This window comes from Aequorivita marina, assembly GCF_031631895.2.
Classification (GTDB): Bacteria; Bacteroidota; Bacteroidia; order Flavobacteriales; family Flavobacteriaceae; genus Aequorivita; species Aequorivita marina.
On sequence record NZ_JAVMBW020000015.1, the window covers coordinates 1 to 56,467 of the forward strand.

Annotated in this window: 45 protein-coding genes and 1 CRISPR repeat array; of the genes, 25 read left to right on the plus strand and 20 right to left on the minus strand. The window is 38.0% G+C overall.

Translation table 11 applies throughout. The features are described 5' to 3' along the window. Positions 1-359 precede the first annotated feature (359 nt). Positions 360-545, plus strand: a complete 186-nt coding sequence (locus QPK98_RS13810) for a hypothetical protein (RefSeq protein WP_310994054.1) — start codon at positions 360-362, stop codon at positions 543-545. A 333-nt stretch (positions 546-878) separates the two neighbouring features. Here the strand turns inward: QPK98_RS13810 and QPK98_RS13815 are convergent, their stop codons facing one another. The 4 genes from QPK98_RS13815 to cas9 all read right to left on the minus strand — a co-directional run bounded on the left by QPK98_RS13815 (position 879) and on the right by cas9 (position 10,711). After that, positions 879-2,087 carry a Bcr/CflA family multidrug efflux MFS transporter gene (locus QPK98_RS13815; RefSeq protein WP_310994055.1) on the minus strand — a complete coding sequence of 403 codons (1,209 nt, stop codon included), beginning with the start codon at positions 2,085-2,087 and terminating at the stop codon, positions 879-881. Positions 2,088-3,350: 1,263 nt separating this feature from the next. Continuing rightward, a CRISPR array of direct repeats spans positions 3,351-4,763; the repeat unit is 46 nt; unit sequence GTTGTGAATTGCTTTCAGAATTGTATTTTAGTTGACTATTCACAGG. Between the two features lie 487 nt (positions 4,764-5,250). After that, entirely contained in the window at positions 5,251-5,601 is a 351-nt protein-coding gene (cas2, locus tag QPK98_RS13825; RefSeq protein WP_310994056.1) for a CRISPR-associated endonuclease Cas2, read from the minus strand. After that, complete coding sequence (cas1, locus tag QPK98_RS13830; RefSeq protein ID WP_310994057.1) at positions 5,601-6,515, minus strand: type II CRISPR-associated endonuclease Cas1; 915 nt, start codon at positions 6,513-6,515, stop codon at positions 5,601-5,603. Before cas1 ends, cas2 begins: the two co-directional genes overlap by 1 nt. 11 nt (positions 6,516-6,526) lie before the next feature. Then, the gene (gene cas9 / locus QPK98_RS13835; protein WP_310994058.1) at positions 6,527-10,711 is read right to left on the minus strand and encodes a type II CRISPR RNA-guided endonuclease Cas9; all 4,185 of its coding nucleotides are present in this window, start codon (positions 10,709-10,711) and stop codon (positions 6,527-6,529) included. Positions 10,712-11,186: 475 nt separating this feature from the next. Here cas9 and QPK98_RS13840 point away from each other — a divergent pair, with 475 nt between their 5' ends. The 3 genes from QPK98_RS13840 to QPK98_RS13850 all read left to right on the plus strand — a co-directional run bounded on the left by QPK98_RS13840 (position 11,187) and on the right by QPK98_RS13850 (position 16,329). Next, positions 11,187-11,699, plus strand: a complete 513-nt coding sequence (locus QPK98_RS13840) for an inorganic diphosphatase (RefSeq protein ID WP_310994059.1) — start codon at positions 11,187-11,189, stop codon at positions 11,697-11,699. Between the two features lie 620 nt (positions 11,700-12,319). Next, positions 12,320-14,806 carry a sodium-translocating pyrophosphatase gene (locus QPK98_RS13845; RefSeq protein ID WP_310994060.1) on the plus strand — a complete coding sequence of 829 codons (2,487 nt, stop codon included), beginning with the start codon at positions 12,320-12,322 and terminating at the stop codon, positions 14,804-14,806. Positions 14,807-15,063: 257 nt separating this feature from the next. Further along, a complete protein-coding gene (locus QPK98_RS13850) occupies positions 15,064-16,329 on the plus strand; it encodes an MgtC/SapB family protein (protein ID WP_310994061.1) in 1,266 nt (421 codons plus the stop codon). A 189-nt stretch (positions 16,330-16,518) separates the two neighbouring features. Here the strand turns inward: QPK98_RS13850 and ppk1 are convergent, their stop codons facing one another. The 8 genes from ppk1 to QPK98_RS13890 form a co-directional block, all read right to left on the minus strand. Continuing rightward, positions 16,519-18,561: a polyphosphate kinase 1 gene (gene ppk1 / locus QPK98_RS13855; RefSeq protein WP_310994062.1), complete on the minus strand. Its 2,043-nt coding sequence runs from the start codon at positions 18,559-18,561 to the stop codon at positions 16,519-16,521. A 227-nt stretch (positions 18,562-18,788) separates the two neighbouring features. Then, entirely contained in the window at positions 18,789-19,511 is a 723-nt protein-coding gene (locus tag QPK98_RS13860) for a hypothetical protein (protein ID WP_310994063.1), read from the minus strand. A 71-nt stretch (positions 19,512-19,582) separates the two neighbouring features. Continuing rightward, on the minus strand, positions 19,583-20,287 hold the full coding sequence (gene truB / locus QPK98_RS13865; RefSeq protein WP_310994064.1) for a tRNA pseudouridine(55) synthase TruB: 705 nt from the start codon (positions 20,285-20,287) through the stop codon (positions 19,583-19,585). Then, positions 20,277-20,621: a HepT-like ribonuclease domain-containing protein gene (locus QPK98_RS13870; protein ID WP_310994065.1), complete on the minus strand. Its 345-nt coding sequence runs from the start codon at positions 20,619-20,621 to the stop codon at positions 20,277-20,279. The genes truB and QPK98_RS13870 overlap by 11 nt, the downstream gene beginning before the upstream one ends. After that, positions 20,608-20,895 carry a nucleotidyltransferase family protein gene (locus QPK98_RS13875; protein WP_310994066.1) on the minus strand — a complete coding sequence of 96 codons (288 nt, stop codon included), beginning with the start codon at positions 20,893-20,895 and terminating at the stop codon, positions 20,608-20,610. The genes QPK98_RS13870 and QPK98_RS13875 overlap by 14 nt, the downstream gene beginning before the upstream one ends. A gap of 84 nt (positions 20,896-20,979) precedes the next feature. Continuing rightward, complete coding sequence (locus QPK98_RS13880; RefSeq protein WP_310994067.1) at positions 20,980-21,771, minus strand: undecaprenyl-diphosphate phosphatase; 792 nt, start codon at positions 21,769-21,771, stop codon at positions 20,980-20,982. Positions 21,772-21,773: 2 nt separating this feature from the next. After that, entirely contained in the window at positions 21,774-22,034 is a 261-nt protein-coding gene (locus QPK98_RS13885) for a DUF3098 domain-containing protein (protein WP_310994068.1), read from the minus strand. A gap of 67 nt (positions 22,035-22,101) precedes the next feature. Next, positions 22,102-22,980 carry a cell division protein FtsX gene (locus tag QPK98_RS13890; RefSeq protein ID WP_310994069.1) on the minus strand — a complete coding sequence of 293 codons (879 nt, stop codon included), beginning with the start codon at positions 22,978-22,980 and terminating at the stop codon, positions 22,102-22,104. A gap of 234 nt (positions 22,981-23,214) precedes the next feature. On the opposite strand from QPK98_RS13890, the gene QPK98_RS13895 reads away from it, so the two are divergent. Together QPK98_RS13895 and QPK98_RS13900 are read left to right on the plus strand one after the other, a co-directional pair. Continuing rightward, the gene (locus QPK98_RS13895; protein WP_310994070.1) at positions 23,215-26,736 is read left to right on the plus strand and encodes a leucine--tRNA ligase; all 3,522 of its coding nucleotides are present in this window, start codon (positions 23,215-23,217) and stop codon (positions 26,734-26,736) included. Between the two features lie 128 nt (positions 26,737-26,864). After that, on the plus strand, positions 26,865-27,554 hold the full coding sequence (locus tag QPK98_RS13900) for a zinc metallopeptidase (RefSeq protein ID WP_310994071.1): 690 nt from the start codon (positions 26,865-26,867) through the stop codon (positions 27,552-27,554). A 70-nt stretch (positions 27,555-27,624) separates the two neighbouring features. On the opposite strand, the gene QPK98_RS13905 is transcribed toward QPK98_RS13900, so the two are convergent. After that, positions 27,625-28,998, minus strand: a complete 1,374-nt coding sequence (locus QPK98_RS13905; protein ID WP_310994072.1) for a saccharopine dehydrogenase family protein — start codon at positions 28,996-28,998, stop codon at positions 27,625-27,627. Between the two features lie 71 nt (positions 28,999-29,069). Here QPK98_RS13905 and QPK98_RS13910 point away from each other — a divergent pair, with 71 nt between their 5' ends. Further along, positions 29,070-29,468 (plus strand): DUF423 domain-containing protein, encoded by a 399-nt coding sequence (locus QPK98_RS13910; protein ID WP_310994073.1) that lies wholly within the window; start codon positions 29,070-29,072, stop codon positions 29,466-29,468. A gap of 70 nt (positions 29,469-29,538) precedes the next feature. After that, positions 29,539-31,140 (plus strand): phosphoenolpyruvate carboxykinase (ATP), encoded by a 1,602-nt coding sequence (gene pckA, locus QPK98_RS13915; protein WP_310994074.1) that lies wholly within the window; start codon positions 29,539-29,541, stop codon positions 31,138-31,140. A 90-nt stretch (positions 31,141-31,230) separates the two neighbouring features. On the opposite strand, the gene QPK98_RS13920 is transcribed toward pckA, so the two are convergent. Further along, positions 31,231-31,977, minus strand: coding sequence for a uroporphyrinogen-III synthase (locus tag QPK98_RS13920; protein WP_310994075.1), 747 nt, complete (start codon positions 31,975-31,977; stop codon positions 31,231-31,233). A 36-nt stretch (positions 31,978-32,013) separates the two neighbouring features. Then, positions 32,014-32,655, minus strand: coding sequence for a DUF4271 domain-containing protein (locus QPK98_RS15695; RefSeq protein WP_353963177.1), 642 nt, complete (start codon positions 32,653-32,655; stop codon positions 32,014-32,016). Positions 32,656-32,770: 115 nt separating this feature from the next. Here QPK98_RS15695 and QPK98_RS13925 point away from each other — a divergent pair, with 115 nt between their 5' ends. The 3 genes from QPK98_RS13925 to QPK98_RS13935 are packed head-to-tail and all read left to right on the plus strand — an operon-like array spanning position 32,771 to position 35,337. After that, complete coding sequence (locus tag QPK98_RS13925) at positions 32,771-33,523, plus strand: polyprenol monophosphomannose synthase (protein WP_310994076.1); 753 nt, start codon at positions 32,771-32,773, stop codon at positions 33,521-33,523. 60 nt (positions 33,524-33,583) lie between these two features. Beyond that, complete coding sequence (locus QPK98_RS13930) at positions 33,584-34,927, plus strand: dihydroorotase (RefSeq protein WP_310994077.1); 1,344 nt, start codon at positions 33,584-33,586, stop codon at positions 34,925-34,927. Then, positions 34,924-35,337, plus strand: coding sequence for a DUF4296 domain-containing protein (locus QPK98_RS13935; protein ID WP_310994078.1), 414 nt, complete (start codon positions 34,924-34,926; stop codon positions 35,335-35,337). Before QPK98_RS13930 ends, QPK98_RS13935 begins: the two co-directional genes overlap by 4 nt. A gap of 180 nt (positions 35,338-35,517) precedes the next feature. Here the strand turns inward: QPK98_RS13935 and QPK98_RS13940 are convergent, their stop codons facing one another. Beyond that, positions 35,518-36,528, minus strand: a complete 1,011-nt coding sequence (locus tag QPK98_RS13940; RefSeq protein WP_310994079.1) for an NAD-dependent epimerase/dehydratase family protein — start codon at positions 36,526-36,528, stop codon at positions 35,518-35,520. A gap of 207 nt (positions 36,529-36,735) precedes the next feature. Here QPK98_RS13940 and tyrS point away from each other — a divergent pair, with 207 nt between their 5' ends. Next, the gene (gene tyrS, locus QPK98_RS13945; protein WP_310994080.1) at positions 36,736-38,034 is read left to right on the plus strand and encodes a tyrosine--tRNA ligase; all 1,299 of its coding nucleotides are present in this window, start codon (positions 36,736-36,738) and stop codon (positions 38,032-38,034) included. 226 nt (positions 38,035-38,260) lie between these two features. Here the strand turns inward: tyrS and QPK98_RS13950 are convergent, their stop codons facing one another. Together QPK98_RS13950 and QPK98_RS13955 are read right to left on the minus strand one after the other, a co-directional pair. Then, positions 38,261-39,235 (minus strand): LuxE/PaaK family acyltransferase, encoded by a 975-nt coding sequence (locus QPK98_RS13950; RefSeq protein WP_310994081.1) that lies wholly within the window; start codon positions 39,233-39,235, stop codon positions 38,261-38,263. Positions 39,236-39,328: 93 nt separating this feature from the next. Next, a complete protein-coding gene (locus tag QPK98_RS13955) occupies positions 39,329-40,306 on the minus strand; it encodes a T9SS type A sorting domain-containing protein (protein WP_310994082.1) in 978 nt (325 codons plus the stop codon). Positions 40,307-40,531: 225 nt separating this feature from the next. On the opposite strand from QPK98_RS13955, the gene QPK98_RS13960 reads away from it, so the two are divergent. Then, the gene (locus QPK98_RS13960) at positions 40,532-41,212 is read left to right on the plus strand and encodes a response regulator transcription factor (protein WP_310994083.1); all 681 of its coding nucleotides are present in this window, start codon (positions 40,532-40,534) and stop codon (positions 41,210-41,212) included. Positions 41,213-41,217: 5 nt separating this feature from the next. After that, entirely contained in the window at positions 41,218-42,255 is a 1,038-nt protein-coding gene (locus QPK98_RS13965; protein ID WP_310994084.1) for a sensor histidine kinase, read from the plus strand. Here the strand turns inward: QPK98_RS13965 and QPK98_RS13970 are convergent. Beyond that, a complete protein-coding gene (locus QPK98_RS13970) occupies positions 42,220-43,296 on the minus strand; it encodes a glycosyltransferase (protein WP_310994085.1) in 1,077 nt (358 codons plus the stop codon). The genes QPK98_RS13965 and QPK98_RS13970 overlap by 36 nt on opposite strands. 145 nt (positions 43,297-43,441) lie before the next feature. On the opposite strand from QPK98_RS13970, the gene trmB reads away from it, so the two are divergent. From trmB to QPK98_RS14020, 10 genes are all read left to right on the plus strand, one after another. Continuing rightward, complete coding sequence (gene trmB / locus QPK98_RS13975; RefSeq protein WP_310994086.1) at positions 43,442-44,122, plus strand: tRNA (guanosine(46)-N7)-methyltransferase TrmB; 681 nt, start codon at positions 43,442-43,444, stop codon at positions 44,120-44,122. A 32-nt stretch (positions 44,123-44,154) separates the two neighbouring features. Then, the gene (locus QPK98_RS13980) at positions 44,155-44,781 is read left to right on the plus strand and encodes a lysine transporter LysE (protein WP_310994087.1); all 627 of its coding nucleotides are present in this window, start codon (positions 44,155-44,157) and stop codon (positions 44,779-44,781) included. A 1-nt stretch (position 44,782) separates the two neighbouring features. Further along, the gene (locus QPK98_RS13985; protein WP_310994088.1) at positions 44,783-45,106 is read left to right on the plus strand and encodes an MGMT family protein; all 324 of its coding nucleotides are present in this window, start codon (positions 44,783-44,785) and stop codon (positions 45,104-45,106) included. A 196-nt stretch (positions 45,107-45,302) separates the two neighbouring features. Beyond that, a complete protein-coding gene (locus tag QPK98_RS13990; RefSeq protein WP_310994089.1) occupies positions 45,303-46,442 on the plus strand; it encodes an Mrp/NBP35 family ATP-binding protein in 1,140 nt (379 codons plus the stop codon). Position 46,443: 1 nt separating this feature from the next. Continuing rightward, positions 46,444-46,683 (plus strand): NifU family protein, encoded by a 240-nt coding sequence (locus tag QPK98_RS13995; RefSeq protein WP_310994090.1) that lies wholly within the window; start codon positions 46,444-46,446, stop codon positions 46,681-46,683. A 71-nt stretch (positions 46,684-46,754) separates the two neighbouring features. Continuing rightward, complete coding sequence (locus QPK98_RS14000) at positions 46,755-47,807, plus strand: NAD(P)/FAD-dependent oxidoreductase (protein ID WP_310994091.1); 1,053 nt, start codon at positions 46,755-46,757, stop codon at positions 47,805-47,807. A gap of 41 nt (positions 47,808-47,848) precedes the next feature. Then, positions 47,849-48,178, plus strand: a complete 330-nt coding sequence (locus QPK98_RS14005; protein ID WP_310994092.1) for a 2Fe-2S iron-sulfur cluster-binding protein — start codon at positions 47,849-47,851, stop codon at positions 48,176-48,178. A 470-nt stretch (positions 48,179-48,648) separates the two neighbouring features. Then, complete coding sequence (locus tag QPK98_RS14010; RefSeq protein ID WP_310994093.1) at positions 48,649-49,992, plus strand: porin; 1,344 nt, start codon at positions 48,649-48,651, stop codon at positions 49,990-49,992. 31 nt (positions 49,993-50,023) lie between these two features. After that, entirely contained in the window at positions 50,024-51,106 is a 1,083-nt protein-coding gene (locus QPK98_RS14015; protein WP_310994094.1) for an imelysin family protein, read from the plus strand. Between the two features lie 59 nt (positions 51,107-51,165). After that, positions 51,166-52,548: a di-heme oxidoreductase family protein gene (locus QPK98_RS14020; protein ID WP_310994095.1), complete on the plus strand. Its 1,383-nt coding sequence runs from the start codon at positions 51,166-51,168 to the stop codon at positions 52,546-52,548. 120 nt (positions 52,549-52,668) lie between these two features. On the opposite strand, the gene QPK98_RS14025 is transcribed toward QPK98_RS14020, so the two are convergent. Then, positions 52,669-53,847: an acyl-CoA dehydrogenase family protein gene (locus QPK98_RS14025; protein WP_310994096.1), complete on the minus strand. Its 1,179-nt coding sequence runs from the start codon at positions 53,845-53,847 to the stop codon at positions 52,669-52,671. A gap of 401 nt (positions 53,848-54,248) precedes the next feature. On the opposite strand from QPK98_RS14025, the gene QPK98_RS14030 reads away from it, so the two are divergent. After that, a partial coding sequence (locus QPK98_RS14030; RefSeq protein ID WP_310994097.1) for an FIDD domain-containing protein occupies positions 54,249-56,467 on the plus strand: 2,219 nt, incomplete at its 3' end.

Consider the following 56,467-nt stretch of genomic DNA (forward strand, 5'->3'; position numbering starts at 1 on the left):
TAGGAACTCGCCTTTAAATCCATTGCTTTGATGATTATCTTTGCTGGCTCAAACAGCCTAAAATTTTACGGGAACTTCACTTCAAATTTTACGATAAATTTTCGATAGGCCAAAAAACAGGAATTCTGAATTACAGCCCCCTAAGCTTCATATTATCTCTAAAGCCCCATTAAATAAAGGCTTTCAATGGTTTCCTTGTGAACGTTTAGGACGCTATTGTTTTCAATCTATTAAAAAGCAAGTCTTATGTCTTTCAGCGCAGTCTTATATCTTAGTCGGACACGATTAATTTGTTTTGTTAAACCCTAAGAATAATTGAAATCTTAACCAATGAAACTTTTTTAATTTCTACTGCCTTTATGATAAGTATGTCCTGTTTTGGGCAATTGGATAACGGACTAGTTGCCCACTACCCATTTAATGGAAATGCCAATGATATGACTGGTAATACTAACACAGCCGTAGTTCATGGTGCGAGTCTTGTTGATGATAGAGCCGGCAATGCTGAAAGCCCTATAGCTTTAAAGGGAAAGCTAATTTTATAGAAGTCACCAACTCCCCAGAGCTTCAGAAACTTGATAAAGAGCTATCTATATCCTTGTTGTTCAATACTAAAGAATATTATAACGGTATCCTCGACGACATTAGGATCTACAACAGCGTTTTAACTGCAGATGAAATTGTAAAATTGATGTCTGTAGCGGTTAATTGTAACAAACTTGGGGGAATTTAAATAGCTTATGAAAAGTTTCGGTGGGAGTTTTTCTTTTTAAGTTTTCGTATTGTTTAGTCCCGCTTAAACCTTTTTGAAGGCTTGCCCCCCATTTGATTGCACTGTTGGTTTTCTTGTTTCTTTTAGCTTCATCTGGAAAACATGATCAAGAAATGGATACTCGCTTTAAAGTCTTTATTTTTCGGCTGCCTAAATAGAGTATACTTAACGAAATTAACGCGCATAAAAACATAATTCCTGTCATGGGTAGAGGAGTTTTATTGCTCAGCATAGATACTAGGGCGGTAAAAAGAGCGCCGATTCCCAGCTGGAGTGCTCCCATAAGAGCAGATGCCGTTCCTGCGCTCTTTTCAAAGGGAGCCAATGATAAGGCTGAAGTGTTTGGAAAAGCAAAGCCTTGTGTACTTAAAAATAAGAATACTAAAACAATCATGGAGTACATTTCGATGAGTTGGAATATCGTGCCGAAAAACAAAAGAGCGCCTGTAATAACTTGACATATTAGGGTAACTTTTATAATTTTCTGGCTCGTATATTTCTTTAGTAAAAACGTATTTACTTGGCTAGCGGTAACCAATCCCATGGCAATAATCCCGAAAATCCATCCGTATTGTTTTTCAGAAACCCCGTAAAGTTCCATAAAAACATGCGGGGAACCAGCGATGTAGGTATATAGACCACTTGCTGCAAAAGACCCCGTCAAGGTATAGGTGTAGAATTGAGGTGTTTTAAATACGGTCCAGAATTTGGTAATGATTGGCCTTGGTTTTAAAGACATTGTTGTGTCTGCTGGCGCCCCTAACGGAAGCCAGAAATACACCAAAAGAATGTTAACTGCAACCAGTACTGCTAAAATTATAAAAATAGAATGCCAGCCCCAATGAGCCGTAGCAAACCCGCCTAGGGTAGGAGCCACGATTGGCGAGACTGCAATAACCAACATGAGCAAACTGAATATTTTAGCTGTTTCTGTTACTGGAAAGAGGTCTCGAACTAAAGCTCTGGCAGCCACCATCCCGGCACATCCCCCCAGTGCTTGTATAAAACGCGCAACAATCAAGGAATCTACAGAAGTAACATATACGATAAATACAGAGGCAAATAAATAAATAAACAACCCAACTAACAGAGGAGTCCTTCTGCCAAACCGGTCTAATAACGGGCCATAGATCATTTGTCCAACGCTCACACCAATAAAATAACTAGATAGGGAAAGCGCCACACGCCCTGTGGTAGAATTAAGATCGCGAGCTATTTCAGGAAATCCTGGCAAGTATAAATCAATAGAAAATGGTCCAAGGGCAGAGAGTAAGCCCAAGATGAGTATGACAAGAGTTCGTTTTTTGTTTTGCATTGTATTTTTAAGAGTTTGCAAAACTACGAAAGACACTTGTGTTATTGGATAATATTAATATTTCATTGTGGATGTTTTGCGTAGGGACAGGTTGCGACCTGTCCGTACGTGAATTTTATTTATATTTATTAAGCCATTCAAGCGGATTTATTGTGAAAAATAGGAAAAGGAACAGATTAATTGGATATGATTATTCCCAGGATAATTTATATTTCGTCACAAATTGTGTCAAGGGCATGGTCTGTTGTTTAGGGGAAAATGTTTCCACCGCAGGGACAGGTCGCGACCTGTCCCTGTACCCGACCTGTCCGTACCTGATAAAATAATGAAATTAAATGAATACGGTAAAATTGTCCAGGATAGATTATTGTGGTTAACCGTTCAGTATCGGTATGTTGTGTTGCATAATTTTGTGGTGATGCCCAATCACCTCCATGCAATTATAGAGATAGATGGTACGAGGATTAAAGACAAATCTATTAAAATAAAGTCTCTTTCAAGTTTGTTTGGTGCATTCAAAACTACATCCTCAAAATTGATTCATCAAGCCGGTTTTTTGGATTTTTTATGGCATCGCTCCTTTCACGATCATATTATCCGAACGGATAAAAGCTATCGTAATATTTCCAATTATATTAATCAGAATCCTTCGAAATGGGATTCGGATAAATTTTTTAGGTGATTATCCACATAATGCTAATTGTAAGATACAGGCATTATGTTTTTTACGTATGTGAATAGAATTGAAAATTTGTACATTTCTAGAAAGTACCGACTGCAATAATTTCAACATTTAGGTTTCTAGATAATTGTTATGGGTCGGAGTTGTTATTGTGCGTTATTTTGGAATGACGGCATGTGGTATAATGCTTTCAGTTCCAATAATTGTCGGGATTTTTTTTTGTTAATTAATCACAGGAACCCCATTCTGTTGCCGCTGGAGGCACCTGTTGTAAATTGCTTTGTCTTCGACGAACCTCGTGGCTACCGTCACTTCCACTCCGAAGTTGAGCGTGACGAGCTGTGGTCTGCGCCAAGTTCGTGGACAGGGCCTAAGGTTTCAGTCCCGATGGTTATCGGGATGTATTTTAGTTGACTATTCACAGGCAGTGACCAGCAAGCGGTCTAATAGTTACCGTTGTGAATTGCTTTCAGAAATGCATTGCATTCACGAGTACCTAAATTTGAAATAAAATCCAACGAGTAATTGTATTTTAGTTGACTATTCACAGGCACGCGTTAATTTCTTTGCATTTGCAGATTGTTGTGAATTGCTTTCAGAATTGTATTTTAGTTGACTATTCACAGGAAAAGTAAATGAAGCATCGTCATTGGTTACGTTGTGAATTGCTTTCAGAATTGTATTTTAGTTGACTATTCACAGGTTACCATTACCTAAAGCGTTTATAAATCTTGTTGTGAATTGCTTTCAGAATTGTATTTTAGTTGACTATTCACAGGAGAATCGCTTTACTTTCGTCTATGGTTAGGTTGTGAATTGCTTTCAGAATTGTATTTTAGTTGACTATTCACAGGACAGAAAAAGAAGACACAAACAGAAAAAGAGTTGTGAATTGCTTTCAGAATTGTATTTTAGTTGACTATTCACAGGAGAAGGTAATTGGAAGCGCCACGGCAGGTAGTTGTGAATTGCTTTCAGAATTGTATTTTAGTTGACTATTCACAGGTTGTCAAGCGAGGTGTCAGGTATTAATTTAGTTGTGAATTGCTTTCAGAATTGTATTTTAGTTGACTATTCACAGGCTCAACAACCGCCTTGACTTCATTAGGTCTGTTGTGAATTGCTTTCAGAATTGTATTTTAGTTGACTATTCACAGGTCCGTTCAAATTGTCAATATACCCCCTCGTGTTGTGAATTGCTTTCAGAATTGTATTTTAGTTGACTATTCACAGGCAATAACTACCAACACCGCTACTATCCATTGTTGTGAATTGCTTTCAGAATTGTATTTTAGTTGACTATTCACAGGCAATCCCCATCGGTGAACGGGAAACCTCCAGTTGTGAATTGCTTTCAGAATTGTATTTTAGTTGACTATTCACAGGATATAGATCCAGATACGAAATACATACATAGTTGTGAATTGCTTTCAGAATTGTATTTTAGTTGACTATTCACAGGTATTTGTGGCAACAAGTCGTCAACCGTGAAGTTGTGAATTGCTTTCAGAATTGTATTTTAGTTGACTATTCACAGGTGGCAGCAGGAAAAGAACTTATCTGGGATGGTTGTGAATTGCTTTCAGAATTGTATTTTAGTTGACTATTCACAGGTGACACCGTTAAAATCGGGTATGAAGTGCCGTTGTGAATTGCTTTCAGAATTGTATTTTAGTTGACTATTCACAGGAGCAATGATTTTTTCAGCTTTTCAACCTCTGTTGTGAATTGCTTTCAGAATTGTATTTTAGTTGACTATTCACAGGGCCACTCTATAAGCATCTTCAAAACTTGCAGTTGTGAATTGCTTTCAGAATTGTATTTTAGTTGACTATTCACAGGTGTAATCAATTCTTGATGTTAGGGTTTCGTGTTGTGAATTGCTTTCAGAATTGTATTTTAGTTGACTATTCACAGGCTGTAGCCTGGTTTGAAATGATATCATCATGTTGTGAATTGCTTTCAGAATTGTATTTTAGTTGACTATTCACAGGATACTAGCCGTAAAACGCTGGTATTCTGTTTTTTACAAATATTAATAGAAATAAAAATTAGATCGTGTCTTTAAGGTGTTGCCTTCATTGAACCCTATATTTAAGATTCTAAATGTTTGGAATGGGTTAGAGGCTAAAGCTGTCTATTTCCCAGAGAGCATGTTATTTTTTCCATAACAGCACCATCGAACTAAGTTATCAGCCAACTTAAAGTAAAAAGTATAATGCTTTGTCTTCGACGAACCTCGTGGCTACCGTCACTTCCACTCCGAAGCTGAGCGTGACATGCTGTGGTCTGCGCCAAGTTCGTGGACAGGGCCTAAGGTTTCAGTCCCGATAGTTATCGGGATGTATTTTAGTTGACTATTCACAGGATACCAGTCGTAAAACGCTGGTATTCTGTTTTTTAAAAACACAAATAGAATTGGAAATGTCGGGTTGAGGGCAGTTGAAACCTTTTAGTGCCAATCAAATTTTAAGTTCTAGATTAAAACAACTCCAATTGTTGTGAGGCAGTTTCCGGTTCTACTTCTTTTTTTCCGTGGAAGAGCTCCATCATTCCAAATTGCTTATCGGTTATCTGCATAATGCACACCTTGCCCTTTTTAGGCAGGTTGTTTTTTGTGCGTTTTATATGGACGCTACTATTTTCCCTGCTGGCACAAAAACGCATATAAATACTGAATTGGAACATCGCAAATCCATCGTCCAGTAAATTTTTACGAAATCGTGTGGCCGCTTTTCGATCTGTTCGGGTTTCGGTCGGCAAGTCAAAAAATACAAGTACCCACATGCTGCGATATTGGTTTAATCTTGAAAAATTGCTTTGGTCAATCATTATGGTGTGTTTACCATAAACTGTGGATAAAGAATCTTTCGGCTTTCTCCTTTAAAACAGTCGTGCAAACTATTAGTTGTTCTACTTACCGCGGTCATCAACGGGCTCCATTTATCATCTATAAACACATCGAGTGCCGGAATGGTTAAAAGCTGTGCCTTAATTGCAGTGGTGAGCTCCTCTATATTGGCGCCCGTTTCCAAAATATCATAGACAACAGCATCTACATAAATGCGGTAGGGCTCCATAATATCGTCGGCCAGGCAAAAAGCATTGTATTTATTCCGGTGGAAAATCCCTATCGATGGTAACATTCCACTGCTTATCAACGCCCTTGCCACCACAGCCCGTAAAATGGCATAGCCATAATTCAATAAATTGTTGGGTGCAATGCCTTTTTGGTTTCTACTAAACGCTGGCACTAACCCATCGTAAATGTTTTGAAAATAATGGGCAGCTGCATAGGCTTCGTGGTTTTCGCCATCGCCACTTTTTACCTCATTTGCCCAACGTTTTAATTTCAGCTCATTTTTATTGCGCCCTTTTAAGTGAGCTGCTTGGTTTTCAATTTTAACTTGAACGGTTTGTTGCCATAAATTCTTTTTTAAAGGCAAGCTTGCATCCAGTTGGTAGCGAATGCGCTCCGTTTGTTCGGTATGGCCCACAAGGGGTTGCAAAAAGGAACAGGGCAGGTGTTGCTTATTGCAGGTAATAACGGCAGTTTTGTTTTCAACCAGCTTCATTAGCAGACCGTTGGTAATGGTAATCTGTGGATCTTCCAGAACGATATATCCCAAATCCTCTATTGGGATTTTTGCCTCCTCTTTTTCGTTATTTGGGAAGTTTACCACCAGCTGTTCATTTTTAGTGCTGAGGTAGGCGGGATTGCCGAAAAAGAGGGTGCGTTTTATCATTTTTATTAAAATTAATCTTCTCCCACTTGTACAATTTTTCCAATATGATTTAATCTTACTTTTACAACATCATTTAGCAGACCGGTTGATTTTAATCTTTTGAAAGTAAAATCAAGATTCATAGTCACTAGAGTTTCTAAATGGTGTCTAAACTTATAGTCTTTCTCAGCAATAGTTTGCACTCTAAACAAATTAGGACTAATCCACTTTGAATTTCTCACATCCATCAAATCAATTTCTTTCGGATTGAATTCTTCCGAAGGAAAAACAAACATTTCATTTTGTTTCATTGTAAATAAAAACTCCCAACCAAGATGTGAATTAAATCCTTTATCTATTACCTCTAGATTCTGATTTTTCCTTTCAACTGCTTCAAAAAGTGAAACTACTTTCTCCTGGAGCTTCCCGTTTTTATCTCTGTAAATTGCAACGTGATGGTTATTTCCTAAACTCACGAAATCCGTTGGAATTTTCTTGCCATTTTCATCTTTAATAATTTCACCCAAATGATCTTTTTTATAATGAAGAGGTTCGGCATTACTAACTCCAGTTATCGTAACTCGCTTGATTTGAATTCCTTTTTCCTTATTTAACCAAATTGGATTCTTATTTAAATCTGAAAAAGCTTCTTTCGCTTTCCCTCCATATGCCTTCTTTCGTTCAATGAGTATATTTTTAATACCTTCATCAACTACTTTGTCCAATTTTAAATCAGAGGTTATGTCTTTCCTAATGGTGTACACCTCCTCAAAACAAAGCACTTCTTTAAGAGGCTCTTTATTCCAAATTAAAGGATGTTTTTTCAATGTTTTACCCTCAAATGCTAATTTGGACAAATTATTGAATTTGGCTAAATGATTTATAACCAGCATTTTTACTGTGGGATTAACAATCATATTTGCACTTTCTATGCTAAAGTTTTTATTGATTTTTGTTGGCTTAGCTTTTGGACGTTTAGATTTTCCATATATAGTTTCTTTATGCAATTGTCCGCGTGGGGTAAGTTCTAATTTTTTATTAAAACCATTTTTCTTTTTTGTTTTGTTGATATTTCGTGTCGTGGCTTTATTCTTTGCTTTAAACGAAACTAAAATAGACTTCAGGTGTTTTTTTGCTTCAATTCTAAATTCGGGTAAGGGGTCAATATACTTTCTTTTAGATCTACCATTTTTATCTTTTTCTGAATAAGTAATTTTATTTTCTATACCAGATATACTTGCATGCATTGCGTGATTTTCATCTCTCCGTGCATTCAAGTTGTTAATATATTGAATATGGTTGTGAGTGGTAAATGCCACAACCAAAGCATCCATAGCGTGATGTCGATGATCGTTCCGCTTAGTCCAATCTTTTATTTTTTCAATTGTTTTATTGTTTTTTCGCTCTTCAATTTCAATCAATCCCAGCGTGCGGTATTTTGGCAAGTTTAATTCTTTCATCACATTAATTACGCCCCAATCTTCACGCAGTTTATCGGTAATCATTCCTGTGGTGGGTGTTACAATTTTAAAGACTTCCAAAAGCATATTTCTTGCTTTTTTTGCGATGTATTGGCTGTTGCGTAAATCTCTTTCAATAAAGCCTTCCTTAATATCCTTAGCACTTTTTAGTAATTTGTAATACTTACCCTTGCTTATTGTTCCTTTCCCTTTATCGTACAGCGCTTCAACCCTTTCAATATAGTTTTCTAATTCTGTACTTTGATCTTGGGTAATAAAATCTAGTGCAGTTCTATTGGCTTTTTTTAGATTCACTTCTCTATAACAAAGTGTTTTATTGGAAAAAGAATCGTCAAAGATTAATGCTTTAGGTAAAATATGTTCAATGTCAATTCTTTTTGAAAATATATCCTCTTTGGCTATATATCTGTTTGCAAATAAGCTTTTGTGTCCGCGAGGCGCCAATTCTTCCCAGAGCTTATATTTTACGATATCATTCTTTGTTGGTGTAAAGCCAAATTCTTTTTCGATAGTTTTGGCAATATCCAAATTAATTTTTGTTGCTGATGTAATATATTTACTGGCATCTTCTCGCTCTTTTGCGGTTTTCTTTAAATCGCGAGCCAGCTCAATTCTAACCTCTTCTGGTTTGCCATATTCGTCAATAACTTGATTTATTAGATTTACCATTTGATTGAGAATTTTCTCTACCACAGGATTGCGCAAACTGTTCTTCTCAAGTAGTTCTAATTTAGGCTTTAAAACTCTAGCATCTAACTGTTCTTTAGTTAAGCTATTGGCGTGGTTATAACCTACTGCATTACAAGCTTCAAAATAATCTTTTCCATCTTGTAGGTATGGAATTATTTTACGAATGGCTCTTGCGGAAAGGTTTCCATAGTCATTTGAGAATGTAATGTTTGCAAGAAGAGTTGCATACTCTGGCTTAAAACCAAATTTTTGATGTAAACTCTTTTTTAGATTCACATCGGTACTTCCATAGATTAATCTTTCTTCTTCTGAAATAATTCCGTCATCACCAGCCGAATAAAGTAAATGCCATAATTCATAGCTCGCTTGTTTAGCAAATTCATTTCCTTGTAAGTTAGCGTCAAATTCTAAAATTTCTGGATCAATTCCCATTTCAGGAAAAATAACTTTCAGTTCATTGAAAATTTCTAGAGCAGATAATTTCTTCCAACCAATCCCGTAGCCTTCTCGCTTTGCTATTTCTTGATAAACATCAAATAACTTTTGATTGGTCGTATTACCATTAATGCCTTCCTTAAAATTAAGTTTCCAGTCTTTGGAGGATAATCCTAATAATTTTAAAACTGCTGCGGAAGATAAATTCCCCCTCAAATTAGCTTCTTCAAAAAGCAAAATCCTGTCATCTTCTTCCAAATCCACAGGCTTACTTTTTTTATAGCTGCCAATTTCTTCGGTGTTAAATAAGTCAAAATTTATATCTTTTTGTGGAATTAGTTTTAAATCATTTATATTTTGCCAAATTTTAAACTCTTGAAAAAGAGGAGAGGATTTTGGAATTACACGATGACCAATCGTTCTTTTTCGTTCCTTTTGCTTAATTTCATCAAAGTAGGTTTGTTGCCAGCTTTCAAATAAACAGAAACTCAACAAGCCTTTTTGGGACTTTAAAGGACGCTGATAAAAGATAATCACATCTCTAATTTCTTCTTTTAATTGAGGTGTTAATTTGTCATGAAATTTGGCTTGTGTCTCCCAAATTTGCTCAAATTCATCCAAATAGTCTTGTCGGTAAAAAACCTGATTCTTTAAAGAAGTATGTGGATTAGCAGCTATTTGTTGATACATATACTCACCTACCGTCATACTATCAACATATAAAACTTTACTCCTGTCACTAATTTTGCCTAGATAACCGCTAGTAGAATAAATAGTATTATTGATCTCTTGTAAAGCAATAGCGAAATACTCTAACTCTAGTTTTTCTGAAACACCTTGTACTCGAAATTCAAATTTTTGTAGTTTTTGCTCAGCTTTATTGCCTTTGAGTTTTATACCAACAATATCAAACGGTTCTTTACAAATAGCCCAAGTTTGTGATTTGTTTTTACCTTGTAAATTTTGGAATAATTCGTCAGTTAATATTTCGGGATAAAATTGATTTTGAACTTTCCAAATGGCTTTAAATTCTGCTTTTAAATCTGAAGGATAAAAATCAGGAATATGTTTTTTATTTTCATTAAGTAGATTAAAAACGTATTGACCAGGAGTTAATCTTTCATTGTATAAAATCTTCGCAACTGCCATTCCGTCTATCGCCACACCGTCAGCTTCTACTTTTGTTTTGCGGCTGCTTTTATAACCACGCTTTTTATTTATAGCGAGTAAAATTCTGGAAAAATCCTCTAACGAAACTTTCTGACTAGCCGAAGCTGCTCTTAAATATAAAGTCTGATGGGTGGTATTTTTTCCAACCTCAGTAAGCGGTGTTTCAGAAGAAATGAATTTGTTCTTGATTAAAATCTCAACCAATGCTTCCCTGCGTAATTGGTAACGGTCAAGATTTCGTCTTGCGCCACGTTTTAAAGTTCTATCTGCATTTGTGGAGATTGGTTTTCCTCCTTCAAAATTTATCTTTTCATCAGTAGTTAACGGATTGACGCGAACTCCGAGTTTGATTATTTTAGATGCTTCTATATCTTCACTTTCTTCTACAATTCCCCAACCAATACTTGTGGTCCCCAAATCCAATCCTAAAATTCGCTTCATGTTGTTAATGTTTTATTAAGGAAACCTTAAAACTATAAAAAATATCATTAAGTCCTTATTTTTTATCTGAAAAAGCGAGGTATTAGATAATTTTATTATATTTGAAGTACAATTTTGAAGCAATTCACAATAAGGATTATTCCGTTGTGAAAACATTCAAGGTGGTGTTTTAATTAACATCACCTTTTTTATTATGAATGTTTCACGAACTCCTTTCTTAAAAGTATTGACAACGTGAGCTAAAACATTTAAAGCGGTGCATTAATTTGTATCGCTTTCTTCTTTTAAATGATTCACATACTCAAAAAATAGTATTTGAGCTCCGCATCTACCAATTTGGAGTCTTTTTCTGCTTAAAACCACCACCGGCCACCACAATATGCAAAGCATAGTTAAAACACTGATAAACGGCTTTCCCATTAAGAAGGAAACCACTACTTTTGCAGCCTCAAAATAAAATACAATAGAAAATACCATGAATAAGACATTTGACGTTCTGATAGAAATCCCTAAAGGGAGCCGTAATAAATACGAATACGACTTTGAACTTAAGAAAATTCGTTTTGACCGGATGCTGTTTAGCAGTATGATGTATCCTGCCGATTACGGCTTTATACCCGAAACCTATGCCAAAGATGGAGATCCGTTAGACGTTTTGGTGCTGGGCCACGAACCCACTTTCCCAAATTGCGTGGTGGAAGTAAAGGCTATTGGCGTGTTCCATATGGCCGATGAAAAAGGACAAGATGAAAAAATTATCTGTGTGCCAGTTTCAGACCCAGTTTGGAACCAATTAAACGACCTGAAAGACTTGAATCCGCACTTGAAAAAGGAAATTGAACACTTTTTTAAAGTGTATAAAGATCTTGAGAAAAAGCGCGTTGATGTTGGCGGCTGGGGTGATGCCGAAGAAGCTAAATTGATTTTTGACCAGTGCGTTACCCGATATGAAGAAACCCCCGAAGTGCACGGGAAATTCAGTATTTAGTAGTAGTCAGTATTCAGTAGCCAAGTAGCCAGTATTCAGTAGCCAGTATTCAGTAGCCAGTACTTAGTAGCCAGTAGTCAGGTAGAATTAGGCATGGGGGTTACTCGTAATACTATTTTGTTGCGCTTAGCTAATATTAGGGACATATACCAAAAGACGTAAATTGCAGTACACATTTGTGACTGTAGGTTTACGTCTTTTTGATTTAGAGACCTTTGATAAAATTATTTTTTCACGCTTTTAGTACTAATATCAATAATTGAATTTTTGGCTTTTTTTGACTTTCCCAGACTCTTATAGCGAGTAAAAAAAGCAGAAAATATGGGGCGCAACCAATACCGTTATATACTAGAGTCGTTTCAAACAACCTTTTAATGTCTTACAGAAAGGGAAGTTACTTTTGGTGTCTTTCTACAAAAACTTTTGAAGATGTGAGTGCTTGTTTAGATGATAGCCCACAAAATCCCATGTCCATTTTTGAAATCTGGTTTGCGTTATTTCCAAACAAATTGGCTTTACATGTAGTATTTTATATCACTTTCTAAAAAAGATTTCGTATCCCAAACGATTTTCCTATTTTTGAAGACGATAATTTAAAACCAATCTAAACCAATTATATAATGGAACAAAACATCATCTTTCTCCCTATTGCACTTGCCGTATTGGGGCTTTTGTTTATGCTCGTAAAAATGAGCTGGGTAAAAAAACAAAATTCTGGTAGTGAGCGTATGCAATCTATTTCAAAAAGTATTAAAGAAGGAGCCTTGGCTTTCCTTAGTGCGGAGTATCGCCTACTGGTAATCTTCGTTATTATAGGTTCCGGCCTGCTCTTCTTTGTTTCAACAATGGTTGACACCACAAGCTGGATGATCGTGCCAGCATTTATATTTGGAGCTATCTTTTCGGCCTTGGCTGGTAATATTGGAATGCGCATTGCTACAGATGCCAATGCCCGAACTGCCGAAGCTGCAAAAACCAGTCTTCCGCAGGCATTAAAAGTGTCTTTTGGCGGCGGAACCGTAATGGGTCTTGGCGTTGCCGGTCTGGCAGTGTTGGGGCTTAGCTTATTCTTCTTTTTCTTTGTAGGTCAGTTTATGGGCAATGAGGGTTCATTTTATGATAATATGACCGTTGTACTTGAGGCTATTGCTGGCTTCTCATTAGGTGCTGAAAGTATCGCGCTTTTTGCACGTGTGGGTGGTGGAATTTACACCAAAGCTGCCGATGTAGGTGCCGATCTTGTGGGTAAGGTAGAAGCAGGTATTCCAGAAGATGATCCGCGTAACCCCGCTACAATCGCCGATAACGTTGGAGATAACGTAGGTGATGTTGCAGGAATGGGTGCCGACCTTTTTGGAAGTTACGTAGCTACCGTGCTAGCCGCAATGGTGTTGGGTAATTATGTTATCCGCGACATGTCTGTTGATGTGCCGTTTACCGATGCCTTTAATAATATGGGGCCAATCCTATTGCCAATTGTAATTGCCGGTGTGGGTATTCTTGCTTCTATTATTGGAACTTTCTTTGTTAGTATTAAAGACAACGATGCAAAAGAATCTAAAGTTCAAAAAGCATTAGATACCGGAAACTGGACAGCAATTATCCTAACCCTTATTGCTAGCTGGTTTTTGATAGGCTGGATGCTTCCTGAGACTATGAATATGAAGTTTTTTGGTGAAGGCTATAAAACCATTCCCGCTATAAACGTATTCTGGTCTGCATGTATTGGGCTTGCCGTTGGGGCACTTATCTCGTTTGTAACTGCTTTTTATACCAGTCTTGGTAAAAAGCCAGTGATGGATATTGTTGAAAATTCATCTACAGGTGCAGGAACTAACATTATCGCTGGTCTTGCTGTAGGTATGAAGTCAACTTTTGCTTCGGTTATTTTGTTTGCCGCGGCTATTTATGGTTCATACGAGTTAGCTGGTTTCTACGGGGTGGCACTTGCTGCTTCTGCAATGATGGCTACTACGGGAATGCAACTTGCTATTGATGCTTTTGGCCCTATTGCAGATAATGCTGGGGGTATTGCTGAAATGAGCGAATTGGATCCGCAGGTACGCGAACGCACCGATATTCTAGACTCTGTAGGAAATACAACTGCAGCCGTTGGGAAAGGTTTCGCAATTGCTTCTGCTGCGCTAACTGCCTTGGCGCTATTTGCTGCCTTCGTAACCTTTACCGGTATTGATGGTATTAATATTTTCCGTGCTGATGTTTTGGCAATGCTATTTATTGGAGGAATGATTCCCGTGGTCTTTTCGGCCTTGGCAATGCAATCTGTTGGTAAAGCTGCTATGGAAATGGTGCAAGAAGTGCGAAGACAGTTCCGCGATATTCCAGGAATTATGGAAGGAACCGGAACGCCAGAATACGCTAAATGTGTTGATATTTCAACAAAAGCGGCACTTCGGGAAATGATCTTGCCAGGCTTGCTTACCATTATCACGCCTATTGTTATCGGCTTGATTTTTGGCGCAGAACCTTTAGGCGGTTACATGGCCGGAGTCTGTGTAAGTGGTGTTATGTGGGCTATATTCCAAAATAACGCCGGTGGTGCTTGGGATAATGCGAAGAAATCATTTGAAGCTGGGGTAATGATTAATGGCGAAATGACTTACAAGGGAAGTGAGGCCCATAAAGCTGCCGTTACTGGCGATACCGTGGGTGATCCGTTTAAGGATACTTCTGGACCTTCAATGAATATTCTTATTAAGCTAACCTGTTTAGTAGGTTTGGTAATTGCGCCTATCCTTGGAAACCACGGCGATGTAGAAATTGCACCGGAAAATTCAACGGCTAGCATGAATTACTTTATAGATGCTGAAGGAAATAAAACTATTTTAACCGAAAAGCAGGTTCAATATATTGAAACTGGTGGCACTATCACGGAAGGCGAGAACCTAAAAGATAAAACCGAAACAATGGTTGAAATGTTGAAGAATGAAAATACAGACCAAGTAACGGCTAAGGTAACTATCACTAAAACCCTTAATGGTGAAGAGACCACCACAACAAAAACTTTTACGGGCACCGAAGAAGAGGTTCGAAGCCAATTGAAAGACGTTGACGGAATGAAAATTAAAATAAAAGATAAAGGATAAGTTCAACTTTTCCACCCTGAACGTAGCCGAAGGGTTAAATAACAAAACCTGCAGAATCAATAGATTTTGTAGGTTTTTTAATTCTGAAATTCTGTGCGAAACTAAGGCTGGTATGCTCAGTTTCTTAATTGCTTTTGCGATTTTTATTGAACTCCAAAAGTGGTGATTTCTTTTGTTGATAATGTTTTCTATAAACCTGGTTCTTTTTAATTTCAATCCCAATTGGCAAATCTTAATTTTATTATCTTAGCAAAGCTATGAATTACACTGACATTATTACTTTGGCTATTGCCTCTGGTTTAGGGATGCTTGTGGGGTTACAACGTCAGAATAGCGATTCTGAAATGGCTGGTGTTCGCACGTTTACGCTCATTACGATAATGGGCGTTATTTCAGCTTTTTTAGCTCGCGACTACAACAATCCGTTTATTATTCCTGTATTAGGCGTTTGTCTTACGGCTTTTTTGGTAACGGCTAATATCATAAACCTCAAAAAAATAAACGAAGCTGATGTGGGACAAACAACCGAGGTTGCGGCACTTCTTATGTATGCTGTGGGAGCATATTTGGTTATGGGCGATCGTGTTATCGCTGTTATGGTTGGCGGATCTGTGGCAATTTTACTGTACCTAAAGGAGCATTTGCATAATTTTATCGGAAAACTACAGGAAAAAGATCTTTCTGCAATTATGACATTTGCCGGTATATCACTGGTTATCCTACCCTTGTTGCCAGATAAAACCTACGGCCCACTCAAGGTGTTAAATCCACAGAACATATGGCTTATGGTAACCCTTATAGTGGGGATTAGTGTTATTGGGTATTTTATCTATAAGTTTGTTGGGAAGAAAGTAGGTGTAATTTCTAACGGTATTCTTGGAGGGCTCATTAGCAGTACAGCCACCACCGTAAGCTACGCCCGAAAAACAAAGGAAACAAAATCTATTAACAGATTGGCGGCGTTTGTTATCACTACAGCTTCTGCGGTGGCTTTGTTGCGCGTTATGGTTGAAATAGGCGTGGTTGTTCCCGAAAAACTTCCTGAGCTTATCTTGCCGCTTATCATGGTGTTTGCTTTAATGGCTCTGCTTTGTGTAGGCTTGTTTTATATAATTAGTAAAAATGGCGGGGATGATAAAATGCCTGAGCCTGATAATCCAGCCCAGTTTAAAAGTGCCCTAGTTTTCGGACTATTGTATGGAGCTATTTTGCTGGCAGTGGCATTTACAAAACAAGAGTTTGGCAATGATGCGCTTTATGTGGTTGCTATTATTAGCGGGCTTACAGATGTTGATGCCATAACATTGTCTTTGTCGCAATTGATGAAAACAGGTGGATTGGATACCGCTATGGGCTGGCGACTAATACTCTTGGCTTCACTTTCAAATTTGCTTTTTAAAGGCGTGATTGCTGTGGTTCTAGGCACCAGGCAATTAGCCAAGTGGATAGGGGTTTCCTTCGGGATTACAATTGTTTTTGGCTTGCTACTCATGTTTCTATGGCCTGATGCCTGGCATTTATAAACCATAGTAGCGTAAAGGTCAGAACCAAAAAACTTAGGTTGTAGTGTAGTTTTTGAAACTAATTATTTTCGGTGCGAATGTTAATAAGGCTTGTAAAACGCTGGCCTTGATTATTGCTTTTTCGTGGCTGCTGTGCTTTAACCTTATAGGTTGCGGTTAACCCGTAGCACTCCTAAAGTAGAGTTCTCCTTAGGTGTCAATCTTTTGCTTAAAATATTCGTAAGTAGCAAGCTGTGACTGAACTTCTTCTTCTGAATTTTTGACGTATTTGTTTTGCTGCTCCGCATCTACAATCCGCGCTTTTACATTGTCTGCAAGTTCAATATTGATAAGGTCGCGAATGGTGTTTTTATGATCTGGATCTAATATTGGGGTAACCACTTCAATTCTATGGGTTAAGTTACGCGTCATCCAATCTGCAGAGCCAACGTATATTTTTTCGTCGCCACCGTTTCCGAAGAGATAAACCCTACCGTGTTCCAAAAAACGATCAACAATGCTAGTTATGTAAATGTTTTCGCTCTGGTCTTTAATTCCGGGGACTAAAGAGCACATGCCTCTAATCAATAAGCGCACTTCAACGCCTGCATTGCTGGCTTTATAGAGCTCCTTGATCATTCTTTTGTCCTGTAGGCTGTTCATTTTTAAGATAATCAGTCCTTTTTTACCTGCATTGGCAAGGGCAATTTCTCCTTCTACTAAGGCGGTAAATCGCTCTCTTGATGTAAAAGGAGAAACCAATAATTGTTTGGTTTTAGGCACAATCATATCGCGCTCTAAGACCATAAATACCTTTTTTAAATCTTTGGTTATCTTTTTGTGCGAGGTCATTAGTCCAAAATCTGTGTAGAGCTTGGCGGTATTCTCATTAAAATTTCCGGTGCCAATATAAGCGTAACGCTTTGTTTTTTTGGCTGCTTCACGTTCCAAATAAAGTATTTTGGAATGTACCTTTATATCGGGGTAGCTATAAATTACGCGTGCGCCATTTTTACGAAATATTGCGCCCCATTTTAGGTTGTTATGCTCGTCAAAACGGGCTTTTACTTCAATAAAAATAGTTACGTCTTTTCCGTTTTTAGCAGCAAGGGCAATGGCATCGTTTAAAGGAGATTCTGCCGCAGCCCTGTAAATAGTCATTTTTATTGTTTTTACCGACGGATCTATCGCTGCTTCTTGCATCAATTTTATTACAGGTTCAAAACTCTGATACGGGTAATGTAAAAGTTGGTCTTTTTGGTCAATAGCATCAAAAATCGATTTGCAGGTTTGCAATACGGGGTGGGGGAGCGGTGGTAATTCTGGGTTAGTTAGTTTTTTATCAGTAGGATTTGGAAATTTCATAAAATCCTTAAAGTTGTGATAGCGTCCGCCTAAAACCACATCGGTATGGTTTACATCCAGTGCTGTTTTTAGCGTTTCGCGAAACTGCTCTGGCATTTCAGCATCTATTAAAACGCGAGTAGCCTGACCTGTATCTCGTTTTGGAAGTGCCGCCTTAATTTTTTCCATTAAATTGCCCGAAAACTCATCTTCTATATACAATTCGGCATCTCTTGATATTTTAAACGAATAGAAAGCAGTTTCCATTTCTTCAGTGAACTCTTTCTGTAAATTATACTTTAAGATGTCGTCAATAAAAGTGATGTAAAAGGTCTTCTTATCTTCGGAAGGAAACACAAAAAAGCGAGGTTCAGAATCTGGGATTTCCACAAGTAAAAACTCAGATTTAGTAGTTTGTGCTGCCAGATACAGCCATTCATTCTTTACAAAAACGGAATGTTTTTCGGTATTGGAATGACGACTAACTTTGGTAATCTGCCTTAAAGACTCTTCGTAATACGCGCGGGCTAATTGCTGTTGTTTTTCTGAAAATAATTCGTACCCAATTAAATGGATACCTTCCGAAGCTAATTGGGGTTTTACTGAATCGTCAAAAATAGTTCCGAATTCATTTTGCTGAATATCTACCTGCTTCTTAATTTCTTTTAAAACCTTGTTGGGCTTGGAGATTAGTTTTTTCCGAAGCGGTTTTTTAAGATGTTTTATCTGCCGAATATCTGAAACGCGTACACGAAAAAATTCGTCTAAATTTGAAGAGAAAATCGCGAGAAACTTGATGCGTTCGTACAGTAGATTCCGCTCGTCTGAGGCTTCCTGTAAAACCCGATGATTAAACCGCAACCAAGAAAGATCGCGGTGATAATATTTGTTGTTGTAAAGTGATGCCATTTTTCTTCTGGAAATGTGGGGAATTATTAAAACTGCCCAGGATTTTTTCAAAGAAAACGATTTCCATTTAAAAGTTGCGTTGCCGAAACGTTAAGGTTTGCTATTGTTTCAAACATGAACAACTTAAACCTGCATGTAGAAGGATGAAGTTCAAAAAGACGATGGTGGTTTTTAAAACTCAAGAAAAGAGCCTTAAGCTTCAAATTCTAAATGAAGAATAAATGAATTTATTGACCGGGAAAATTAAAGGAAATCGTGCCCAGTTGTTTCGCTCTTGAGGCATCTGTATTAAATCGCGCTTGCTCTGCATATTCTAAAGCGGCATCAATCAAGCATTGGTTGGAAGTTGTAGATGCGTTTTTGTTGTAAGTGTTTTTTACCACCTTTCCTAAGTTATTCACTTCTACGTTTATAACCACTTTTCCAGATCCAAAACAAGTATAAACTGGGTTTGGCAGGTCAATATCTTGCCGGTTTACCAATCTATAGCTTATGGTAGTGTTTTGATTGCCGCCTTTTACTACAGCTTGTGCGTCTTTGTCGCTTTCACTATTAGAGAACTTTGATTCCTTTTTCTTTTCAGGCTTTTTGGTGGTTGCCGTTTCACTCGTGGTGTTTGCGTGCTTTGAGGCTTCCATAGCATCACTCATTTCCTGCAACTTTCCTTCGGTAGTTTCAGTAATTTCTCGGTTTTCGTTTTCAACGGAAGAAATATATTTTTCAGCTTCGTTATATGCCTTGTTCGTTTCTACTTTAGTTTTTTCTGGAGTAAGAGCGGCCAATTCCAAATCTTCGGGTAAAAGATCTTCCGGCGCTATAAGCACATCATAAACCTCTTCTTTGCTTTCTTCTTTTTGTTTGGAAAGCTTAATACTACAAAGAATTAGCACCAAACCTCCCGTTAGTAAAGAAGTTAAAAGAAAAGATTTATATGAATAACTAAAATTCATAGTTACAAGTACCGAAATTTTATACAAAATTCCACAAAACAGCTATAAAACATAGAGATATTAGATTAATTTTAACTACGTAATGAGGCTTCAAAGGTCTCAATATCAACTGCATTTGCCACTGAAAAGTCACCAATTTTAGTTCGTCTTAATGCCGAAAGATGAGCGCCGTTGTTTAGTGCTTTTCCAAAGTCGTTGGCTAGAGAGCGAATATAAGTTCCCTTGCTGCAAACCACTCTAAACTCAACTTTTGGGAGGTCTATTTTTGTTATTACAAATTCTGAAATAGTTACGGTTCTAAACGGAATCTCAACTTCTTCGCCTTTTCTAGCGTATTCATAAAGTCGTTTTCCCTCTTTCTTCAATGCTGAAAAAACTGGAGGTTGCTGCTGTATTTCGCCTGTAAATTGTTTGGTTGTCGTTAGTATTTCTTCTGAAGAAATTTCCGAAGTATCAAAAGTTTGGTCAATTTCTGTCTCCAGATCATAACTTGGGGTTGTGGCGCCAAGGGTAAAAGTGCCTGTATATTCCTTTTCCTGCGCCTGAAACGTTTCTATTTTTTTGGTGAATTTGCCACTACAAAGTATTAAGAGTCCGGTGGCCAAAGGATCTAGCGTGCCAGCATGACCCACTTTAATTTTTTTGATGTCAAAAGATTTTTTTAACAACCAGCGCACTTTATTTACCACCTGAAAGGAGGTCCACTCCAATGGCTTGTCAATTAGTATTACTTGGCCGTTTTTGTAATCTTCTACTTGTAGGGTCTTATTGTTCATTTTTGAGAATTTCAAGAAGCTGAAATTTAAGTTTTGGAAGGTCGTCTCTTACTGTCTTCAAGACCATTTCAGACATCAGTTTTTCGTAATCATGGATTAGCACATCTCTAAAGTCTGACATTTTCTTCCAGGGAACTTTTGGGTGTTTTAACTTAAAGTCGTCATCAATTCTTTTGGTTGCTTCTCCTATTACTTCAAAACATCGAATAACTGCAAATTCAGTTTTTTTATCATTAAAATTATCTTGATTAAATGTGCTGGTAGCAATAAATGCTTCCACATAATTTATATGCTCAAGTATATCCGAAATATGCCCCGTGTTAATCTTTCTCATAGATTGCACTTAAATCTTGCATAACATATGGTTTTATCCAGTCTTTGAGACCTTTTTTTGAGACCAAATCAATTTTACGCTTTAGTTTTTCTTCCAAGTCTTGTTTCATTCCTATTAAATCGAATAAAGAAATGTTTTTTTCAAAATCATAAAGCACATCAATATCGCTGTCATTGCTCATCTCGCCACGGGCATAGCTTCCAAAAACACAAATTTGTTTGGGCTTATAGGGTAAAAGCGTTTCAATAATTATTTTGTTAATATCTGGATTCATCGCCTTACAAAGATAGTAAAAAGAGGTGCAAGAACTATTTATGGTGCCTTCTATGCCTCTATTTAACTTGTATGTAGTGCTTTCTTAAACCACGGTGAGTTTCATAACAAAAAAGTGGATCAGTAAAATTGAAACCCCCGCGATTATACGGTAGTAACCAAAAATTTTAAATCCGTGCTTGCTCAAATAGGTAATAAAGGATTTTATAGCAATCAAGGCCACGAGAAAACCGACTACATTACCAATAATAAGGTAGTTTACTTGGTCTGAGGTAAGTTCAAACCCAGCTTGATAATAGTCGTAACTTTTCTTAACTGTTGCCCCCAACATCGTTGGTACGGCCAAAAAGAAAGAGAACTCTGCAGCGGTTTTTCTGGATAATTTTTGGGTCATACCACCTACAATACTCGCCCCACTTCTGGAGACTCCAGGTATCATGGCCAGACATTGAAAAAAGCCAATTTTAAGAGCAGTTAGGTATGATATATCGGTTTCTTCACCTTCGCCGTCGCCAAACCAATCGTCCACTTTTATTAAAATAAACCCACCGATTATTAATGAAATAGCTACGGTTAACGGGCTTTCTAAAAGGCTGTCTATAACGTCGTTCAACAACAAGCCTAAAAATACTGCGGGCAGAAAGGCGACAAAGAGTTTGTAATAAAAATCAATACTTTGGAAAAAGCGTTTAAAATAAAGAACTACCACAGAAAGAATAGTTCCCAATTGAATTACGATTGTAAAAAGCTTGGTGAAATCGTCTCCTGCTATTCCAAAAAAGGAAGATCCTATAATTAAATGTCCGGTTGAGGAAACGGGTAAAAACTCGGTAAGTCCTTCTATTATGGCCAGGACGACTGCTTGAAATGTATCCACTACTATTCTTCTTTATTCTTTGGGTTTAATAATATAGCGTAAACTTCAATGCCAAAACCTATCAGCACCAATGCTGGAGCCAGACGGATGCGACGCCAATTGTAAATTTCGGGATTAAAAACAGTAGGATCATCACTACCGCCACCAGCCATTAGTATAAAACCAAGGGCGATAAAAGCAATGCCAATAAGCATAAACTTGTAATTCTTTTTGTCAAAAATAAATTCTGATTTCAACTCTTCTTTTCGTTTTTTCTCTCCCATTTTTGAAAATGTTACAGGTTCAAATTTTAAAACTTACTTCCTGAAGGTTTTAAATTTCACCTTTACTTTAATAATATAGGTCGTCTGTGCGCAGGTTTAAAAATCGTTGGGTTGCAATAAATGTACTTATCCACGTAATGAGTATTCCCATTAAAAATATAAAAGCAAAAAGTACACCGAGCAGGATGGGGTCGTCCAACAATTGCAATTGCGGAAAACTATCGTTTAGGTAATAAAGCACCAGTCCCATTCCAATCATAGCTACTATTGCGCCAACAATACCAAAACGAATGCTCTTCCATACAAAGGGTTTTCGAATAAATCTTTTGGTGGCACCTACCATTTGCATGGTTTTTATGGTAAATCGTTTTGCGTAAATTGAAAGCCGGATGCTACTGTTTATCAGTAATACGGCAATAAATGTAAAGATTCCGCTAATTACCAAAATCCAAAAACTGATTCGTTTTACGTTCTCGGTAAGCTGGGCAATTAATGGTTTGTCGTAAATAACATCGTCTACAAACCCCTTATTTTTTAATTCGCTTGTAATGTCTTCCATTTTTTCAGGCGTAACATAATCGGCTAAAATATAGACGTCAATGCTATTTTGAAGTGGATTTTCGCCCAAGTATTCTATAAAATTTTCCCCCAAAGTTTCTTGATGCTCGTCTGCGGCTTCTTCTTTTGAAACAAATGTTGCACTTTTGGTATATTCGGCCAAAGCCAGGCTTTGTTTTAATTGGGTAATTTCAACTTCTTTCGCACTGTCTTTTAAAAAAACGGTTATTGCTATTTGCTCCTTAAAGTAATCGGCTACTTTTTTAGAGTTTAAAACCAACAGCCCCAGCAATCCCAATAGAAAAAGAACTAAGGAGATACTTATGACTACTGAGAAGTAGGACGAGATTAACCTGCGTTTTTGATATTTTTCAAAAGAAGAGCTCATAGGCTTTACTGAATTTGGCGGTAAAAATACAAGTAATTTTGCATCTTGTGTTACACAACGCCTAAAGTTTTAACTTTAGTGTTTCACAGATTGTTTTTAGTAAAATGAGGCTGTGTAGTTTGCCCCCTACTTACTTTGGAATTTATTACCGCATTTCGTACAATAGACGTAAATTTGCCATTAAATTCCGAAGCGCAAGCCTTGGACTACTTTTTTTTATCTGAAATTTATAGAATGAGTAAATACCACTTCAACCAAATAGAATCAAAATGGCAGCAATATTGGGCCAAAAACCAAACCTTTAAAGCTGCGGACAAGAGCGATAAACCAAAATATTACGTTTTAGATATGTTTCCCTATCCGTCAGGGGCAGGGCTGCACGTAGGGCATCCGCTGGGTTATATTGCCAGCGATGTCTATGCCAGGTTTAAACGTCATCAAGGTTTTAATGTTTTGCACCCAATGGGTTACGATTCTTTTGGCTTACCAGCAGAACAATACGCAATCCAAACAGGGCAACATCCAGCCGAAACTACAAAAGTGAATATTGAAGGAGGGGTTGACAAAGCCGGAACGGAGATAGAAGGTTACCGAAATCAATTGGACAAGATTGGTTTTTCTTTTGATTGGAGTAGGGAAGTTCGTACCTCAAACCCAGATTATTACAAATGGACGCAGTGGATATTTTTGCAACTTTTTGAAAGCTGGTACGATAAAGATCAAGATAAAGCGCGTTCTATTGAAGAGCTACTAACAATTTTTTCTTCGGAAGGGAACACTAAGGTTAATGCTGTTGCCGATAAAAATGTTGAAACCTTTTCTGCATTGGAGTGGAAGGATTTTTCAGAAATTAAAAAACAAGAAGTTCTATTAAAATATAGATTAACTTATTTGGCCGAAACCGAAGTAAACTGGTGCCCACAACTGGGTACCGTATTGGCCAATGACGAAATTGTAAATGGCGTTTCTGAACGTGGTGGCTATCCCGTTGTTCGTAAAAAAATGAAGCAGTGGAGCATGCGCATCACAGCCTATGCCCAGCGTTTGCTGGATGGGCTTGACGATATAGATTGGCCACAACCGCTTAAGGATTCGCAGGTTAATTGGATTGGAAGAAGTGAGGGAGCGACCGTTAATTTTAAAGTCCTCTCTTCGGGGGAGGATTTAGGTGGGGAAGTCCTCCCCCCAGCCCCCTCCCGAGGAGGGGGAGCAGGATATCGATTGTCGGGTAATTCTGCGATTATTGGAACCTTATTGAAGCGTGCTAAGGAAATGCGCAAAAATCCAACAAAGGCTGAGGCTAAGCTTTGGGAAGAACTTAGAGGTAAAAAACTTGGATACAAATTTAGAAGGCAGCAACCTATTGATAATTATATAGTTGATTTTGTATGTCTAGAAAAAAAATTGATAATTGAAGTTGATGGAAAAATTCATCAATATCAATTGGAAAAAGATGATGAGAGAGCGCTATTGTTAAGAGAGAAGAAGGGCTTTCGAGTTATCCGATTTAACAACCTTGAGGTTCTTAATAATCTTGAAACTGTTATATCGGAAATTGAAGCAATATTAAAAGTCCTCCCTTCGGGGGAGGATTTAGGTGGGGACTTTTCCCAGGTTGAATCAAATGAAAATTTAGAGAATCGTGAAGTTTCCTCTTCTGAGGCTTTTGGGACTATTCCCGTCTTCACCACCCGTCCAGATACCATCTTTGGGGTAAGTTTTATGGTTTTGGCGCCAGAACACGAATTGGTTTCAAAAATAACCACCGCAGCACAAAAAGAAGCGGTGGAAAACTACGTTGAGGCAACCGCAAAACGAAGTGAGCGTGAACGTATGGCCGATGTTAAAACCATTTCGGGGGTTTTTACAGGTGCCTATGCCGAACATCCATTTACTAAAGAACCACTGCCTATTTGGATTGGCGATTACGTTTTGGCGGGCTACGGAACCGGAGCTGTTATGAGTGTTCCTTGTGGCGATCAACGCGATTATGATTTTGCCAAACACTTTGATATTCCTATCCCGAATATTTTTAAAGATGTGGATATTTCAGAAGAAGCCTATTCCGGAAAGGAAAATACTATAATTACCAATAGCGATTTCTTGAATGATTTAAGCTATGCCGAAGCCACGGAAAAAATAATTACTGCCATGGAAGAAGAAGGGGTTGGCAAAGGAATGATAAACTACCGTTTGCGCGATGCCGTTTTTAGTCGTCAAAGGTATTGGGGCGAACCCTTCCCAATTTATTATAAAGATGGAATGCCGCAACCAGTCCCAACGGAATGTTTGCCGTTGCACCTTCCCGAAGTAGAAAAATACTTGCCAACCGAAACAGGAGAACCCCCATTGGGTCGCGCTACCAAATGGCATTGGGACGAGAAAAAGAGAAAGGTTGTCTCCGCTCCGCGCGAAGGGACGGGGGAGGATACTTATCCGCTAGAGCTAAACACCATGCCGGGATGGGCGGGAAGCAGTTGGTATTTCTTCCGTTATATGGAAGCTCAAAACCGCGATGAGGTTTTTGCTTCAAAGGAAGCACTAGATTATTGGAAAGATGTTGACCTATATATTGGCGGAAGCGAACACGCTACTGGGCATTTGCTATACAGCCGATTTTGGGTGAAGTTTATGCACGACCGCGGTTTGGTTCCTACTCAAGAGCCGTTTAAAAAGTTAATTAACCAAGGTATGATTTTGGGGGAGAGTGCGTTTGCTTATGGGTTTAGTGTAGGGATAAAAAATTTAAACCCAGACCTTCCTATTTTAAAACCTAAACGATATGTTATATCTAAAAAGACATATGAAGAAGCACAAATGGGAACCTATGATGAAAATGTTAAAAGTGTTTTTAAAAGCGAATTACAAAGACATCGCGACTGTGGCCAAATCCATGCAGAAATTGATGAAGAGTTAACGAATTTCGTGCCCTTTCATATAGATGTTAATTTAGTTAATACCTCAAATGAAATCATAAAAGATAAATTATTTAAAGATTCTCGATATTCAGATTTAGAATTTCTAAACGAAAGACCATATACCGTAAGTAGAGAAGTAGAAAAAATGTCGAAATCCAAATACAACGTGGTCAACCCCGATGATATTTGTGAGCAATACGGCGCCGATACGTTGCGATTGTACGAGATGTTCCTTGGGCCACTAGAACAGGCAAAACCCTGGAATATGGCCGGAATTACTGGAGTGCACGGTTTCCTTAAAAAACTTTGGAAATTATATCATTCTGGTCCTGATGATAGTTTTTACGTTACTGACTCCCCTTCTCGGGAGGGGCTGGGGGAGGACTTAAAAACCCTGCATAAAACCATTAAAAAAGTTCAGGAAGATATAGAGGCGTTTAGTTTTAATACTTCGGTTTCGTCTTTTATGATTGCGGTAAACGAGCTTTCGTCGCAAAAATGTAATTCAAGAGCAGTTTTGGAGCCTTTTGCAATCCTGATTTCTCCGTATGCTCCACATATTGCCGAAGAACTTTGGAGTAAATTAGGGCATTCAGAGAGTATTGCTGTGGCACCTTTCCCGAAATTTGAAGAAAAATATTTGGTAGAAAGTAGTAAGGAGTATCCAATTTCCTTTAATGGTAAAATGCGCTTTACAATGGAGCTGTCGCTAGAATTAAGTAAAGATGAAATAGAGGCTGCCGTAATGGCACATGAGAAGACAGCCCAGTATTTAGATGGGCGCACACCTAAAAAGGTGATTGTAGTGCCAGGAAAGATTGTGAATATCGTGGGTTAAAAATTTGCACGCTTTTTGCGATACTGTAATTGAAAACTTCGTGCTCTCTGTGTCTTTGTGATGATTAAAATTTTACCACAAAGACACAGAGAGCACAGAGCGAAAAACAAAATTTAAAAACAAAAACTATGTTTGGATATTATATAATAGCAGGACTCATTTTCTTGGTAAGTTGGTATGTTAGCAACAAGCTAAAGAGTAAGTTTAAGAAATACAGTAAAATCCATCTTCAAAATGGAATGAGCGGCAAGGAAATAGCCGAAAAAATGCTAGCCGATAACGGAATTTCTGACGTTAAGGTAATTTCGGTAGCGGGTCAATTGACAGATCATTACGACCCTACCAAGAAAACAGTAAACTTAAGTGAACCTGTTTATATGCAGCGCAATGCTGCAGCAGCAGCGGTTGCGGCTCATGAATGTGGTCACGCAATACAACACGCTAAAGCTTATAGTTGGTTAAAGTTGCGTTCTACCATTGTACCGGCGGTTAGTGTTTCCAGTAAGCTTTCAAATTTTGTAATTATGGCTGGGCTTATTCTGTATGCCACGGGAGTTGCTTTTGGAACCTGGATTTTCGGAATTGGTATTTTGCTATTTGCAGTAACAACTGCTTTTGCCTTTATCACCCTTCCAGTAGAGTTTGATGCAAGTAAACGCGCTTTGGTATGGTTGGAAAATAACAATATGCTTACCCCACAAGAACACGATGGTGCAAAAGACGCCTTAAAATGGGCGGCTAGAACCTATGTTGTTGCTGCCATTGGCTCATTGGCAACACTGCTATACTTTATCTCAATTTTCTTGGGTAGAGATTAAAAATAACAAATATTTCAATAAAAAAAGGCTTGCAAATGATGCAGGCCTTTTTTATTTTTCTCACGTCTCACTACCCAAGGTGTAAATTCTCAGGATTGTATCCTAAATAATCAACTTCTTCTTCTCTAAATATTACACCGTTTTCTTCCAACTCCTTTAAGATAGGTTCATAGACCTCTTTTGCAATTGGGCGCTGTACGCCAGGACTAGATATTTCGCCATTTAGAATTTTTACAGCTGCAATTCCAACGGGAAGTCCTACGGTTTTCGCCATAGCGGTGTAGGTTTGGTCTTCACCAATTAGAGCCATATGGCTATCGATTTGATGTTTTTTACCATCCAGTTCATAACCGAATTTATGGTACATCACAATCATATCTTTGTCTTCTGGCTTTAACGTCCACTTGTCTTCCAATATTTTTTGAAGTGCCATTGCTGGGGTAGCATTTTTAATACCTATGGTTTTTTCTTTGTTAAAAAGATCTAACTCTTCCAGTTTTTCCCACATCAAATCATCCTGATCAATTTTCAGTGCATATCGAAGCTTAAGCTCCACGCTATCGGTGGGTGAATAGGCTAAAAATAGGTTTACAAATTGGCGATAAGTCAAGTTTTCTGAATCTGGAATGGTGTAGGTGTCATCAGTCATTCCTAATTGTACGAACATATTCCACGCCTTACTAAAGCCTACACGTCTAATAGTACCTCGGTATAGGGTAAGAATGTCTTCAAATCCGTAAACCGATTGGTATTGTAGTGAGTTTCTGTTGGCTAAAACTTCAAACTTACCATAACCTTCTATATTGATAAATTCTGTTCTTCGGAAAAGTCTGTGATAAGGTATATATTTAAATTTTCCTTCCTGGATAAATTCCGCAGCGCCTCCTTGGCCAGCCAAAACCACATTACGTGGGTTCCATGTAAATTTATAATTCCAAAGGTTATCGTCACTTTCTGGAGCTACCAATCCACCGCAGAACGATTCAAAAAGTAGCATTTTTCCACCTTTTTCGCGTACGCTGTCTATAACTTTCATGGCGCTCATGTGATCTACACCGGGATCTAGGCCTATTTCGTTCATCATAACCAGTCCCTTGGCCTTAGCTTTTTCGTCTAGCGCTTGCATTTCATCGCTTACGTATGAGGCTGTAACCATGTTTTTTTCGTATTCAATACACTCTTTGGCTACTTCAATATGAAAACGGGCGGGTAACATAGAAATTACCAAATCGCTATTTTTCACCGCTTCTTTTCGTTGTTGATCGTTAAAAACATCAAGGATAATTGCTTTAGCATTTTTATGACCTTGAATCAGTTTTTCGGCAGATTCCAGTGCGAGGTCTCCAACGGTAATAAACAGTTGCTCTTCTTCGCTTTTGTTTAATAAATAGCGTATTAAACTTGTTGCTGATCTACCTGCGCCTATAATTAAAATATTTCTCATTGGGGGAGTTTATTATTAACTTTGAAGTTTAAATTTATTTGGCACGAATTTACTAATTCCAAAATTCAAAAATGAAGGATTTTAATAAAAATATGGTCGTAACGGCTTCATTTCTTATAGCTATTACTATTGCTTTGGGGGCTTTTGGGGCGCATGGTTTAAAGCGTATTGTTGATGCAGCAGCATTAGAAACATTTGAAACAGGGGTTCGCTATCAAATGTACCATTGTATTGCAATTTTAATTTTAGGACTGGCTTCTGCAGTTCCCGAAAAGATTAAAAAGCGCGTGTTTTGGCTTTTTATAGTCGGTATGCTTTTTTTCTCCGGTTCAATTTATTTATTGGCTTTGAATGCAGTGTTGCCATTTAATGCCGCTACAATCGGCTTTATTACTCCAATAGGAGGTTTGCTTTTTATTATTGGTTGGTTCTGGCTAGCATTCTCAATGCTTCCGTTAAAGAAGCGATAAATAAAATTTATATTTTCTTCAATCTCTCTAAGAATTGCTATTTTTGTAATCTACAAAATCTAAAAAAGGTATGGTCACTAAAAACCAAGCTACAAAATCGATTTCTGTTGATAAATACGGAATCAAAAATGCAAAAGTTAAGTATCAACTTTCTTCTGAAGAACTTCACGACGAAACATTACAAAAAGGACAAGGTAAAGAAGCCAGTACTGGCGCGCTAGTGATAAACACTGGAGAATTTACCGGGAGGTCTCCTAAAGACCGGTTCATTGTAAAAGATGACGTTACGCGCGATGAGGTTTGGTGGGGAGATATAAATATTCCATTCTCTCCAGAACGGTTTGACGCGTTGTATAACAAGGTCACTGATTATCTTTCTGAAAAAGAAATTTATGTACGAGACAGTTATGCTTGTGCAGATAAGGATTATAAACTCAATATCCGGGTGATTAATGAAACCCCGTGGTCTAATTTATTTGCCCACAACATGTTTCTTCGCCCTACGGCTGAGGAATTGGATTCATTTGATCCGGAATGGCTTATTGTAAATGCACCAGGATTTGTTGCAGACCCAGAGGTAGATGGTACGCGTCAACACAATTTCGCAATTCTTAACTTCACCCGAAAAATAGCCTTGATTGGTGGTACGGGGTATACGGGAGAGATTAAAAAAGGTGTCTTTTCGGCGCTTAACTTTATTATGCCGGTTAATAAAAATACCTTGCCAATGCACTGTTCATCAAATGTTGGTGACAATGGTGAAACAGCAATTTTCTTCGGACTTTCCGGAACGGGAAAAACTACACTTTCTGCAGATCCCAACCGTAAACTAATAGGTGATGATGAGCATGGCTGGACGCCAGATAATACAATCTTTAATTTTGAGGGTGGTTGTTATGCTAAGGTTATCAACCTATCGCAGGAAAACGAACCCGATATTTATAACGCTATAAAACCGGGTGCCCTTCTTGAAAATATAGGTATGGATGCCGAAGGACACGTAGATTTTGCCGATACTACTATTACGCAAAATACGCGAGTAAGTTACCCTATCTATCACATAAACAATATTCAACAACCATCTATTGGTAAAAACCCTAAGAATATTTTCTTTTTAACCGCCGATGCTTTTGGTGTATTGCCTCCTATTTCAAAGCTAACACCTGGTCAAGCCGCTTATCACTTTATTAGCGGATATACAGCTAAGGTGGCTGGTACTGAGGAAGGAATTAATGAGCCTACTCCAAGTTTTTCAGCCTGCTTCGGTGCACCGTTTATGCCGCTTCACCCTACAAGATATGCAGAAATGCTCAGCAAGAAAATGAAAGAGGCTGGTGTTAATGTATGGTTGATTAATACGGGTTGGACAGGTGGCCCTTACGGTATAGGAAGCCGCATGAAACTGAAATACACTCGTGCAATGATTGCTGCTACTTTAGAAGGGAAATTAAAGGATGTTGAGTTTGAAAGACATTCAATTTTCAATTTAATGATGCCTACTTCTTGTCCAAACGTACCCTCTGAAGTCTTAAACCCAAAAGATACTTGGGCTGATAAAGAGGCATACGACGTTCAGGCACATGAACTTTCCAATTCATTTAAGGAAAACTTCAAGAAGTTTGAGAGCTATGCAAATGACGAGATTCTTTCTGGGGCTCCTGCTGTGGAATAACCTCCGACTTACAGAGTTTTATATATTAAAAAAGGCTTGTCAATCTGACAAGCCTTTTTTAATTGCGATAATGTAAAAAAAAAACGAAAGCTATTTTTTGTTTACTTCTTTAATGTATTTTTCCAGAGCCATTGTCATAGATGGTGTTTCTGGGGTAGGTGCTTGTATATCTACACGAAGACCCATTTTGTTGGCCGCTTTTACCGTAGTGTTTCCAAATACGGCTATTCGAGTGTCTTTTTGGTCGAAATCAGGGAAGTTTTCAAATAAGGATTCAATCCCACTCGGGCTGAAAAATACCAGGATGTCGTAATACACATCACGTAAATCTGAAAGGTCACTGATTACGGTTCTGTAAAATGTAGCTTCTTTCCAATCTACTTTTAATTCGTTTAAAACCAATGGTACTTGAGGTTTTAACTTATCTGAAGTTGGAAGCAAGAATTTTTCACTCTTGTACTTTTTAATCAAAGGAGCCAATTCGGGGAAAGTTCTTTTCCCTACGTATATTTTTCTTTTTCTGTAAACCACATATTTTTGAAGATAATAGGCTACAGCTTCACTTAAACAGAAGTATTTCATGGAGTCAGGCACCTTAAAACGAAGTTCTTCGGCAATTCTGAAAAAATGATCTACAGAGTTTCTGCTGGTAAGTATAATGGCAGTATAATTGCTAAGATCAACCTTTTGGGTGCGAACCTCTTTTCCAGATACACCTTCAACATGAATAAAAGGACGAAAATCTACTTTCACCTTCTGTCTTTCGATTAAATCAAAATACGGCGAATTCTCAATTTTAGGCTCGGGTTGGGATACTAAAATAGTTTTCACTTTCATATAAATAGCTTGTTTTCTTTTTTAGATAATTAAACTTTAAAAAAGGCTTTTGTAAAGTATAATATAGGGCGCAATTTCAAGAGTGCAAAGATACAAAATAAAATAGAAGAAATTATCCATTATCAATTTCCGTTTTTTTTTATAACTGTAAAACAGCGTACTAGCGTTTAAGAGTATCATTATACTAGCAAAAATAACCAGTCTCAGGGCTGTAGGCGGGAATGCATAAAGGAAAAAGAGATTGCCTATAAAAAATAATATACCCAAAAAATTACGATAACTCAACTTTTGATATAGATATTTATTGATAAGTTCGTCTAAAGAAAATATGTTACCAATAATTTTCTCTAGTGAAAATTTTATTAAAACAAATACTATATAGCCGGTACAAATCTGTATAAACAACCAATCATTGTTTGCTGTTTCGGCTGGGTTATATGCCATAAAAAGTAGGTGTATAAATATGGAAACACAAATTACCTGACACGCAAAAAGCATCATGTTAAATGTATGGCCTAATTGGTCGTATTTAAAATATTGATTGTTGAAGGGTAATAATGAAAACTCGTGGAATCGTTTAGGATAAAAGTACTTCGCTAGGGCAAAAATAACAAAGCAGGCCACAAGTAAGTAGGTAGCCCAATCGTTAGATACAATAAGTCTTTGGTTAAAATCCACCTTTAATTTTTGCGGCAAAGGTACGGTAAATTTAATCTTTAGTTTGCTGCATCAATTAGATATTACTTCACATTTATTTGCTCAAAAAACGGTACATTTGCCATAAAATTGGAGTATGCTTAAGGCGCTGGTGGTGATACCCACTTATAATGAAATAGAAAATATAGAGCGATTGATTCGCACTATTTTTTCATTGCAGCGCGAATTTCATGTTTTAGTGGTAGATGATAACTCTCCCGATGGTACTGCCAAAGTGGTTGAAGCCAATTTTGAAAAATATCCAGACAAATTATTTATACTTAATCGAGCCGAAAAAAATGGCCTAGGAGCTGCGTATATTGCTGGCTTTAAATGGGCATTAGCAAACGACTATGATTATATTTTTGAAATGGATGCCGATTTTTCGCACAACCCCAATGATTTGGTCAGGTTGTTTAATGCCTGCTATAAAGATGGAAATGACCTTGCTATTGGCTCCAGATATGCAACGGGTGTAAACGTTGTAAATTGGCCAATGACCAGAGTTTTGTTGTCTTGGATGGCTTCTAAATATGTTCAATTTGTAATGCGGATGGATATTTATGACACTACTGCTGGCTTTATTTGCTATAAAAGAGCGGTCTTGGAAAAAATTAATCTTGACAACATTCGTTTTGTTGGTTATGCTTTTCAGATTGAAATGAAATTTAAAGCGTACCTGAGCAATTTCAAAATTAAAGAAGTGCCAGTAATTTTCACAGATCGCACCAAAGGAGCCTCTAAAATGAGTTCTGGTATTATTTCTGAAGCAATTTTTGGTGTAATTGGCATGAAGCTAAAAAGTGTGTTTAACCGAAAGAGGTTTAATAAAAAATCGTTCATAAAATAGAAAGCATAGGTTTTGCGAAAGAAAATCAAGCTTTGTTTTAAAAAATAAATTAATAGGTAGATGAAATCAGTTTTAATTAAGAATGCGAATATTGTAAACGAAGGAGAGATTAATAAAGGTGATGTCTTGGTTGAAAATGGGATGATTGCAGAAATTGCCAATAGCATTAGCATGAAGTCTGGTGACACCAAGATAATTGATGCCGATGGGTTTTACCTGCTTCCGGGAATGATTGATGACCAAGTTCATTTTCGCGAACCCGGCCTTACCCACAAAGCCACGATTGAAACAGAGTCTAAAGCTGCTGTGGCTGGTGGAATCACTACTTTTATTGAAATGCCAAACACTTTGCCCCAAGCTACAACAATTGATCTTTTGGAGGATAAGTTTGACATTGCTGCAAAAACATCTTGGGCCAACTATTCCTTTATGTTTGGCGGTACCAACGATAATTTAGAAGAGATTTTAAAAGTTGATCCGCAAAAAGTGGCGGGATTAAAACTGTTTTTGGGGTCTTCTACTGGTAATATGCTTGTTGATAATCCAAAAACCTTAGAAGAAATTTTTAGTAAAACCAACTTACTTATTTCTGCGCATTGTGAAGATGAGACTACCATAAAGGAAAATCTAGAAAAGTATAAACAAGAGTACGGAGCTGACATTCCCGTGGATAGTCATCCAAAAATTAGAAGTGAGGAAGCTTGTTATCTATCTTCGTCTCGCGCTGTAAAACTTGCTAAAAAAACTGGGGCAAGACTCCATGTATTCCATGTTTCTACCGCGAAGGAAACACAGCTTTTTAGCAATAAAAAACCGCTTTCTGAAAAAAAGATAACGGCTGAGGTTTGTATCCACCATTTGTGGTTTACAGACGAAGATTACAAGACAAAAGGCACAAAAATTAAGTGGAATCCGGCGGTAAAAACAAAAAAAGATAGAGATGGCTTGCTAAAAGCATTGCTGGACGATCGTATAGATGTTATTGCATCAGACCATGCCCCCCATACTTTAGAGGAGAAAAATAACAAATATTTGAGTGCCCCCTCTGGCGGGCCTTTGGTGCAGCACGCATTGGTTGCGTTACTAGAAATGCATCATAAAGGAAAAATTTCACTGGAAAAAATTGTTGAAAAAACGGCTCACAACCCTGCAACCCTCTTTCAGATAAAAGAGCGTGGTTTTATTCGTGAAGGATATAAAGCCGATTTGGTACTGGTAGATTTAAACTCACCCTGGACTGTTAAAAAGGAGAATATTCTATATAAATGTGGTTGGTCTCCTTTTGAAGGAACTACTTTTAAGTCGCGCATTACCCATACTTTAGTAAACGGAGTAGTGGTATATGAAAACGCAAAATTCCCAAACAAAGGCAATTCAGAAAGATTAACTTTTGATAGAAAATGAAACAGCTGCTAATACTACTTATATTGACCTTAGGTTTTTTTGGGTGTCAAGATGTTAAACAGCCAGAAAAACCAAAAAACCTTATTGCTAAGGATAAAATGGTCGATATCCTAACTGAGACCTATTTAACAAACGCTGCCAGAAGTGTAGATAATAAAACTATGCTGAACACTGGCTTAAAAATGGATTCCCTAATTTATAAAAATTTTGGGGTAGATAGTCTCCAGTTTGCAAAAAGCAATGCGTTTTATGCTAACGATATTAATACGTACATGAATATCTTTCTAGAGGTGGAATCTCGCCTAGACTCAATGCGAGTAGAAATGGATAGTATTTGGGAACGTCGCAGACTTAAAAACGACAGTGTTAATGATGTCAAGAAAAAAAGAGAACGAATTGATGTCAACTAATTACACTGCGGTTTCAATGTGATATATATTGAACCCCAATTCAGTCTAAATATTTATAGTTTTATTTGTAGAAAAGCTTATCCGCCTATTTAGAGCTAATAACGAGTTTGATTTTTTTAAATTCAGGTAATCAAAACATAAAGCATCCAATCTAGGGCTTATTTAAAAGCAGCCTCGGAGTTAACCCGATGCCTTTCCACTTTCTTTCGCCACTCTTTCCAAACTCTGCCTTGTTGGCGTAAATTCAAAATTTAAATGTTCTTTTACTTTTGAGCTGTCATAAAGGGACGTCGTAAACATGGAGCGCACAGTGGCTTTTACCAATCTGCGCCTTACCCCAAAAAGCTTGTTTAGCAACCAATCTATTTTGCTTAAGAAAAGCATAAATCCCTTGGAAAGTTTTTTGGTAGGGGGCTTTTTACCAAATAAGGGAGCCAATATGGAGAGCATCTTTTTGTACGATATGTTTTCGCTAACCAAAATAAACCGCTCGTTCTTTATATCAGAATCCATTAATAATAGCATTGCTTTAACAACATCTCGAACATCTACAATCCCCATAGAACCACTAGGATAAAAGGGAATTCCACTTGAGCCTAAAGGTACTATAATTGCACTTCCATCTTCACTTGGCGAGGACCCTAGAATAACTCCTGGATTTACAATAACAGCGTTTAGGCCTTCCTGGGTTCCGCGCCAAACCTCCATCTCGGCTCCGTACTTTGTAATGCCGTACACACTGTTTTTTTCATCGGGGTTCCACGGGGTTTCTTCGGTAATTAATTGATTGCCTAAAGCTTTTCCTAAGGTGGAAACCGAGCTTACATAGCAAAGTTTCTCCACCTTGTTGGCAAGACAAAGATTGACGATATTGGCAGTGCCTTCAACATTTACTTTTTTTAAAAGGTTGTATTTTGAAGGATTAAAGTTGATAATTGCTGCACAGTGGTAAACCTTTGTAACGTCTTTAAAAGCCTTATTTAGCGCCGGAATATCATTAATGTCTGCTTCCACCCATTCAATTTTATTAAAAAGGACATCAGCATCATCGCTGTAAAGCGCAAAAATTTTTCGTACCGATTCAATATCGCTATCTCGTCTATGAGTGGCGCGTACCTTTGCGTCTTCCTTTACAAGAAAATACAGCAAATCTGAGCCTACCATTCCCGTTCCGCCTGTAACTAAAATCATATAGCGAAAATACTGAAAAGGAAATCGATTGCGATAGCTATCTGGTTGAAAAGTATAATACCCAGAATGTACTTTTATTTAGATGCTGAAAATTCGCACTAATTTTAGTTGCGAAACTTGCTTACAGTAGCTTGAAACTTAAAATGAGAAGCGTATCTTTGCAGCCTTAAATTCCGCAATTAGTCGGTTGGAAAAAACATTAAAAAAATGAAGCTAAAAAATTTCGTTGAAGAACTACAATGGCGAGGCATGGTACACGACCTAATGCCCGAAACTGAAGCACACCTTATGGAGAAAATGCGATCTGCTTACGTGGGTTTTGACCCTACAGCAGATTCCTTACACATTGGTAATCTGGTGCCCATTATGCTTTTGTCTTTTTATCAGCGCTGTGGTCATAAACCCGTTGCTTTGGTTGGGGGCGCCACTGGAATGATTGGCGATCCTTCAATGAAAAATAGCGAACGTAACTTGCTGGATGAAGCCACCCTGAAAAAAAACCAAGAAGGAGTCCGCAATCAGCTTTCTCAATTTCTCGATTTTTCTGAAGACATTGAAAATTCAGCGGTATTGGTAAATAATTACGACTGGATGAAGGAGTTTTCTTTTCTAGACTTTATTAGAAACGTAGGAAAACACATGACGGTTAACTATATGATGGCTAAAGATTCTGTAAAAACTAGATTGAGTGGCGAAAGTGCCGACGGTCTTTCTTTTACTGAATTCACCTACCAGTTAATTCAAGGATACGACTTTGTTCACCTGTATAGAAATTTGGATTGCACTTTGCAGATGGGCGGAAGCGATCAGTGGGGAAATATAACCACCGGAACTGAATTAATTAGACGAATGGATGCGGGAAAAGGCTTTGCTCTAACCTGTCCGCTTATCACAAAAAGTGACGGCAGTAAATTTGGAAAAAGTGAAGGCGGAAATATCTGGTTGGATGCCAATCGGACTTCCCCTTACAAATTTTACCAATACTGGTTAAATAGTGCCGATGAGGACGCAGAAAAATACATTAAAATCTTTACGTTCCTTGACAAAGAAACCATTGATGGTTTGATTGCTGCACACAAAGAAGCACCACACGCACGCTTGCTACAAAAAAGATTGGCGCAGGAAGTGACCACAACGGTTCACAGTGCCGAAGAATACGAAAAGGCGGTAAAAGCTTCAGAAATATTATTTGGGAAATCTACTTCGGAAGATTTAAAATCTTTAGATGAAAAAACCTTTCTCGATGTATTTGATGGTGTGCCCCAGGCTGAAATTTCGAAAGAAGAATTAGACAACGGAATTGACATTATAGCGGCCCTAGCCGAAAAAACTGGTTTCTTAAAATCTAATAGTGAAGCACGACGCGCGCTAAAGGAAAATTCTATTTCGGTAAATAAAGAAAAAGTCACCGATAGCTTTAACGTGTCTAAGGCAGATTTAATTAACAATCAATTTGTGCTTTTACAACGCGGTAAGAAAAATTACTTTATTATAAAGGCAGTATAACCTTAGAAGCGTAAAGTTTTAAACGAATACGATTTCGGCTACTTTATTACTGGCAAAAATCTATTCAAATTTTACATAAATATGAAAATCCCCGGCTTAAACGTGCGGGGATTTTCAATTAACTAACCAACCAAATTATGAAAAATCATCACTTTTTCACATTGGTTTGGTCGTAGTATAAACAAGTAACTTACGTTGTGTGTCAGTAGTTTATGTTAAACATTTCTTATAAAACCATTAAATTACAACCGCGAATATCACTGGAGTCAAAACGCCCGAGAACTTCAAATGTTCCATTGTTATAGGTTTTTCCTAAATCTTGTGTTGCAATAAAAGAACAGGAGTATATATTCGCGAGATCAATTACGTTTATACCACCGGTTTTTCCAGAAATATACGAAAACGCATCTTCCGTATCGCGTGTTAATATTTTCATCCAGGGCGGGCAGGAGAAAATACCATCTCCCGAAGAATAGGCTTGCGAAAGGAGCTCGGTCATGCCATATTCGCTGTGTATTTTTTCAACGCCAAAGCCATTCTTTAAAATAGTGTGAAGCTCTTCTTTTATCATTTCTTTTCGGCGTCCTTTCATACCACCCGTTTCCATGACCATGGTGTTGGTTAGCTTAAATTTTCTTTTTTCAATTAAATCTAACAAGGCGTACGAAACACCAATAAGTAATACTTTTTTGCCTTCGGCCTCCAGTTTGTCAAGTTTTGCAATCAAAACATCTATTTCATCTAAATAAAAACCGCTGTTTGGATTTTGGCTGTTTTTAATTAAGTTTTCAACCATATAGATTAATGAAGAGCCTTCCCGTTCTAAGTAGGAAGGAAGTAGGGCCAGAACAACCAAATTAGAAGGTTTGCCATATTCTTTTTTAAAGGTAGCTTGAAAGCTTTCCTCATAAATAGAAGTTTTGGCTACGTAATGCTTGCTGGTAACACTTCCGGTTGTTCCGCTGCTTGTAAAACAAACATCTTCAGAAAAACCGTTAGCCAATATTTTATGACTTTTAAAAAATTGGATTGGCAAAAAGGGAATTTGTAATACCTTGGTTACTTGCGTAGGATTTATATTTAAAAGTTTACAGAAATCGCTGTACACCGAAACATTTTCATATTGAAAACGAAATATTTCAAGCGCTAAGCGTTCAAAATCTTCATCAGAATTAATGTTGAATATTTCCTTTTCGAGCATGCTTTAAGTTATGAAATTTAACTTCAAAAGTACTTAAATAAAAAGAGCTCCTGCAGCAGCAGAAGCTCTAAAATCCAATTATTATGGGATGGATTATTGAACAATTAATTTTTTAGTGGCAGTGACTTCTTCTTGAATTATTTTTAAGATATAAACTCCACTATTAAGATGTGAAATATCTAGTTTTTCGCCATTAAGTAAAGCCCAAAATACTTGCTTTCCTAAGACATCATAAATCGTTATTTTTTTTGCACCTGTTATACTTGAAGTAATGTGAATATAACCATTAGTGGTTGGGTTTGGATAGATGTTATAATCAGCCTTGGCTTGCTCTTGTACGTTAACAAGGCCATCAAATAAGATGTTGTCAAACCAAAACGACTCTGAGCTGGCATTGTTTCTTCCCGTAATAACCAATTGAACAATTGTATTTGGTAATAGCGTAGCAGTTGCATTTTGCCATTCAAGTTTATACTCACCACTTGCTGCATCAAAAGGAACAAACTCATCTAGATCAGTGCCTGTGGAGTCAAAAAGGTCAATCTCGGTATTGTTGGTAAGGTCTTTTGTGTAGATTCGTAACCGGTCGTGTCCTGACTCATTAATGCTTCCATCGCCTTCATAGTTTCCATTTTCGGGATTGCTATTTATCGATAAAAGAAAATCTAAAGATACTGCTGGATTTAGAACTCCTGTTAAATCTACTGGATCAAATTCCAGAATATAATTACCATCGGTATCGTTCATTCGGTATCCATTGGAGCCATCAGTATAAAACACATCTGACGAAGGTTTTGTTTTAGTAACCCCAACATAATCTCCATCAGTAGATCCATTGCTTGGAGTGTCATAAGGCTCATACGAGGCTAGGAAACCCAATTCCTGATCTATAAGGGTGTAATTTACAAGCGGCTCATCTACATTGTTAATCAGACTGTGAGCCACATTTGGATCTCCCGTGTCGGTATATTTACCTGAAAAAGTCTCTGGTTCTTCAAAACTAGTTCCTGCAATCTGCGAAAATGAAGCTGCGCCAATTAAGAGCACCGTAAGTAAAGTAATTTTTTTCATGGCAGGTGTTTTAAGGTTAGTTCAAAGTAAATATAATCAATTAAATTGACATAAACCACTGACTTATAATAAATTATAGGTTTATTCAAAAATTAATTATTTTTAAATGGCGTTTGTGTTTGTATGTTAAGCCAAGGTTATCTTATGGTTAACAATGCGCGTACAACACATTTGCTGCGGTTAAATAATAGTATCTTTGAAAAGCAATAACGATGCAGTTTATATATGAAGAAAAAACACACCACCATTTTACTGGTAGATGACGAGCCAGACATTCTTGAAATTATCCGTTACAATTTGGCTTCTGAAGGCTATAGGGTGGAGACGGCGGAAAACGGTCTTGAAGCCATAGAACAAGCAACTAAACTAAAGCCGCAATTAATAATTATGGATGTCATGATGCCAGAAATGGATGGTATTGAAGCATGCGAAAAAATAAGGAACCTTCCGGCACTTTCAGAAACCATTATTACTTTTTTAACCGCTAGAGGTGAAGATTTTTCACAAATGGCCGGTTTTGAAGCTGGTGCAGACGATTATATAACCAAACCCATAAGGCCGAAAGTTTTAGTGAGTAAAGTGAAGGCACTCCTTAGGCGGTTTAAGGGAGGTGCAACGGAAAACACCATAAATCATGGAGATTTACTCATAAACCGAGAAGAATATAAAGTATTGCTCGCCAATGAAGAAATGGTTTTGCCTCGAAAAGAATTTGAACTTTTGGCGCTTCTGGCTTCAAAACCAGGAAAAGTGTTTAAACGCGACGATATTCTGGATAGCATTTGGGGTAACGATGTGGTTGTAGGTGGTAGAACCATAGACGTACACATCAGAAAACTTAGGGAGAAGCTGGGAGACGATAAGTTTAAGACCGTAAAAGGTGTTGGCTATAAGTTTGTAGTGTAAATATAATGGGGTTTATAAAAAAATATCGATTTGCTGCTTCCACTTCCTTATTAATAGCGACGGTGTCCACATTGGTAATGGGGCTTTTTTTATACCTGGTTTTTCAAATAACAACCCTTTGGTTGCTGCTTTTATTTGTCTTGCAATTGCTACTAACCTTCTTTATTCTTCAGTACCGCATTGAGAAATTCATTTATCTAAAAATCAAAAAAATATACAAAGATGTTCGGATTTTAAGGGAAAGAGATTTTCCTAAACCAGCAGTGACTACAGATATGGATGTGCTTACCCGAGAGGTTGAGCACTATGTAAATGTTAAAAAAACAGAAATTGAAACCTTAAACGTACGCGAAAACTATAGAAAGGAATTTATGGGTAATGTTTCGCATGAGCTTAAAACGCCACTTTTTACAGTTCAAAGCTATGTTTTAACGCTCCTGGACGGTGCTATGAAGGATAAAACGGTGCGAAAAGAATACCTGAGAAGGGCCAGTAAAGGGGTAGAAAGACTTATATATATTGTCAATGAATTAGACATGATAGCGAAACTAGAAGTTGGCGGACTTGTTTTAAATAAAGAGCGTTTTGATATTATTGACTTGGTTCAGAATATTTTTGATTTGCTTGAAATGAAGGCGGTAAAAAAGAATATTTCCTTGGTTTTTGATAAGGAATATAAGGATGGAGTTATGGTATATGCAGACCGTGAGCGAATTGAGCAAGTATTAACAAACTTAGTGGTAAATTCTATTAAATACGGAAAACGAGACGGCACCACCGAGGTGAGTATTGAGAGTATGGTTAAAAATAAAGTCCTCATACGGGTGACCGATAATGGCGAGGGCGTTTTAGATGAAAATCTGCCCCGTGTATTTGAACGGTTTTACCGCGTAGATAAAAGTGGATCGCGAAAAGAAGGTGGCAGCGGGCTTGGGCTGTCCATCGTAAAGCATATTGTAGAGGCTCATAACGAAAAAATATATGTTGAAAGCCAGTTTGGCGTGGGTTCAGAATTCTCTTTTACCCTTGAAAAGAGTGAATAACTCAGAAAAGTCAACCGGTTTTGTGCCTACGGAACCTAAACCTTTATAGGCGGTGAGCTTATCGAGGTCATCTAACTGTAGTTCTTGTTGTTTGGCATATGGAGCCAGCCCTAATTTCTCTAAATATACTGCCAAATATTCTTGCTCATACTGTCCGGGTGTTGGAATAAAAAAAGCTTTTTTGCCAAGCATAGTTAAATCCATTATCGTGGTATAGCCCGATCTGCAAATAACAAGCTCGGTTTTGTTTAAGGTTTCTTCAAGTTCTGGGCTTGTCATGTAATTTACGATTTCAATATTTCCGAAAGTGGTCCATTTTTGATTGGCTTCAACTTTTCCTTGAACCATTACAACACGCTTTTCACTGTTTTTAAACAGGGGTTTTAACGTTTCTTCCAAAGCGGTGCGTTGCGGCTCTGGCCCCGAAATTAAAATCAAAATACTTATGCTTTGTGGAATTTTCCGTTTTTCCATTCGGCTTAAAATGTCAATATATTTTATGGGTAAATCGCTCTTTGTAACGTGTCCAAGTTTCCCGCTGAGGTTGTTGTGAGAATCTTCGGTGTCTGGAACCCAACACCTATCAAATTTCCTTATGATGCGCTGATGCATTTTGCTGCTAAAGAACGTAGTACTTCCTGTTAGTACATTTAATTGATGCGTAATATATACTGAAGGAATTCGCTTGTTATGAACACCAAATCTGTTGTCGCTAATGATACCCTGGATTTTATTTTCTGAAACGAGCCTTTCCACTATTTTTTCTTCGGAAGCAATTGTTTTTCTTATTTGAGAAACCTGAAGTAGTATTTTCCACTTAAAAAGGTTTCCATTTTTCGGGTATGTTATGTTATAAGAAGGCAGTTCGACAGTTTCCAATAGCGGAAATTCCTTCCGAAGCAAGTGCAGCGCAGCTCCATCTGAAGCTAATAATACCTTAAAGCCCTGGGTTTGCAAGGCGCGAATTATAGGGATGCATCGCGTTGCATGGCCCAGACCCCAGTGTAAGGGTGCAACGAGTACAGTTTTTGGCTTCGGCATAAAAACAAAGGTAGCAATAATTGGTGTCGGCGTATATTTCCTTAAATTTACCGCGTCAAAAAAACGAAATACACGTTTTATGTAAGTATTTCGAAATATAAACAGAGTCCCGATGAAAAGCGGGATTAAACCTTGAAGAAAACCTGTGGGAAGTAAAAATAAATTAAGACGCTTTAAAGAAAACGAAACATTTGCTAATGTTGTACAGCCTTCACGGGAGGAAGTTTTTGACAATTCCTTAAAGCTAAAAGGAAATTGGCGTAAAAATTTCTTTAAAAATGATAATCCGCTAGTGTTAGAGCTAGGATGTGGTAAAGGGGAATATTCCGTCAACCTAGCTAAGGCATACCCCAATGTAAATTTCTTGGGCATAGATATTAAAGGTGCTCGATTTTGGAGAGGAGCAAAAACAGCCTTAGAGGAAGACCTTAATAATGTTGGCTTTTTACGCACCCAGATTGAATTAGTAGACCATCTTTTTGATGAGAACGAAGTTGATGAAATTTGGATAACCTTCCCAGATCCGCAGATTAAGTACAAACGCACCAAGCACAGGTTGACAAACGAGGAGTTTCTGGAAAAATATAGAAAGATTCTAAAACCTGATGGGGTGGTACACCTTAAAACCGACAGCGAATTTATGCATGGCTACACTCTTGGCCTGTTGCACGGATTAAGGGAAACGATTGAATATGCACATCACGATGTCTATGGCAGTGACGGATCGCCAGAGGCAGTTACCAATATTCAAACCTTTTATGAAAATCAATATTTAGAGACGGGTAAAAAAATCACCTATATCCGCTTTAAGTTTCGTAAGCAATAATTTAAGTATATTCACACAATCAAACTCGCTCCATGGCCGTACTTTTTAACTTCTTTATAGGTTTTTTTGGAGCTTTTATAGGTGTGCTTCCGCCCGGTTTGATAAATATGTATGCAGCAAAAATAAGTATGAAAGAAGGCCGAAAACGCGCCTTTCTTTTCGCTATTGGAGTTTGTATAACAGTAATGCTCCAAACTTTGGTTGCATTTCTTTTTGCCGAATATATTGGCAAACATCCCGAGATTGTCAGTATGCTTCAAAAAGTGGCTTTAGGTATTTTTATAAGCCTTACCATTTATTTTATATTCATTGCAAAGGATACGCGTAGGGAAATTAAGGACCGAAGCGAAAACTCAAAAAAGAATCGTTTCTTTTTAGGCATTTTCATTGCCATGCTCAATCTGTTGCCGCTGCCATACTGGATGTATCTAAGCATTACGTTTTCCGCTTTTGGCATGTTTACTTTTGCTCAACCGGCACTTTGGGTTGCAGTAATTGCCTCGGGTATGGGTACTTATGCCAGCTTGGCGCTATACGTGCAGTTTTTCAGGCCTAAAGAACATTCTAAAAAGCTAAAGCTGAATATGAATTATGTAATAGGAACAATTACCGCAGTAATTTCTATTATTACTTTTCTGAAAATTGTAAAGAATATGTAAGATGGGTAACGATGGTTTTTTTGCAAAGGTCTATGAGGTTACAGAATTGATTCCTTACGGTAGGGTTACCTCTTACGGAGCAATAGCAAAATACCTAGGCGCAGCTAAAAGTGCCCGAATGGTGGGTTGGGCCTTAAACGGAAGTAATAAGGAAAATGTTCCTGCCCATAGAGTTGTAAATAGAAAAGGTATGCTCACTGGAAAGCATCATTTTCAAGGCACTAACCTAATGCAGCAACTCTTAGAGAATGAAGGGGTAGAAGTGGTGGAAAACCAAGTTCAGGATTTTGACAAACACTTTTGGGACCCGATGAAAGAGTTGTAAAAGGTCTAAAATAATTCGAAATCTTTTTGCTGAGGTTCTTAGTCTACTATATCAGGAATTTATTTCCTAGTTCTTCAAAAATTCACAAATAGTACGATAAAATCTTGGCAGCACTTATGCCGTCTTTCTCATAGCTTCTGAATACTAATTTTAGTATATTTGCACTTTAGAATGAATCTAAATATCACAATATATAATGAGTATTTCAAAACAAAATGTCCTAAAAGCTCTTGAAACCATTACTGTTTCGGGCGAAGGGAAAAATATGGTAGATAGCGGTGCGGTTCAGAATGTAGTAACTTTTGCCGATGAAATAATTGTAGATTTAAAGCTTGCTACGCCAGCACTTCATATAAAGAAGCGGGCTGAGGCAGATGTTAAAAAAGCCATCCAGGAAAACGTAGATGCCAAAGCTAAGGTGAAGGTAAATATAAAGGTAGAAGCTCCTGCAAAACCGCAAAACCCGAATTTAATAAAAGGGAAACCCATTAAAGGAATCCAAAACATAATAGCTGTTGCTTCCGGAAAAGGAGGGGTAGGAAAATCTACAGTAACGGCAAACTTAGCTGTATCACTGTCTAAAATGGGCTTTAAGGTAGGTATCTTAGATGCCGATATTTATGGACCTTCAATTCCTATAATGTTTGATGTTGCCAAGGAAAAGCCACTTTCTATCAATGAAGGTGGAAAAAGCAAAATGAAACCCATTGAAAATCATGGGGTAAAAGTGCTTTCTATTGGTTTCTTCACACAGCCAGATCAAGCTGTAATTTGGCGTGGCCCAATGGCTGCTAAAGCGCTAAACCAACTTATTTTTGATGCGGCTTGGGGTGAACTTGATTTTATGTTAATAGACTTGCCTCCAGGAACGGGTGATATTCACTTAAGTATTATGCAATCCTTACCAATTACCGGATCGGTTGTGGTAAGTACGCCTCAAAATGTGGCCTTGGCCGATGCTAGAAAAGGAGTAGCCATGTTCCGTCAGGAAAACATCGATGTCCCTGTATTGGGAATTATTGAAAACATGTCTTATTTTACACCAGAAGAGCTTCCGGAGAATAAATATTATATCTTTGGAAAAGAAGGGGCAAAGCATTTAGCAGAAGACCTTAATGTTCCATTTTTGGGCGAGGTTCCATTGGTACAAAGCATTCGTGAATCTGGTGATGTGGGGAGACCAGCAGCATTGCAGACTGCTACCCAAACTGAAGCGGCTTTTGAAGAAATTACCAGAAACGTAGTGGCAGAAACCGTTCGCAGAAATGAGAATATTCCACCTACTGAAGCTATAAAAATTACCACAATGGCAGGTTGCAGCGCCGTAAATAAATAATATGACAACGCAGGAATTAACAACAAAAGTAGAGCAAGCATTGGACGAGATACGTCCGTTTTTGCAGAATGATGGAGGCGACATCTCACTAATCTCAATTGATGATGATAAGGTAGTTAAGGTTCAGTTGCTTGGTGCCTGCGTAGGATGTTCAGTAAACCAAATGACTTTGAAAAGTGGGGTAGAAATGACTATAAAAAAGTATGCCCCACAGATTGAACGCGTGGTAAATATTTCATAATAATGACAAGGGTCATTTATCCGTAGATCAAATACCACTAATTTTGAACTTGAATTTAGAGCGAGTCTTCTATGATTGAAACAGATATACTCATAATAGGTGCGGGGCCAACTGGTCTTTTTACCGTTTTTGAGGCAGGATTACTTAAATTAAAATGCCACTTAATTGATGCGTTGCCTCAAGCTGGCGGTCAGTTAACTGAAATTTATCCTAAAAAGCCCATCTATGATATTCCGGGATTTCCAGATGTGTTGGCGGGTGATCTTGTGGATAATTTAATGAAACAGATAGAACCCTTCAGTCCTGGCTTTACACTTGGAGAACGGGCAGATACTATTGAAAAGCTAAATGATGGTTCATTTATAGTTACTACAGATAAAGGTACAAAACACCATGCTCCAATAGTTGCTATTGCTGGTGGCTTGGGAAGTTTTGAACCACGGAAACCCCCAATTACCAATATTGCCGATTTTGAGGATAAAGGGGTAGAGTACATTATTCGCAACCCAGAAATGTATCGCAATAAAAATGTTGTTATTTCTGGCGGTGGTGACTCCGCTCTGGATTGGAGCATTTTTTTAACTGAAGTTGCCAAGAGTGTTACGCTAATTCATCGTAGAAATGAATTCAGAGGTGCCTTAGATAGCGTTGATAAAGTACAAGAACTCAAAAATTTAGGCAAAATTGAATTGATTACCCCAGCCGAAGTGGTTGGTTTGGTAGGAAGTGATAATCTGGAAGAAGTAGTAATTAAACGCGGTGCCGAAGTGTTTAATCGGGAGTGCGATCATTTTATACCCTTATTTGGTCTGTCACCAAAACTAGGTCCCATAGCAGATTGGGGACTGGAAATTGAGAAAAATGCAATTAAAGTGGATAATACTTTAGATTATCAAACTAATATTCCCGGTATTTATGCCATTGGCGACGTAAATACTTACCCGGGAAAATTAAAGTTGATTCTCTGTGGTTTCCATGAGGCTACCTTAATGTGCCAAAGTGCTTATCAGCGTATTTATCCTGATAAACGTTACGTGATGAAATATACAACCGTTGGTGGCGTACAAGGTTTTGATGGAAGTAAAAAAGAGGCTCCAAAAGCCGTTGTTAAAACTATTGATTAAAAAACTGCTAAGCTTTTAAACATACCAATTGCTAACTTTACATGAAAGACATAAAGATAAGCATCATTGATCGTGAAGGTGTAAAACACCAAGTTGACGCTCCAACCGATATGAACATGAACATAATGGAGGTAGTTCGCTCTTATGAACTTGCTCCAGAAGGAACCATTGGCGTTTGCGGCGGAATGGCAATGTGCGCTTCATGCCAATGCTATGTGGAAAGCGACCATGAACTTCCCGAAATGAGTTATGATGAAGATCTAATGCTTGCTGAAGCTTTTAACGTCAAGGATAATAGCCGCCTTAGTTGCCAGATATTTGTACAGCAAGAGCTTGACGGCCTTGAGATTGAACTAGCCCCCGAAGTCTAATAGATACCTTAAAACATTCCTATCCAAAATATTTATCCTGCTTATTTTTTCGATTGATAAAAAAACCCTTCGTCTCCACTCAGGATAAACCAAGCCAATAATCCCGTACAGCTGTCGGGACTAGACTTACAAATTTTTCTCTAAATTTTTCGTTCGCCCTCTAAATTTCAGGAACTCGCTTTTAAAAACCAGTCCTTCGATGACTATCTTTATTGGATCAAACCCGTCCGTACCGAGCCGGGCAGACAGCCTAAAATTTTACGCTAAATCTTCGATAGGCCAAAAATTAGGCGTTTTTAATTATAACCCTTAAGATATTTATATAATTTCTAAAACCTAATTATACACGCTTTCAAAGATTGCCTTATGAGCGTTTAGGACGCTATTGACCTTAAAATTATTTCAAAAAAAATTTAACTTTTATTTGTATTTAGTCTAAATAAATTACTTTTGCCCTCTAATTTAATATAATGAAGAGACTAATATTGTCACTCACGCTATTAGTAGGAGGGAGTTTATGCTCACAAACTGTAACGGATTCCGTTTCAGTTGCACAATTAAAGCGGGAGATAAAACAAGAGTTAAGAGCGGAGCTAAAAGCAGATAGCAATCTTCAAAAAAGGCCTGTCTTTAGTTTTAAAAACTTCACACTAAAGGGTTTTGGAGCCGTTAATTATTATCACTACAACTTTGATACAGATCCTTCTTTAAAAGATAAGATAGACGCCGAACGCCTGAACTTATATCTAGGTTATTCTTTTTCAGACAAAATCAGTTTAAAGACTGAAATTGAATTTGAACACGGTGGTACCGGAGCTTCTATTGGGTATGATACGCAGGAAGAATTTGGCGAGTTTGAACAGGAAATAGAAAAAGGAGGTTCGGTAAAACTAGAGCAAATATATATAGACTTTAAGATTGCGCCTTACTTCAACGTTCGTGCCGGACGGATGAAAGTGCATTTTGGGCTAAGTCAAACTTTAGACGAACCTACGGCATATTTTACAAGCTATCGCCCAGAAATGGAGAACGAAATTCTACCCTTGGGCTGGTATGAAAATGGAGTTCAGTTCTACGGGCGCTTTGCAAAACGATTTTCCTATGAAGCTTCTATCGTCAGTGGTCTGGATGCCTCTGGGTTTTCGTCACGTGGCTGGATAAAAAACGGATATCAGCAACGTTTTGAAATGTCAACTGCAGAATCTTTTGCATTTGCAGGACGCCTAGACTATCATTTTGGTACACACGACGATACGTTTGTTGGTGTTTCTGGATATATTAATGACGCTTCTGCCAATCGCCCTAAAAATGATATGGAGAACAGTGCTTATGTAACTTTAGTTGAAGGCCATGTTAGCTATAACGAAAAAAATCTTCGCTTTAATGCCGTTGCCTTATATGGTAACCTGGAAAATTCAAATATCGTTTCTAAGAAAAATGCCAATCTATCTAATAATTTGGGAGTAAAACGCACACCTGTTGGTAAAAATGCCTTTGGGTTTTCTGCCGAAGTAGGTTATAATATCCTGCCCCTGCTTGTCAGCAATTCAAATCAGATGCTATATCCTTTTCTTCGGTACGATTATTATGATACCATGCAAGATGTTGAGGGAGCAATTATTAAGAACCCTCGCTGGCAACGCAGTGCTATAACCGGTGGTGTAAACTGGTTTGTGCATCCACAGATTGTGGTTAAGGCGCATTATTCCGATCGTAGATTAGGATCAGAAAATTACAATCCTACAACGCTTAAATTCACGGGTAAAAAACAACACGAAAAAACGTTTTCCGCCGGAATTGGCTTTAAATTTTAAACCTTTCAAAATAAACAATAAATAAATCAACATGAAAAAATCAATTTTAATAATCACCTTGGCAACTATATTACCTTTCGGGTTTACCAGTTGCAGCGATAACGATGCACCTGAAGAAAACCAGGATAATACCAATAACCTTTATAGCAAGGTGTTAAAAGACCTTTCTTTAGGTGTTATTACAGAAACCTATAATGAACTTTATATCAACTCAATTGCTTTAGAAGAGGCCGCAAACGCTATGAGTGTAGGAGATCAAGCTGCACTGGATAATGCAAAAGCTAAATGGCAAAATACGCGTGCCCCTTGGGAAGAATCAGAAGGTTTTCTATACGGTCCTGTAGATACCGAAGGAATTGACCCTGCAATAGACTCTTGGCCCGTTGATGTAAATGCCATAAATAATGTTTTAAACAGTGGCAACCCCATAACGCAAGGACTACTTGATAGTAATAACGAAGCGCGAGGCTTTCATACGCTGGAGTATTTTTTCTGGGGCTTAGATGGTAGCAAAACTGCTTCTCAACTTACCAATCGTGAAATAGAGTATATACAAGCAGCTGCTTCAGATTTACGTTCAAAAACGGAACAGTTATACTTTGGATGGTTGCCTTCTCAAGCAAATTTTGCTGCAAACTTTATTAATGCAGGTGAAAGCGGATCTGTTTATACTTCAAAGGTAAATGCACTTTCAGAAATTGCTGAAGGCGTTACAATTATTGCAGATGAAGTTGCTAACGGAAAAATAGAAGAGCCACTCAATGGTAACAATGGAGGGCCAAAGCCAGAAGCTGAAGAATCTCGTTTTAGCAATAATTCTAAATTAGACTTTGCGAACAACATTCGCAGTATTGAACATATCTATTTGGGCAATTTCAATGGGGTGCAAGGTAATGGGCTCAGTGCTATTGTCAACGTGGAAAACCCTAATCTTGATGGTGAAATTAAAAGTGCTATTACCGAAGCAATTATTGCTATTGAAGCAATTCCGGGCACTTTTACCCAAGCAATTGAAAATAATCGTGCCGAAGTTGAGTTTGCACAGGCTAAAGTGTTGGCGCTACTCATCAAACTGCAATCGGAATTGGAGCCGCTTGTCTCAAATTTAGATTAATAACCCCATACAACGGGCTACTAGTTTTTGGTGGCCCGTATATTTAACTTTCTTTGAAAATGAAGCCTTATTGTTTAAGCCTACTGGTATTGACCTTTCTCTTTGCATCTTGTACTAAAGATAATGATGCGGTGTATGAGCCTTCCCCAGACTTACAAGAACGTTTGCTTGCAGGTGGAGAGACTACGGTTTTCTTAGCTTCAAGTAACGCGTTCAGTTCGCCAGCTTCAAATCTTTCGGGTTCCCAGTTAGATTTTCATTTAGATGGTGACTTTCAGTTTGAAACCGTTTTTGTTACTGCGCCGGCACCTGTAAATAGCGGCGTTGGGCCAATTTTCAATAATTCTTCCTGTATTGGCTGCCACCCTAAAGACGGCCGTAGTGCTTTTCCTACAGATATAAATGCTTTAAGCGGCTTCTTTTTAAGGGCTAGCATGCCAGGCATAGGTAATAATAATGCTCCAATTCCGGTTCCAGGCTTTGGAGAACAAATTCAGAACCAGGCTATTTTTGGGTTTGAGCCAGAGGCAAAATTTCATGTAAGTTTTTCACCAATTGTAGAAACATTTGCTGACGGCACGCAAGTTACGCTTCAAAAACCTACGTATTCCCTGATAGATACCTATATTCCATTTCCGGCAGAAGCTCAACTTTCACCGCGTTTGGCATCACCAGTGTTCGGACTAGGGCTCTTAGAAGCCATTCCAGAGTATTATATTTTGAGTAATGAAGATGTAAATGACGCTGATGGCGATGGAATTTCTGGAAAGGCTAATTATGTATATGAAAATGCTAGTGGGCAAGTAAAATTGGGTCGGTTTGGTTGGAAAGCAAATACGGCTTCAGTTATGGAGCAGTGTGCGGGGGCTTATACCCACGATATGGGGGTAACAAACCCTGTTTTTCCATTTGAAACTGGTTACGGACAATCAAATGGCGATGATGGATTAAATGATGATGCCGAAATATCGCAAGATTTGTTAGATGAGGTAACTTTTTACTGTCAAACATTGGGCGTTCCTGCACCTCGAAATATAGATGATGATGCCGTGAAGCGTGGCGCTGAACTATTTGAGCAGTTGGAATGTGCGAAATGTCACATTCCTAAAATGATTTCTGGTGATTTCTCAGTTGCTGCGGTTGCCAATCAAACCTTTTATCCATATACTGATATGTTGCTGCATGATATGGGCGAGGGTCTAGCAGATAACCGTGACGATTTTCTGGCAAATGGAAGAGAATGGAGAACAAAAGCGTTATGGGGAATTGGCCTAACTCAGGTTGTAAACGGACATACCAATTTTCTTCACGACGGAAGAGCTAAAAATGTAACCGAAGCTATATTGTGGCACGGAGGGGAAGCTGAAAATGCTAAAAACAAATTCAAGAATCTTTCTGCTTTAGACAGGGAAGATTTATTGAAGTTTATCAATTCATTATAGTCACTTCCGAATTACTTTAATGGGATTTTGTAAAAATTAAGTTATACATAAAAAACAAACCTCACAGGCTTTAAAACCTGTGAGGTTTGTTTTTTTGAAAGATAATTTTTTTTATGAAATTTACTTAAAAGCATTTAAGCCTGTAACATCCAATCCAGTAATTAATAAGTGGATGTCGTGCGTGCCTTCATAAGTAATAACGCTTTCCAGATTCATGGAATGGCGCATAATACTGTATTCGCCGGTAATTCCCATTCCGCCTAGCATTTGCCGTGCCTCTCTAGCAATGTTAATAGCCATATCTACGTTGTTTCGTTTTGCCATAGATATTTGAGCGCTGGTTGCAGTTCCTGCGTTTCGCATTACACCCACACGCCACGCCAATAACTGCGCTTTGGTGATTTCGGTAATCATTTCGGCAAGTTTTTTCTGCTGCAGTTGGAACTGACCAATTGGCTTTCCAAACTGCTCTCTTTCCTTGGAGTAGCGTAATGCAGTGTCATAGCAATCCATAGCGGCACCTATAGCTCCCCATGCAATTCCATAACGTGCAGAATCTAAACATCCAAGTGGCGCGCCCAAACCAGATTTATTAGGCAATAAGTTTTCCTTCGGAACTTTGACGTCGTCAAAAATAAGCTCTCCAGTTGCCGATGCGCGAAGCGACCATTTATTATGAGTTTCAGGTGTAGAGAAACCTTCCATACCGCGTTCCACGATCAAGCCGTGGATTCGTCCTTCTTCATTCTTGGCCCATACCACTGCAACTTGGGCAAATGGTGCGTTACTAATCCACATTTTAGCTCCGTTTAAAAGATAATGGTCGCCCATATCTTTAAAGTTGGTGGTCATACCGCCTGGGTTACTTCCGTGGTCAGGTTCAGTTAAACCAAAACACCCCATCCACTCACCAGAAGCTAACTTCGGTAAGTATTTTTTGCGTTGTTCCTCGTTACCGTATTTGTAGATTGGGTACATTACCAAAGAAGATTGTACTGAAGCCGTGCTTCTAACGCCACTATCGCCACGTTCAATCTCCTGCATAATCAAGCCATAAGATATTTGGTCAAGACCAGCCCCGCCATATTCTTCGGGAATGTAGGGCCCAAAAGCACCAATTTCGGCAAGACCGCCAATAATTTGTTCTGGAAATTCCGCTTTTTGGGCATATTCCTCTATAATGGGAGATACGTCTCGCTTTACCCAGTCGCGGGCAGCTTGGCGTACTAACTTGTGTTCGTCTGAAAGTAACTCATCTAGATTGTAATAATCTGGAGCCTCAAATAAATCTGTTTTCATGTGTAATTAATTTATAGGAATACAAATGTAGAGATCGTAGGCTGATTCACCTAAGTTTTACGAAAAAATGATATATCGAAATACATTTTTTTTAGTGGTTATTCTTTCAGAAGCAGTCTTTTTTGTAAAAACCATTTACTTATTCCGAAATAGTAATACAATCTGATCTTTTTAAAACTTCTTTTCTTCCACCTGACTTTATGTTTTATGAAGACTTTAACTTTCGCCTTTATAGATTTCAAACAGCTTATAAGTCAATTCCAGAATTGATATCTAGAGCATTCTCTCTAAGAAACTCGGTATTTTGACGATAATTTAAGAATTCAGCCGTTTTTTAGTGATTATTATAAATGGAAAAATTATTGTAATCAATATATTTGGCATCCTAAAGAAGCGATTTTATGAAAAAATTAATACTATTAATTCTTTTATTCATACCAATATTTTTGTTTTCCCAGCAAAGTGTTCCTATTGAAGAGTACTTGCAATTTAACGGTCGTTATGAATTTACTGCCTTTGGAAACACTCTAAATATTGAGGAAAATGGCTTGTTTGGACCGTGTACGATATTAACGGAAAGCAGCGCAGATTTTCAATTAGAAGCCAATCAAACCTTTGTTTCTGCACAGTTATATTGGGCCGGTTCAGGGACTGGCGATTTTGATGTAAAACTAAATGGAAACGATGTATCTGCTGATCGCACTTTTGCATTAACCGCTAGTTCTTCTGGGCTTGATTATTTTTCTGCCCACGCAGATGTTACAGATCTTGTAAATCAAATTGGAGAGGGCACATATACATTGTCAGATCTTGACTTAACAGGAGTCATTGGTCCCTATTGTGGTGGTGGTACAAACTTTGGAGGCTGGGCAATTATCGTTATCTATCAACAGCCTGATTTACTCCTAAACCAAATAACGCTTTTTGATGGTCTGGACTATGTTGATATAAACCAGAATAATATAAATATCACTTTAGACAACATTAGTGCAGCCACAGATGTAGCCGCTAAAGTAGGTTTCTTGGCTTGGGAAGGAGATGCCGGTATCTCGTTTAACGAAAGCCTTAGGCTTAATGGTACTTTGATTGATAACCCGCCATTAAACCCTGGTAACAATGCTTTTAATAGCACAAATAGTTATACCAATTCCTTTGATTTATATAATATGGATTTGGATTACTACGATCTTCAAGGATTAGATATTATACAGCCTGGAGACAGTCAAATAGATATTCAACTAAGTTCTGGACAGGACTTTATAATGGTGAATAATATTGTAGTAAGTGTAAATTCTGAATTGCCAGACGCAACCATAACTATTGACAACCTTGGGGTGCTCTGTCAAGATCGAAATATTGAAGTAGATTATACAGTTGCAAATATCAACAGTACAGCTGTCTTACCAGCAAATGTTCCCATTGCGTTTTATGCCGATGCGGTTTTAATAGGACAGGCACAAACTCTTAATGATATCCCGATAGATGGTACTGAAAGTGGTACAGTCAATTTGAATATACCGGTAGGAACTCCTCAAGTTTTTAATTTAATAGCAGTCGTTGACGATGATGGTACAGGAAATGGAACTGTTCTGGAAACCAACGAAGACAATAATAAATTTGTACAGGAAATAGATTTGTCTGAACAAGGCCTACAAATATTAGGTGATAATGAGAGCTGCGAGGGGGAAACCGTAACCTTAACCGCAAACTTTAATGATTTTGATACTTATAATTGGTTCCTTGATGGAAACTCAATAGGAGGAAGCACGCCAACTATTGATGTTACGCAATCAGGAAATTATACCGTTAGCGGAACTATAGCAGCTTGTTTTGTTGAGGAATCCCCTGCATTTACTGTTACTTTTAATCCACAACCCGTTGCTAATACGCCTGAAGATCTTTTTAGATGTGACAACGGAACGCAATCTAATGTTTTTGATCTTACCCAAAATGATACCAACGTTTTAGGAGGGCAGAATCCAGCGCTTTTTGAGGTGAAATACTTTACGAGTGAAGCAGACAGTGAGAATAATTTTAATGCTATTCCAACGCCTGGAGCATATCCTATTGCGGGCGCTTCGCCAGAGACTATTTATGTTCGTATTCACGATAGGGCGCAAGAGATGTGTTATGATCTTGAACAGTTCCAGGTTTATTATACGCTGGTTCAGGCTGGAACTGTCCCGCCAATCTCATTTTGTGACCTTGATGAGAATGGTGATGAAATTATAAATCTTTCTGCTGAATTTGATGATTTTGTTCTCGACGGACAAAATGCTGTAGATTTCACTATTACGTATCACAATTCTCAGAATGATGCTGAAACTGGTGCTAATCCATTACCAAACCTTTATACCGTTCCAGTTCCTGGGGAAACAATTTTTATTAGAATTGAACCTGTGATAGATAGTGGCTGTTATGATACTACCACAGTTGAGGTTACAATAGACACTCCCCCCACGATCAACCCCACCCCAGACCCCTTAATCGCCTGCGACGACGACAGCAATGGTTTTACAGACTTCTTCTTGCACACCGCAGACGATGACATTACCGGTGGCGACCCCACCCTTACGGTCACCTATCACTACACCGAGCTTGACGCCCGTACCGACGAGGG

Excerpts from the sequence above, each read along its gene's own strand:
- QPK98_RS14020 (WP_310994095.1), top strand. The coding sequence starts at position 51,166 with ATGAAGCCTTATTGTTTAAGCCTACTGGTATTGACCTTTCTCTTTGCA.
- QPK98_RS13810 (WP_310994054.1), top strand. The coding sequence starts at position 360 with ATGATAAGTATGTCCTGTTTTGGGCAATTGGATAACGGACTAGTTGCC.
- QPK98_RS13875 (WP_310994066.1), bottom strand. The coding sequence starts at position 20,895 with ATGAATCCAGATATTAACAAAATAATTATTGAAACGCTTTTACCCTAT.
- QPK98_RS13955 (WP_310994082.1), bottom strand. The coding sequence starts at position 40,306 with ATGAAAAAAATTACTTTACTTACGGTGCTCTTAATTGGCGCAGCTTCA.
- QPK98_RS14015 (WP_310994094.1), top strand. The coding sequence starts at position 50,024 with ATGAAAAAATCAATTTTAATAATCACCTTGGCAACTATATTACCTTTC.
- QPK98_RS14000 (WP_310994091.1), top strand. The coding sequence starts at position 46,755 with ATGATTGAAACAGATATACTCATAATAGGTGCGGGGCCAACTGGTCTT.
- QPK98_RS13870 (WP_310994065.1), bottom strand. The coding sequence starts at position 20,621 with ATGAGAAAGATTAACACGGGGCATATTTCGGATATACTTGAGCATATA.
- QPK98_RS13920 (WP_310994075.1), bottom strand. The coding sequence starts at position 31,977 with ATGAAAGTGAAAACTATTTTAGTATCCCAACCCGAGCCTAAAATTGAG.
- QPK98_RS13990 (WP_310994089.1), top strand. The coding sequence starts at position 45,303 with ATGAGTATTTCAAAACAAAATGTCCTAAAAGCTCTTGAAACCATTACT.
- QPK98_RS13995 (WP_310994090.1), top strand. The coding sequence starts at position 46,444 with ATGACAACGCAGGAATTAACAACAAAAGTAGAGCAAGCATTGGACGAG.
- QPK98_RS13940 (WP_310994079.1), bottom strand. The coding sequence starts at position 36,528 with ATGATTTTAGTTACAGGCGGAACGGGAATGGTAGGCTCAGATTTGCTG.
- truB (WP_310994064.1), bottom strand. The coding sequence starts at position 20,287 with ATGAACAATAAGACCCTACAAGTAGAAGATTACAAAAACGGCCAAGTA.
- QPK98_RS13850 (WP_310994061.1), top strand. The coding sequence starts at position 15,064 with ATGAATTACACTGACATTATTACTTTGGCTATTGCCTCTGGTTTAGGG.
- QPK98_RS13890 (WP_310994069.1), bottom strand. The coding sequence starts at position 22,980 with ATGAGCTCTTCTTTTGAAAAATATCAAAAACGCAGGTTAATCTCGTCC.
- QPK98_RS13935 (WP_310994078.1), top strand. The coding sequence starts at position 34,924 with ATGAAACAGCTGCTAATACTACTTATATTGACCTTAGGTTTTTTTGGG.
- QPK98_RS13905 (WP_310994072.1), bottom strand. The coding sequence starts at position 28,998 with ATGAGAAATATTTTAATTATAGGCGCAGGTAGATCAGCAACAAGTTTA.
- QPK98_RS13815 (WP_310994055.1), bottom strand. The coding sequence starts at position 2,087 with ATGCAAAACAAAAAACGAACTCTTGTCATACTCATCTTGGGCTTACTC.
- tyrS (WP_310994080.1), top strand. The coding sequence starts at position 36,736 with ATGAAGCTAAAAAATTTCGTTGAAGAACTACAATGGCGAGGCATGGTA.
- cas9 (WP_310994058.1), bottom strand. The coding sequence starts at position 10,711 with ATGAAGCGAATTTTAGGATTGGATTTGGGGACCACAAGTATTGGTTGG.
- QPK98_RS14005 (WP_310994092.1), top strand. The coding sequence starts at position 47,849 with ATGAAAGACATAAAGATAAGCATCATTGATCGTGAAGGTGTAAAACAC.
- QPK98_RS13965 (WP_310994084.1), top strand. The coding sequence starts at position 41,218 with ATGGGGTTTATAAAAAAATATCGATTTGCTGCTTCCACTTCCTTATTA.
- QPK98_RS13845 (WP_310994060.1), top strand. The coding sequence starts at position 12,320 with ATGGAACAAAACATCATCTTTCTCCCTATTGCACTTGCCGTATTGGGG.
- ppk1 (WP_310994062.1), bottom strand. The coding sequence starts at position 18,561 with ATGGCATCACTTTACAACAACAAATATTATCACCGCGATCTTTCTTGG.
- QPK98_RS13930 (WP_310994077.1), top strand. The coding sequence starts at position 33,584 with ATGAAATCAGTTTTAATTAAGAATGCGAATATTGTAAACGAAGGAGAG.
- QPK98_RS13885 (WP_310994068.1), bottom strand. The coding sequence starts at position 22,034 with ATGGGAGAGAAAAAACGAAAAGAAGAGTTGAAATCAGAATTTATTTTT.
- QPK98_RS13860 (WP_310994063.1), bottom strand. The coding sequence starts at position 19,511 with ATGAATTTTAGTTATTCATATAAATCTTTTCTTTTAACTTCTTTACTA.
- pckA (WP_310994074.1), top strand. The coding sequence starts at position 29,539 with ATGGTCACTAAAAACCAAGCTACAAAATCGATTTCTGTTGATAAATAC.
- QPK98_RS13910 (WP_310994073.1), top strand. The coding sequence starts at position 29,070 with ATGAAGGATTTTAATAAAAATATGGTCGTAACGGCTTCATTTCTTATA.
- QPK98_RS13900 (WP_310994071.1), top strand. The coding sequence starts at position 26,865 with ATGTTTGGATATTATATAATAGCAGGACTCATTTTCTTGGTAAGTTGG.
- cas1 (WP_310994057.1), bottom strand. The coding sequence starts at position 6,515 with ATGATAAAACGCACCCTCTTTTTCGGCAATCCCGCCTACCTCAGCACT.
- QPK98_RS13960 (WP_310994083.1), top strand. The coding sequence starts at position 40,532 with ATGAAGAAAAAACACACCACCATTTTACTGGTAGATGACGAGCCAGAC.
- QPK98_RS13895 (WP_310994070.1), top strand. The coding sequence starts at position 23,215 with ATGAGTAAATACCACTTCAACCAAATAGAATCAAAATGGCAGCAATAT.
- QPK98_RS14025 (WP_310994096.1), bottom strand. The coding sequence starts at position 53,847 with ATGAAAACAGATTTATTTGAGGCTCCAGATTATTACAATCTAGATGAG.
- QPK98_RS14010 (WP_310994093.1), top strand. The coding sequence starts at position 48,649 with ATGAAGAGACTAATATTGTCACTCACGCTATTAGTAGGAGGGAGTTTA.
- QPK98_RS13840 (WP_310994059.1), top strand. The coding sequence starts at position 11,187 with ATGAATAAGACATTTGACGTTCTGATAGAAATCCCTAAAGGGAGCCGT.
- QPK98_RS13925 (WP_310994076.1), top strand. The coding sequence starts at position 32,771 with ATGCTTAAGGCGCTGGTGGTGATACCCACTTATAATGAAATAGAAAAT.
- QPK98_RS13950 (WP_310994081.1), bottom strand. The coding sequence starts at position 39,235 with ATGCTCGAAAAGGAAATATTCAACATTAATTCTGATGAAGATTTTGAA.
- cas2 (WP_310994056.1), bottom strand. The coding sequence starts at position 5,601 with ATGATTGACCAAAGCAATTTTTCAAGATTAAACCAATATCGCAGCATG.
- QPK98_RS13985 (WP_310994088.1), top strand. The coding sequence starts at position 44,783 with ATGGGTAACGATGGTTTTTTTGCAAAGGTCTATGAGGTTACAGAATTG.
- QPK98_RS13980 (WP_310994087.1), top strand. The coding sequence starts at position 44,155 with ATGGCCGTACTTTTTAACTTCTTTATAGGTTTTTTTGGAGCTTTTATA.
- QPK98_RS13970 (WP_310994085.1), bottom strand. The coding sequence starts at position 43,296 with ATGCCGAAGCCAAAAACTGTACTCGTTGCACCCTTACACTGGGGTCTG.